This window comes from Anaerotruncus massiliensis (ex Togo et al. 2026), from assembly GCF_030825285.1.
GTDB classification, from domain to species: Bacteria; Bacillota; Clostridia; order Oscillospirales; family Ruminococcaceae; genus Anaerotruncus; species Anaerotruncus massiliensis.
This window is the reverse complement of sequence record NZ_JAPJQF010000002.1, coordinates 125,917-170,232: the sequence shown is the minus strand read 5'-3', so window position 1 is coordinate 170,232 and position 44,316 is coordinate 125,917. Positions and strand designations below refer to the sequence as shown.

General features: G+C 62.7%; 41 protein-coding genes, 1 tRNA gene and 1 pseudogene (1 of these 43 only partly in view). 24 read left to right on the top strand and 19 right to left on the bottom strand.

Features of this window, described 5'->3' with window-relative positions; translation table 11 throughout:
• The 4 genes from RCI06_RS01885 to RCI06_RS01870 form a co-directional block, all read right to left on the bottom strand.
• The coding region (locus RCI06_RS01885; RefSeq protein WP_306573862.1) for an NAD(P)-binding domain-containing protein at window positions 1-247 on the bottom strand (247 nt) is incomplete at its 3' end.
• 12 nt (window positions 248-259) lie between these two features.
• A complete protein-coding gene (locus RCI06_RS01880; RefSeq protein ID WP_256151546.1) occupies window positions 260-1,396 on the bottom strand; it encodes a glycerate kinase in 1,137 nt (378 codons plus the stop codon).
• Between the two features lie 76 nt (window positions 1,397-1,472).
• Complete coding sequence (locus RCI06_RS01875; RefSeq protein ID WP_306573861.1) at window positions 1,473-2,855, bottom strand: GntP family permease; 1,383 nt, start codon at window positions 2,853-2,855, stop codon at window positions 1,473-1,475.
• A 296-nt stretch (window positions 2,856-3,151) separates the two neighbouring features.
• Window positions 3,152-4,306 (bottom strand): sugar diacid recognition domain-containing protein, encoded by a 1,155-nt coding sequence (locus RCI06_RS01870; RefSeq protein ID WP_158595539.1) that lies wholly within the window; start codon window positions 4,304-4,306, stop codon window positions 3,152-3,154.
• Between the two features lie 150 nt (window positions 4,307-4,456).
• On the opposite strand from RCI06_RS01870, the gene RCI06_RS01865 reads away from it, so the two are divergent.
• From RCI06_RS01865 to RCI06_RS01850, 4 genes are all read left to right on the top strand, one after another.
• Window positions 4,457-5,497, top strand: coding sequence for a M23 family metallopeptidase (locus tag RCI06_RS01865; RefSeq protein ID WP_276871574.1), 1,041 nt, complete (start codon window positions 4,457-4,459; stop codon window positions 5,495-5,497).
• 125 nt (window positions 5,498-5,622) lie between these two features.
• Window positions 5,623-6,420, top strand: a complete 798-nt coding sequence (locus tag RCI06_RS01860) for a ZIP family metal transporter (RefSeq protein ID WP_101553269.1) — start codon at window positions 5,623-5,625, stop codon at window positions 6,418-6,420.
• Between the two features lie 44 nt (window positions 6,421-6,464).
• Window positions 6,465-7,199, top strand: coding sequence for an ABC transporter ATP-binding protein (locus RCI06_RS01855; protein WP_276871578.1), 735 nt, complete (start codon window positions 6,465-6,467; stop codon window positions 7,197-7,199).
• Window positions 7,192-8,112, top strand: a complete 921-nt coding sequence (locus tag RCI06_RS01850) for a SufD family Fe-S cluster assembly protein (RefSeq protein WP_101552091.1) — start codon at window positions 7,192-7,194, stop codon at window positions 8,110-8,112. Before RCI06_RS01855 ends, RCI06_RS01850 begins: the two co-directional genes overlap by 8 nt.
• 46 nt (window positions 8,113-8,158) lie before the next feature.
• Here the strand turns inward: RCI06_RS01850 and RCI06_RS01845 are convergent, their stop codons facing one another.
• From RCI06_RS01845 to RCI06_RS01830, 4 genes are read right to left on the bottom strand one after another with little or no spacing between them, the layout of a single operon-like run.
• A complete protein-coding gene (locus RCI06_RS01845) occupies window positions 8,159-8,989 on the bottom strand; it encodes a metal ABC transporter permease (RefSeq protein ID WP_101552093.1) in 831 nt (276 codons plus the stop codon).
• Window positions 8,982-9,689, bottom strand: coding sequence for a metal ABC transporter ATP-binding protein (locus RCI06_RS01840; protein ID WP_373690833.1), 708 nt, complete (start codon window positions 9,687-9,689; stop codon window positions 8,982-8,984). The genes RCI06_RS01845 and RCI06_RS01840 overlap by 8 nt, the downstream gene beginning before the upstream one ends.
• Entirely contained in the window at window positions 9,689-10,606 is a 918-nt protein-coding gene (locus RCI06_RS01835; protein WP_306573856.1) for a metal ABC transporter substrate-binding protein, read from the bottom strand. The genes RCI06_RS01840 and RCI06_RS01835 overlap by 1 nt, the downstream gene beginning before the upstream one ends.
• A complete protein-coding gene (locus RCI06_RS01830) occupies window positions 10,603-11,025 on the bottom strand; it encodes a Fur family transcriptional regulator (protein ID WP_306573854.1) in 423 nt (140 codons plus the stop codon). Before RCI06_RS01830 ends, RCI06_RS01835 begins: the two co-directional genes overlap by 4 nt.
• A gap of 656 nt (window positions 11,026-11,681) precedes the next feature.
• Between RCI06_RS01830 and RCI06_RS01825 the strand changes: the two are divergent.
• From RCI06_RS01825 to RCI06_RS01790, 8 genes and pseudogenes are all read left to right on the top strand, one after another.
• Window positions 11,682-12,614: pseudogene (locus RCI06_RS01825) on the top strand (galactose ABC transporter substrate-binding protein); the annotation flags it as partial.
• A gap of 197 nt (window positions 12,615-12,811) precedes the next feature.
• Window positions 12,812-14,314 carry a sugar ABC transporter ATP-binding protein gene (locus tag RCI06_RS01820; protein WP_101552103.1) on the top strand — a complete coding sequence of 501 codons (1,503 nt, stop codon included), beginning with the start codon at window positions 12,812-12,814 and terminating at the stop codon, window positions 14,312-14,314.
• A gap of 23 nt (window positions 14,315-14,337) precedes the next feature.
• Window positions 14,338-15,579 carry a galactose/methyl galactoside ABC transporter permease MglC gene (gene mglC, locus RCI06_RS01815; RefSeq protein WP_276871589.1) on the top strand — a complete coding sequence of 414 codons (1,242 nt, stop codon included), beginning with the start codon at window positions 14,338-14,340 and terminating at the stop codon, window positions 15,577-15,579.
• Between the two features lie 262 nt (window positions 15,580-15,841).
• Window positions 15,842-17,458: a response regulator transcription factor gene (locus tag RCI06_RS01810; RefSeq protein ID WP_101552107.1), complete on the top strand. Its 1,617-nt coding sequence runs from the start codon at window positions 15,842-15,844 to the stop codon at window positions 17,456-17,458.
• A complete protein-coding gene (locus RCI06_RS01805) occupies window positions 17,451-19,262 on the top strand; it encodes a cache domain-containing protein (protein ID WP_276871592.1) in 1,812 nt (603 codons plus the stop codon). Before RCI06_RS01810 ends, RCI06_RS01805 begins: the two co-directional genes overlap by 8 nt.
• Window positions 19,259-20,224, top strand: a complete 966-nt coding sequence (locus RCI06_RS01800; protein WP_306573851.1) for a substrate-binding domain-containing protein — start codon at window positions 19,259-19,261, stop codon at window positions 20,222-20,224. The genes RCI06_RS01805 and RCI06_RS01800 overlap by 4 nt, the downstream gene beginning before the upstream one ends.
• Before the next feature lie 41 nt (window positions 20,225-20,265).
• Window positions 20,266-21,324 (top strand): galactose ABC transporter substrate-binding protein, encoded by a 1,059-nt coding sequence (locus RCI06_RS01795; protein ID WP_101552113.1) that lies wholly within the window; start codon window positions 20,266-20,268, stop codon window positions 21,322-21,324.
• A gap of 55 nt (window positions 21,325-21,379) precedes the next feature.
• Window positions 21,380-21,456: transfer RNA gene (locus tag RCI06_RS01790), tRNA-Val, on the top strand.
• A 101-nt stretch (window positions 21,457-21,557) separates the two neighbouring features.
• Here RCI06_RS01790 and RCI06_RS01785 read toward each other — a convergent pair.
• From RCI06_RS01785 to RCI06_RS01760, 6 genes are all read right to left on the bottom strand, one after another.
• Window positions 21,558-22,769, bottom strand: a complete 1,212-nt coding sequence (locus RCI06_RS01785; RefSeq protein ID WP_306573849.1) for a CynX/NimT family MFS transporter — start codon at window positions 22,767-22,769, stop codon at window positions 21,558-21,560.
• A gap of 71 nt (window positions 22,770-22,840) precedes the next feature.
• Window positions 22,841-23,794, bottom strand: a complete 954-nt coding sequence (locus RCI06_RS01780) for a transketolase family protein (protein WP_306573847.1) — start codon at window positions 23,792-23,794, stop codon at window positions 22,841-22,843.
• Window positions 23,791-24,648 (bottom strand): transketolase, encoded by an 858-nt coding sequence (locus RCI06_RS01775; protein WP_306573845.1) that lies wholly within the window; start codon window positions 24,646-24,648, stop codon window positions 23,791-23,793. The genes RCI06_RS01780 and RCI06_RS01775 overlap by 4 nt, the downstream gene beginning before the upstream one ends.
• 15 nt (window positions 24,649-24,663) lie before the next feature.
• A complete protein-coding gene (locus tag RCI06_RS01770; RefSeq protein ID WP_101552123.1) occupies window positions 24,664-25,215 on the bottom strand; it encodes a hypothetical protein in 552 nt (183 codons plus the stop codon).
• Between the two features lie 33 nt (window positions 25,216-25,248).
• Entirely contained in the window at window positions 25,249-26,658 is a 1,410-nt protein-coding gene (locus tag RCI06_RS01765) for an MFS transporter (RefSeq protein WP_101552125.1), read from the bottom strand.
• A 35-nt stretch (window positions 26,659-26,693) separates the two neighbouring features.
• Window positions 26,694-27,725: an alcohol dehydrogenase catalytic domain-containing protein gene (locus RCI06_RS01760; RefSeq protein ID WP_101552127.1), complete on the bottom strand. Its 1,032-nt coding sequence runs from the start codon at window positions 27,723-27,725 to the stop codon at window positions 26,694-26,696.
• A 436-nt stretch (window positions 27,726-28,161) separates the two neighbouring features.
• Here RCI06_RS01760 and RCI06_RS01755 point away from each other — a divergent pair, with 436 nt between their 5' ends.
• Genes RCI06_RS01755 through RCI06_RS01745 form a run of 3 tightly spaced genes read left to right on the top strand, consistent with a single transcriptional unit; the run spans window position 28,162 to window position 31,569 of the window.
• Window positions 28,162-29,712 (top strand): helix-turn-helix domain-containing protein, encoded by a 1,551-nt coding sequence (locus tag RCI06_RS01755; RefSeq protein WP_242970899.1) that lies wholly within the window; start codon window positions 28,162-28,164, stop codon window positions 29,710-29,712.
• Window positions 29,709-30,725: a zinc-binding dehydrogenase gene (locus RCI06_RS01750; RefSeq protein WP_306573842.1), complete on the top strand. Its 1,017-nt coding sequence runs from the start codon at window positions 29,709-29,711 to the stop codon at window positions 30,723-30,725. The genes RCI06_RS01755 and RCI06_RS01750 overlap by 4 nt, the downstream gene beginning before the upstream one ends.
• A 7-nt stretch (window positions 30,726-30,732) precedes the next feature.
• A complete protein-coding gene (locus tag RCI06_RS01745; protein ID WP_306573840.1) occupies window positions 30,733-31,569 on the top strand; it encodes a sugar phosphate isomerase/epimerase in 837 nt (278 codons plus the stop codon).
• Window positions 31,570-31,669: 100 nt separating this feature from the next.
• Here the strand turns inward: RCI06_RS01745 and RCI06_RS01740 are convergent, their stop codons facing one another.
• Window positions 31,670-32,332, bottom strand: a complete 663-nt coding sequence (locus RCI06_RS01740; protein WP_101552136.1) for a GntR family transcriptional regulator — start codon at window positions 32,330-32,332, stop codon at window positions 31,670-31,672.
• Between the two features lie 95 nt (window positions 32,333-32,427).
• The gene (locus RCI06_RS01735; protein ID WP_101553270.1) at window positions 32,428-33,633 is read right to left on the bottom strand and encodes a LeuA family protein; all 1,206 of its coding nucleotides are present in this window, start codon (window positions 33,631-33,633) and stop codon (window positions 32,428-32,430) included.
• A 429-nt stretch (window positions 33,634-34,062) separates the two neighbouring features.
• On the opposite strand from RCI06_RS01735, the gene RCI06_RS01730 reads away from it, so the two are divergent.
• The 7 genes from RCI06_RS01730 to RCI06_RS01700 all read left to right on the top strand — a co-directional run bounded on the left by RCI06_RS01730 (window position 34,063) and on the right by RCI06_RS01700 (window position 40,777).
• Window positions 34,063-35,418: a dihydroorotase family protein gene (locus tag RCI06_RS01730; protein ID WP_306573837.1), complete on the top strand. Its 1,356-nt coding sequence runs from the start codon at window positions 34,063-34,065 to the stop codon at window positions 35,416-35,418.
• Between the two features lie 21 nt (window positions 35,419-35,439).
• Window positions 35,440-36,285 carry an MBL fold metallo-hydrolase gene (locus tag RCI06_RS01725; protein WP_256151559.1) on the top strand — a complete coding sequence of 282 codons (846 nt, stop codon included), beginning with the start codon at window positions 35,440-35,442 and terminating at the stop codon, window positions 36,283-36,285.
• A 22-nt stretch (window positions 36,286-36,307) separates the two neighbouring features.
• A complete protein-coding gene (locus RCI06_RS01720) occupies window positions 36,308-36,688 on the top strand; it encodes a RidA family protein (RefSeq protein ID WP_101552142.1) in 381 nt (126 codons plus the stop codon).
• A 45-nt stretch (window positions 36,689-36,733) separates the two neighbouring features.
• On the top strand, window positions 36,734-37,714 hold the full coding sequence (locus RCI06_RS01715; RefSeq protein ID WP_306573835.1) for a hypothetical protein: 981 nt from the start codon (window positions 36,734-36,736) through the stop codon (window positions 37,712-37,714).
• Between the two features lie 61 nt (window positions 37,715-37,775).
• On the top strand, window positions 37,776-38,846 hold the full coding sequence (locus RCI06_RS01710) for a TRAP transporter substrate-binding protein (RefSeq protein ID WP_306573833.1): 1,071 nt from the start codon (window positions 37,776-37,778) through the stop codon (window positions 38,844-38,846).
• A 105-nt stretch (window positions 38,847-38,951) separates the two neighbouring features.
• Window positions 38,952-39,497: a TRAP transporter small permease gene (locus RCI06_RS01705; RefSeq protein ID WP_101552147.1), complete on the top strand. Its 546-nt coding sequence runs from the start codon at window positions 38,952-38,954 to the stop codon at window positions 39,495-39,497.
• Window positions 39,494-40,777 (top strand): TRAP transporter large permease, encoded by a 1,284-nt coding sequence (locus RCI06_RS01700; RefSeq protein ID WP_101552149.1) that lies wholly within the window; start codon window positions 39,494-39,496, stop codon window positions 40,775-40,777. The genes RCI06_RS01705 and RCI06_RS01700 overlap by 4 nt, the downstream gene beginning before the upstream one ends.
• An 84-nt stretch (window positions 40,778-40,861) precedes the next feature.
• On the opposite strand, the gene RCI06_RS01695 is transcribed toward RCI06_RS01700, so the two are convergent.
• The 3 genes from RCI06_RS01695 to RCI06_RS01685 are packed head-to-tail and all read right to left on the bottom strand — an operon-like array spanning window position 40,862 to window position 43,226.
• Entirely contained in the window at window positions 40,862-41,890 is a 1,029-nt protein-coding gene (locus RCI06_RS01695; protein WP_306573831.1) for a 2-dehydro-3-deoxygalactonokinase, read from the bottom strand.
• A 4-nt stretch (window positions 41,891-41,894) separates the two neighbouring features.
• Window positions 41,895-42,563, bottom strand: a complete 669-nt coding sequence (locus tag RCI06_RS01690; RefSeq protein WP_306573829.1) for a bifunctional 4-hydroxy-2-oxoglutarate aldolase/2-dehydro-3-deoxy-phosphogluconate aldolase — start codon at window positions 42,561-42,563, stop codon at window positions 41,895-41,897.
• A 9-nt stretch (window positions 42,564-42,572) separates the two neighbouring features.
• A complete protein-coding gene (locus RCI06_RS01685; RefSeq protein WP_306573827.1) occupies window positions 42,573-43,226 on the bottom strand; it encodes a transcriptional regulator in 654 nt (217 codons plus the stop codon).
• A 287-nt stretch (window positions 43,227-43,513) separates the two neighbouring features.
• On the opposite strand from RCI06_RS01685, the gene RCI06_RS01680 reads away from it, so the two are divergent.
• The gene (locus RCI06_RS01680; RefSeq protein WP_101552157.1) at window positions 43,514-43,972 is read left to right on the top strand and encodes a RidA family protein; all 459 of its coding nucleotides are present in this window, start codon (window positions 43,514-43,516) and stop codon (window positions 43,970-43,972) included.
• A 9-nt stretch (window positions 43,973-43,981) separates the two neighbouring features.
• On the top strand, window positions 43,982-44,316 hold the 5' end (the start) of the coding sequence (locus RCI06_RS01675) for a M20 family metallopeptidase (protein WP_121586044.1). The gene runs 886 nt beyond the window's last position; the window shows 335 of its 1,221 coding nt (coding positions 1-335); it begins with the start codon at window positions 43,982-43,984; its stop codon lies beyond the right edge, outside the window.

Genomic DNA, 44,316 nt, shown 5'->3' with positions numbered 1-44,316 from the left:
CCTCGAGCACGCCCCCCTCCCCGCAGACCGCCTCGCGGACGTTGGGGGAGTTGGGCAGCATGGTGATCACCAGCTCGTTTCCGGCGGCGGCCTCCCGCGGCGTATCCGCCGCGCGCGCGCCCGCCGCGGCGAGTTCCGCCACATGCTCGGGATGGTGGTCGCAGACGGTGAGCGCGTGCCCCGCCCGCAGGAGGTTCTTTGCCATCGGCCTGCCCATGATGCCGAGGCCGATAAATCCGATCTTCATAACAGCGCCTCCTTAAAAGCCGATCCGGCTGAGAAAACGCATGAGGTTATCGACGGTGAGCGCCATATCGCTTTTGCTGCGCGTCCTGGCAACCGAAAAGTCGACCGCCACGCGGTTGGTGCTGAAGACCGCCGACACCCCCTCCTCATAGGCGTTTTCGATGTTGTCGCCGATGTCCCCGACGAGCGCCACGAGCGGCACGCCGTGCTTTTTGCAGCGGCGGGCCACGCCGATGACCACCTTGCCGCGCAGGCTCTGGGTGTCGATCTTGCCCTCGCCGCTCAGCACAAGGTCAGCGTCGGACACGAGCCGGTCGAAGCCGACGGTGTCGAGCACCGTTTCGATGCCCATCTGCAGTCGGGAGCCGAGGAAGGCGACCATGCCGCCCCCCATGCCGCCCGCCGCGCCCGCGCCCGGCAGGTCCGCCACGTCGCGGCCGAGCTCCCGCCCGACCGTGCGGGCGATCGCGGAGAGCTGCCCGTCGAGGTATTCGACCATCGCGGGGTCTGCGCCCTTCTGCGGGCCGAAGATGTGGGCCGCGCCGTTTTTGCCGCAGAGGGGATTGTCGATGTCGCACATCGTGATGACCTCGATCCCCCGGAGCGCGGGCAGCAGCCCCGACATGTCGATCTTCGCGACGCGCGCGAGGTTTTCGCCCACCGGGACGAATTCCTCCCCCGCCTCGTCGAGAAAGCGCACGCCGAGCGCCGCGGCCGCGCCCGCCCCGAAATCGTTGGTGGCGCTGCCGCCCAGCCCGACGATCATCTTTTTGCAGCCGCGCCCCGCGGCGTGGGCCATGAGCTGGCCGACGCCGTAGGTGGTGGTCTTTTCGGCGTGCCGGTTCTCCCCCACGAGCGGCAGGCCCGCGCAGGCCGCCATCTCGATGACGGCGGTGGAGCCGCCGTCCAGCAGGCCGTAATACCCCTCCATCTCCTCCATGTAGGGCCCCCTCACGGGGACCGTGACCCGCTCGCCGCCGACGGCGGCCAGAAACGCGTCCACGCTTCCCTCCCCGCCGTCCGCGACGGGGATCGGGACGACCTCCGCGTCCGGATAGTAGGCGCGGACCGCCTTTTCCATAATGCCGCAGATCTCCGAGGAACTCATCGTCCCCTTGAAGGAGTCGGGCATCAGGATCACTTTTTTCATGCATATCCCCCTTTGGAGAAAAGCCGGACAGATCCTGTCCGGCTTTCCATCCTTGAAATGTTTGCCCCCGCCCGCGTCAAATGAGGATGAGGGAGAGAATCCAGATGAAGATCATAGCCGCGACGCCCATCAGCAGCGTCAGCATGGTCTGCGTTTTGTAGCCGTCCTGCGCCTTGAGCTCGCCGAAGTTGGTGACGACCCAGAAGTAGGAGTCGTTCGCGTGGGATACGGTCATCGCGCCCGCACCGATCGCCATGACGGTCAGGGCGGCGGCCACCGGGGAGGTCAGCCCCAGCGCGGCCATCATGCTGCCCGACTCGGAGATCGCGCCCATGATGCCGGCGGTCGTGGTGATCGCGACCGTCGAGGAGCCCTGCGCCGACTTGAGGATGGCGGCGATGAGGAAGGGGAAGAAGATGCCGACGCTCGACAGGAACGCCGCGTTCTCCGACATATAGTCGACGAAGCCCGCGGTGGAGATGATCTTGCCGAGCACGCCGCCCGCGGCGGTGATGAAGAGGATCGGGCCGACCGTCTTGAGGGTCTCGTCGGTCAAGTCGCGGAATTCGCCCATCTTGCCGGCGGTGACCAGCGTCGCGATGCTGCACAGCAGGCCGACCGCCAGCGCGATGATCGGCGCGCCGAGGAAGGCGCAGACGCTCGCGAGCCCGCCCTGCCAGCCGAGGATCGAGGAGATCGAGCTCAGCGCCATCAGGATGATCGGCAGAACGATCGGGGCGAAGGAGGCCAGAGTGCTCGGCAGCTTGCCGTACTCCCTGACGAGCTCCTCATAGCTCTTGACGACCTCATTGTCGTCGGGGTTGTCCTCGGAGGGGGATTTGACCCGCTTGCCGATGTATTTGGCGAAGAAATACGCCACGACCAGGCAGGGGATCGAGACGAGCGCGCCCATGCCGATGACGAGCAGCAGGTTGTTCCCGATGCCGAGGGTGCCGGCCGCCGCGATCGGGCCGGGCGTCGGCGGGATGAAGACGTGCGAGATGTAAAGGCCGCCCGACAGCGCCACCGTCATCGCGACGGAGGAGCACATCGTCTTTTTGACCATCGCCTTGCGGATGGGGTTGAGGATGACGAACCCGCTGTCGCAGAAGACGGGGATCGAGACGATCCAGCCCATCAGCATGATGGCGATTTCGGGGTGCTTCTTGCCCACGATCTTGACGACCGCGTCGGCAAGGCGGATGGCGCCGCCGGTCTTCTCGAGGAAGAAGCCGATCATCGCGCCGAGGATGATGACGATGCCGATGCTGGAGAAGGTGCCGGAGAAGCCCGCGCCGATCGTGCCGGGGATATCGGCAAGCGGGATGCCGACGATAATCGCCAGCAGCAGCGCCACGCCCATGATGGCGAGGAAGGGGTGCAGTTTCAGCTTGGAAATTGCGAGGATCATCACGACGATCGCGATGACAAATGTGATGAGAAGCGGTACTCCTGTCATAGTCTCTACCTCCATTCAAACATGCCTATGTGATGCGGCTTTCGCCGCCGCCTGCCCCGATTGTCCGCTCTCTTTCTTTAACGAGCCGCCCATCCGGGGCCATCCCGCGAGGCCCGGAGGAGCGGCTTTTACACGATTGGGTGTTTTCCACATTTTGTCCCGCCGATTTTTCCCTTTTTCTGTCATAATTATACTATGCCATTTGTTTGCCGTCTATGTTTTCAGGGACAGATTCTATTAATAGAATCTGTCCCTGAAAACAGAATTATAGAAAGCGCCCCTCCTTTGTTCACATTCTATACAAAATTCAGCTCGTCCCGGTTTTCGTTGTAGAACTGCACCGCCAGATAGAAGAGGGACGAATCCGACAGGCTGCGCGGGTCGTAGCCCGTCTGCTCACAGAGCTTGCGCAGCTTGTACTGGAGGGTGTTCTTGTGGATGAAGAGCTGGGCGGCCGCGTCGGAGAGCGATCCGTCCGCCTCGAAATAGACCTCCAGCAGGTGCACCCAGGAGTCGATCTCCTCGGGGGTGAAGCCGCGGAAGATGCGGCGGATGAATTCCGCCTTGGAGGTCTGGGGAATCTCATCCATGAAGAGCTCGAGGTTGATGTCGTCGTAGAACCGGATCGTGCTCCCGCGGGAGGCGCGGCAGGCCCTGAGCGCCTTGTGGGCGCGCAGGTAGGACTGGTGCAGGAGGCTGCCGTCCCGGCTGTCCGCGCCCACGATCACGCGGATGCTGAACTGCCGCCACACCTGCGCCTGGATCTGCTGCGCGAAGAACCGCAGCTTCGCGTCCTCGCAGTCGGGCATGAGGCAGATCATCTGGGAGGCCGTCTTGGCGAAGACGCCGTTCTTCTCCTCCCCGACCATCCGGCGGACCGTCTTGTTCACCCGGTCGATGATCCGCTGGCCCTCGGGGCTGTCGCTGTAGTCCCGCAGGTTTTCGATCTCCGCCACGAGCACCCGGCGGGGCAGCGTGATGTCGATGCCCAGCCGCGCGCCCCGCTGGATGAACGCCTGTCCCTGGCTGATCGCGTCGCCGTAGAGCCATTCGTCGATGAAGCGGGTGCGGATGCGGTCGTCGATCTTCTTCTGCTCCTTGTCGAAATTCTCGATCAGCAGGATCTCCGTCATCTTTTTGATGATCTGCCCGTATTTGACCACCTCGTCCCGCTCGCCGGTGATCCCCACGACCCCCGCGATCTCCCCGTCGAGCAGGATGGGCAGGTTGATCCCCTTCCGGGTCCCCTCGTATTCGTCGTCGCTCTGGATGATCAGCTCGTCGAGATGCTCCCCGATCACCCGCGCGGCGCCCTCGTGGTAGGTATCCATCCGCTCGGGGTCGGTGCTCGCGATGATCGTGCCGTCCGCGTCCATCATGTTGACGTGCTGGCCGATGATGCCGCTGATCTCGTTGACGATCTGCATGGCGTTCCGCTTGGAAATATCCATATGGCAGCCCTCCCTTCCGGTTCCCATTATACCACATGCAAAGCGCGTGTGGTATCATCGCGCATCTGGGTGGAAGCGTCAGAGGCGCCGCGCAAAGCGCATACCGCCGCCCCCTCCGCACATATAATGGTGGGACGGGGAGGGGTTGCCATGCGGCGCGGAAAAATCGTTCTTGCGGGGATTCTGCTAGCGGCGGCCGCGGGGGCGGCGCTGTTTGCCGCGCGTCCCGCCGCGGCGCCCGCTTCGGAGGCGCTGCCCGCCTCCTCCTATATCAAATGGGTCGATTTCAACGTGCCCTCGGCCGCGCTCGACGGGAGCTACCGGGCAGCGGTGACGGCGCATGGGGAGGGGCTTTCCGCGCCGATGCCCGACCTGCTCGCCTGCCTCGCGGCGGGCTACTGGGGCAACTGGAAGTCCTACCGCGCCGCCGACCTCGACCGGCTGATGGACCGGCTGCGCGCCGGGGAGACGCTCGACGGCATCGGCGGGGAATATAAGGACTATCCCTATTATAAGGAGGCCTACGGCGCGGTGCTGGACGGCATGGTCGGGGATTACGCTATCGCGCTGCCCGATGGGGACGGAGAGCCGCGCTGGCAGGTCAAATACGGGCTCAAGGCCTACTGCCCGGTGGCGGAGGGCTTCGGCTTTTCCCACTGCGACGATTTCGGCAACGCCCGTTCCTTCGGCTACCGGCGCAGGCATCTCGGCAACGACCTGATGGGCAACGTCGGCAGCCCCATCGTGGCGGTCGAGTCGGGGGTGGTCGAGGAGCTCGGCTGGAACCAGTATGGGGGCTGGCGGATCGGCATCCGCTCCTTTGATGGCAGGCGCTACTATTATTACGCCCACCTCCGCAAGGGGGGCCCCTACCAGCCGGGGCTCGAAAAGGGGAGCGTCGTGCAGGCGGGCGACGTCATCGGCTATCTCGGCATGACGGGCTACTCCAACACCGAGGACGTCAACGGGATGAAGGTGCCCCACCTGCATTTCGGCATGCAGCTCATCTTCGACGAATCGCAGAAGACCGGCAACGGGGAGATCTGGATCGACGTCTACCAGCTCGTCAATTTCCTCGAGCGCAACCGCAGCACCGTCGACCGGGGCGCCGGCGGATGTTACAGCCGCCGGTATGAATACCTGGACTTTTCCGCCGCGCAGTATCTTACGGACTCGCGCGGAGCATCCTAAAAGAGCGGGGCTGCGCCCCGCTCTTTCTGTTCTGCTGGGGACCGGCGCGCAGCCGCAAAAATGGCTCTTCCCTTTTCTATACTTGTCTGGTATAATATAAGGCGACCAAGGAGGCGGTAGTTATGATGAACGCATTGCATCCCGTCCTGTCGGCCGCTATCGGCACGGGGTTCACATTTTTGATGACGGCGCTGGGCGCGGCGGTCGTCTTCTTCTTCCGCGGGGAGATCAAGGCGTCCTTCCAGCAGGTCTTTCTGGGGTTCGCGGCGGGCGTCATGATCGCGGCGTCCGTCTGGTCTCTGCTCATCCCCGCCATCGACATGGCGGAGGAGCAGGGGATGATCGGCTGGATCCCCGCGGCGGGCGGCTTTGTGCTCGGCGGGCTCTTCCTCATGCTGCTCGACCGCCTGCTCCCCCACCTGCATCCGGGCAGCGACAGCCCCGAGGGCATGCCCTCCTCCCTGCGGCGCACGACGATGCTCGTCTTCGCCGTCACGCTGCACAACATCCCCGAGGGGATGGCCGTCGGGCTCTCCTTCGCGCTGGCCGCCCAGGGCGGCGCGGCGAACACCTTCGCGGCGGCCGTCGCGCTCGCCATCGGCATCGGGCTTCAGAACTTCCCCGAGGGCGCCGCAATCTCCCTCCCCCTCAAGAAGGAGGGGCTCTCCAACACCCGCTCCTTTATTTACGGCGCGCTTTCGGGCATCGTGGAACCGATCGGCGGCATCCTCACCGTGCTGATCGCCGGGTCGGTCTCCCCCGTCATGCCCTGGCTGCTCGCCTTCGCGGCGGGCGCGATGATCTATGTGGTCGTCGAGGAGCTGATCCCCGAGGCGCACCTCGGCGAACACTCCCATGTGGGCACCATCGGCGTCATGTTCGGCTTCCTCGTCATGATGATCCTCGACGTGGCGCTGGGATAACAGAAATATTCCGGGACATCCGCAACAGAAACAGGAGTGAAAACATGCTGGAACTGCAAAATATCACCGTGGATGTGGACGACAGCCGCGGCATCCTCCGGGACGTGAGCCTCAAAATCGACGACGGGAAATTCGTCGTGATCACCGGGCCGAACGGCGGCGGAAAATCCACCCTCGCCCGCGTCGTCGCGGGAATCACCCGGCCTGCGGCGGGGCGCATCCTCCTCGACGGGGAGGACGTCACCGGCCTCGGCATCACCGAGCGCGCCAGGCGCGGCGTCGGCTTCGCCTTCCAGCAGCCGGTGCGCTTCAAGGGGCTGACGGTGCGGGACCTCGTCGAGCTGGCCGCCGGGGGTTCCCTGAGCGAGCAGCAGCTCTGCGGCTACCTCAGCGACGTGGGGCTCTGCGCAATGGACTACATCGACCGCGAGGTGAACGCGAGCCTGTCGGGCGGCGAGATCAAGCGGATCGAGATCGCGTCGGTCATGGCGCGCAAAACGCGGCTCACCATCTTCGACGAGCCGGAGGCGGGCATCGACCTGTGGAGCTTCCAGAACCTCATCGGCGTCTTCCAGAAGCTGCGCCGGGAGACGAGCGGCTCGCTCGTCGTCATCTCCCACCAGGAGCGGATCCTGGAGATCGCGGACGAGCTGGTCGTGCTCGCGAGCGGCGTCGTCACGGCGCACGGCCCGCGGGAGGAGATCCTCCCCGGCCTGCTCAAGGGCGACGGGAGCCGCTGCGCCTTCTGCCCGCAGGAAGGGGGAATCTGCCATGAATAAGATCACCGAAATGCTGCTCGAGATGGTGTCCGAGCTATCCGGCGTGCCGAAGAACGCCGCCTACAACATCCGCGAGGACGGCGGCTGCGCCGGGCGCGCCTCGACCGACAACGTGCGCATCACCTCCAAGACCGACGAACCGGGCATCGACATCAGGGTGCTGCCCGGCACGAAGGGCGAAACCGTCTACATCCCCGCCTGCGTCACCCACACGGGGGTGCGCGACCTCGTCTACAACGACTTCTACATCGGCGACGGTGCGGACGTCACGATCGTGGCGGGCTGCGGTGTGCACAACGAGGGGGAGGAGGAGTCCCAGCACAACGGCGTCCACCGCTTCTTCATCGGCAAGGACGCGCGGGTCCTCTACCTCGAAAAGCACGTCGGCGTCGGCGAGGGGACGGGCAGGCGGATCATCAACCCGCAGACCTGGGTCCGCATCGACGAGGGCGGCTACATGAAGATGGACACCACCCAGATCAAGGGGGTCGACTCGACCAAACGGATCACCCGCGCCGAGCTCATGAAGGACGCCCGGCTGGTCATCCGCGAAAAGCTCATGACCCACGGGGAGCAGACCGCCGAGACCGATTTCTCCGTCGACCTCACGGGGGAGGACTCCGGCTGCGACCTCGTCTCCCGGTCGGTCGCGCGCGGCAGCTCCCACCAGGTGTTCCGCTCGGTCATCAACGGCAATACCCGCTGCACCGGGCATTCCGCCTGCGACGCGATCATCATGGACGAGGGGTCGGTCAGCGCGATCCCCGAGCTGACCGCGGCCAGCGTCGACGCCGCCCTCATCCATGAGGCGGCCATCGGCAAGATTGCGGGCGAGCAGCTCACCAAGCTGATGACGCTGGGCCTCACCGAGCAGGAGGCCGAACAGAAGATCATTGAGGGATTCTTAAAATAAACGAAAAACGGGCGGGCCGCTCACGCGGCCCGCCCGTTTTTATTTGCTATGCCTTCCCGAAGCGGGAACGCGCGAGCCCCGCCAGCCAGAAGCAGGCGAAGACTGCGATGTTCGCGACGACGACCGACGCGCCCGCCGGGGTGGAGAAGGCGAACGACCCCACGATCCCCGCGAAGAAGCAGACGACCGACACGGCCGCGGAGGTGACGACGACCCCCTTGAAGCTGCGGCAGACCCGCATCGAGGTGAGCGCCGGGAAGATGATGAGGGAGGAGATGAGCATCGCGCCCATGATGCGCATGCCCACGACGATGGTGATCGCCGTCAAAAAGGCGATGAGCATGTTGTAGAGCTTCGCATTGGTGCCGGTGGCCTGCGCGAACGCCTCGTCGAAGGTGACGGCGAAGATCTTGTTGTAAAAGCAGACGAAGAGCAGCAGCACGACGGCGGACAGCGCGACGGAGAGCACGACGTCCCCCCCGCTCATCGCGAGGATGCTGCCGAACATATAGCCGTAGACGTCGGTGTTCATGCCGGTGGTCAGCGAGGTGACGATGACGCCGATCGCGAGCGCGCTCGACGCGATGAGCGCGATGGCGGCGTCCCCCTTGATCTTGCTGCTTTCGCTGATGCGCAGCAGCAGAAACGCGGCGATCACGACGACGGGCACCGATACGGCCAGCGGCGCGACGTTCATCGCCATCGCGACCGACAGCGCGCCGAACCCGACGTGGGAGAGGCCGTCGCCGATCATCGAATACCGCTTGAGCACGAGGGAGACCCCGAGCAGGGCGGCACAGAGGGCGACGAGGATGCCCACGATGAGCGCGCGGCTGATAAAGGAATAGGAAAAGAGCTCGCGGAACAGCTCACCCATGCGCGTCACCTCCCAGCAGCCTGCGGCAGACGTCGCTTTGCAGGTATTTTTCCGACGGCCCGTAGAAGAGCACGCCGGTGTCCATATGCAGGATCTTGCCCGCGTAATGCACCGAGCAGTTGATGTCGTGGCTGACCATGACGATCGTCACGCCCTCCCGGTTGAGCTGCCGGATCAGCGCGTAGAGCTCGCTGGTGACGACCGGGTCGAGCCCCGTCACCGGCTCGTCGAGCAGCAGCAGCTTTTCGGTGGCGCAGAGGGCGCGCGCGAGCAGCACCCGCTGCTGCTGCCCCCCCGACAGGTCGCGGTAGGATTTTTTGACCAGCCCGCCGATGCCCAGCTTTTCGATGTTGGCCGACGCGATTCTCCGTTCGGCGGGCGAATAGAAGGGCCACATCCCACGGCGGTTGAGGCAGCCCGAGAGCACGACCTCCCACACCGACGCGGGGAAGTCCCGCTGGACGATCGTCTGCTGGGGCAGGTAGCCGATCATATTCTGTTTGAGCCCGTCGCCGAAGGCGATCTCCCCGGCGCGCGGCTTCAGGAGCCCGAGCAGCCCCTTGAGCAGCGTCGACTTGCCCGAGCCGTTCTCCCCGACAATGCAGACGTAGTCGCCGTCCTCAATGTCGAAGCTGACGTCTTCCACGGCCAGCTGGTTCTCGTAGCCCATCGTCACGTTTTTACAGGATATCAGCGCCATCAGTTCAGCCCCTCCCGCAGGTTTTCAACGTTCTGCTCCATCAGCGAGAGGTAGGTCGCGCCGTTTTGCAGCTCCTCCCTGGAGACGTTGTGGCAGGAGTGGAGCAGCAGCGGCTTCGCGCCCGTCTCCTCCGCGATCGAGCGCGCGACCTTCGGGTCGGTCAGCTCCTCGTAGTAGATGACGGGGACGCCGTCCGTCTCGATCGCGCGGATGATCTGCGCCACCGCGCCCGCGCTCGGCTCGGTCTCGCCCGAGCAGGAGTCGAACGCCGAGATGCAGGTGAGCCCGTACCGCTCGGCGAAGTAGTGCAGCGCGAACCGGCCGCCGAAGACGATCTCCCGGCGCTTTCCCGTCTCCACGACCTCGGAGAACCGTTCGTCGAGCGCGTCGAGCCGTCCCTTATATTCCGCCGCGGCCGTCTGGTACTCCCCGGCGTTCTCCGGGTCGGCCGCGCAGAGCGCCGCCGCGATGTCGTCCACCATGATCTTGGCGTTCTGCGGGTCGGTCCAGATGTGCGGGTCGTACCCGCCGTGGTCGTGGCCGTCCCCGTCATCGTCCTTTTCGAGCGTCACATGCGCCGACAGGTCCACCGCCCGCACGCCCTCCCCGGCGCCGGCGAGGATCTTCTCCGCCCACGGCTCCATATATTCGCCCGTATAGAGGAAGAGGTCGGCCTTCCCGATCATGATGATGTCCGCGGGGGTCGGCTCGTAGGAGTGGCTCTCCACCCCCGGCGGCAGCAGCAGCGTCACGTCGGCGTGCTCCCCCGCGATCTGCCGCGCAAAGTCGTACTGGGGAAAGAGGGTCGCCACGACCTTCACCCGGCCGTCCTCCCCGCCGTCTCCGGCCGGGGCCGCGCAGCCCGCCAGCAGGAGGACCGAGAGGAGGGCGGCGGCTATTCTTTGGATCTTTTTCATTTGGGTTCTCCCTGGTTCTTCGCGGCGCAGTCGGCGCAGAGGCCGTAGAGCACCGTCTTGGTGTTGTCGATCATAAACTGGTGGTGTTCCAGCACATGCTTCGACACCTCGCCGAGATAGTCGCACTCGACGTGGATGAGCCTGCCGCAGCCGGTGCACTTTAAATGAAAGTGCTCATGGCAGTCCTCCCGTCCGGTGAACTGGTAGCAGGCGCCCGCGCCCTCCCCGAGGTAGTAGCGGCGCACCGCGCCCTGCTCGACCAGCCGGTCGAGGGTCCGGTAGACGGTCGTCCGTCCGACAGGGAGCTGCTGGGCGCGCAGATGGGCGGCCACATCCTCCGCGGACAGGTGCCTGTCGCGGTTCTCGGTCAGAAATTGCAGAATCCGCTCCCGCTGGCGCGTCTTATATCCGTCCGGCATCCCTTCGCCCCCCTGTAATTTGAAAATGAATTCCGATTTCATATTTTACCCCACCCCGCCGCGCTTGTCAAGGAAGACCCGCCCACAATGGAATATTGCACCAAATTTACAGCTCCCATACGCCGCAAAGCGGCTGTTTTCGGGCGTTTCGTCAATATCTGGAAAAGGTGGGAAAACGCTCCTTTCCTGTTTAGTTTGGGCAAAAAAATCTCACATTTTTCAATGCTTTCTGTTTGTATTTTACAGTTCATTGTCAAATTAAACAATCAATCGGTGCATTTATCGTCCAAAATGTCATATCTGTGAAGATATTTCATGAAACTGCAAAGAAAATTTGATGGTTTTCGAAGTTACCCCCGTCTATAATGAAAACGGTGGCGTGAGCGTATCGGGAGAATACGTCCATACCGCCGGAAGAAAGAACACAAATGTTTAGGAGGAATTGAATGATGAAAAAAATTCTCGCTCTCGTGTTCGCATCACTCATGATTCTGTCTCTGGCCGCGTGCGGCAGCAAGCCCGCCGCCGAGCCCGCTCCGGTTGAGCCCGCCGCTCCGGCCGAGTCCACTGCTCCCGCCGAAGACGCCGCTCCGTCCGAGGAAGCTCCCGCTGCGGATGCTGCCCCCGCGACCCTGAACGGCGACGGCATCACCGTCGGCGCTTGCATCTACAAATTCGACGATACCTTCATGACCGGCGTCCGCAACAACATGACCGCGCAGGCTGAGTCCCTGGGCGCGACCATCGAGATCGTGGACTCCCAGAACAAGCAGCCGACCCAGAACGAGCAGGTTGACACCTACATCACCAAGGGCGTCAATGCTCTGGCTGTCAACCCGGTCGACCTGACCGCCGCCGGCCCGATCATCGACAAGGCTTCCGCCGCTGGCATCCCGATCGTTCTGCTCAACCGTCAGCCTTCCGAAGAGGACATGGCGAAGTATGACAAGACCTGGTACGTCGGCGCCCGCGCCGAGGAGTCCGGCACGATGTCCGGCCAGATCATTCTCGACTACTTCAAGGCCAATGCAGGCGCCGACAAGAACGGCGACGGCGTGATCCAGTACGTCATGCTCCAGGGCGAGCCCGGACATCAGGACGCGGTTCTCCGCTCCGAGTACTGCATCAAGGCCATCGAGGACGACGGCACCTTCAAGACCGAGGCGCTCGGCCAGGATACCGCCATGTGGGATAAGGTCAAGGCGACCGACCTCATGAAGAGCTTCATCGCTTCCCAGGGTCTTGACAAGATCGAGGCTGTCTTCGCGAACAACGACGACATGGCGCTCGGCGCGATCGAAGCCCTGAAGGCTGAAGGCTACAACACTGGCGACGCTTCCAAGTACATCCCGGTCGTCGGCGTTGACGCGACCGCTCCGGCTCTGGAGTCCATGAGCAAGGGTGAGCTGCTCGGCACCGTCCTGAACGACGCTGAGAACCAGGGCATCGCGACCGTCAACGTGGCCGTCGCGGCTGCGCAGGGTCTCGAGATCACCAAGGATACCGTTGGCTACGACGTCACCGATGGCAAGTACATCTGGGTCCCGTATGTCAAGGTCACTGCCGACAACTATCAGGACTTCATGTAATCTGAATCACTCAGATGCATTTAGTTTGATAAACGGGCATTCCTAGGCACCTTTAGGCGGGGAACGCGAAAGCAAGCGCTTTCCGCGTTCCCCGCCGAATTTTATGTCCGCGGACCGGTCGCCGGGCTGCCGTGCGCTGTTTCCCGCAGCACGGCAAACGCGGGCATCTTATTTCAGGAAAGAAGGAGGACGACTGTATGGGCGAATACGTGCTGGAAATGAACAAGATCACCAAGGTTTTTCCCGGCGTCACCGCCTTGGACGGCGTTACACTAAAAGTCCGTCCGGGCACCGTGCACGCTCTGATGGGTGAGAACGGCGCCGGCAAATCCACCCTGATGAAATGTCTTTTCGGCATCTATCACGAAGATGGCGGCGAGATCATTCTCGACGGGAAAAAGGAAGTCATCAACACTTCCAAGCAGGCGCTTGATCTGGGCGTTTCCATGATCCACCAGGAGCTCCACCCGATCCGGTTCCGGCCGGTCATGGAGAACATCTGGCTGGGCAGGTTCCCCATGAGGGGCATCGCCGTGGACCGCAAGAAAATGATCCAGATGACCAAGGACCTGTTCAAAAAGGTCGATCTGGACATCGACCCCGAAATCCGCGCCGGCGAGCTCTCCGCATCCACCCTGCAGCTGGTGGAGATCGCAAGGGCCGTCAGCTACAACTCGAAGATCATTATCATGGATGAGCCGACTTCGTCGCTGACCGATAATGAGACCGAGCACCTCTTCAAGATCATCAACCAGCTCCGCGACGAAGGACGTTCCATCATCTACATCTCGCACAAGATGGAAGAGATCCTGCGCATCGCGGACGAGGTCACCATCATGCGCGATGGACAGTATGTCGGCACCTGGCCCGCCGCCGAGCTGACCACCGACCTGATCATCAGCCGCATGGTCGGCCGCGACATGACCAACCGCTTCCCGCCCAAGGACTACGAGCCCTTCCCGCGCGAGACGGTGCTCCGTGTCAAGGACCTCTGCTCCCCACTTCCCAAATCATTCCAGGACGTCAGCTTCCACCTGCACCGCGGCGAGATTCTCGGCATCGGCGGACTGGTCGGCGCGCAGCGCACCGAGCTGGTCGAAGCGATCTTTGGTTTGCGGGAGATCGCTTCCGGTATCATCGAGAAGAACGGCAAGGCCTTCCACGTCAAGAACGTGCGTGACGCCAAAGCCGCCAAAATCGCCCTGCTGACCGAGGAACGGCGCGCGACCGGCGTGTTCGGTTCCCTTTCGGTGCTCGACAACACCGTTATTGCAAGCCAGCAGAAATACGCCAGACACGGCGTGCTTCAGGAGAAGAAACGCTACCAGGCCGCGTCGGAAGCCGACAAGCAGCTCAACGTCAAGACCCCGACCCTTGAGACCGCCATGCAGAACCTTTCGGGCGGCAACCAGCAGAAGGTGCTGATCGCCCGCTGGCTGCTCACCGACCCCGACATCCTGATTCTTGACGAGCCGACGCGCGGCATCGACGTCGGCGCCAAATATGAGATCTACACCATTATGCTCGACCTCGTCAAGGCGGGCAAGAGCATCATCATGATCTCCTCCGAGATGCCCGAGCTGCTCGGCATGGCCGACCGCGTCATGGTCATGTGCGAGGGCAGGGTTACCGGCTTCCTCGAGAAGGACCAGTTCGACCAGGTCGAGGTTATGCGCCTGGCAACCCAGTTTATGAAATGATTTAGGAAAGTGAGGTACTAGGAATGCAAGGAAAGATCGTCCCCCGCGCGAAATTCTCCCTTGGCTTCATCATTGGCGGCGGCGTTTTGATCGTCCTCGGTTTGCTCCTGCAATTCGCCGTTGACCTGTCCAAGGTGATTTTTGACCTGCCGGTCATCATGATCGGCCTCGGCATCATCGTCGCCATCTACGGCGGCATCCAGTATTCCCGGCGCGCCACCCTCGGCGACGTCACGTTCTCCAAAAAAGCGGCGAAAGCCTTCCTGACCAACTACGCGATCATCCTCGCGCTGCTCGTGCTCGTTGTGATCATCTGCATCAAGGAGCGCCGGTTCATGCAGGTCCGCGTTATCCTCGATATCCTGTCGATCTCCTCCACGAGGCTGATCATCGCGCTGGGTATCTGCTTCACCCTGCTGATCGCGGGCACCGACCTCTCCGCCGGCCGTATGGTCGGTCTGGCGGCGGTCATCTCCTGCTCGATGCTCCAGACGGCTACATATGCCAACCGCTTCTACCCCGACCTGCCGCAGGTCCCGATCATCCTGCCGATCCTGCTCGCGATCATCGCCTGCATGTTCTTCGGCACCCTGAACGGTTTCCTCGTCGCGAAATACGACATGCACCCGTTCATCGCAACGCTGGCCGTCCAGGTTATCGTCTACGGCGCGACTTCCCTCTACTTCGATCTGCCTCCCAACAACTCGCAGCCTCTGGGCGGCATCCGCTCCGACTTCTCCGCCCTCGGTCTCACCAAGCTCGGTGAAATCAGGAACGCGGCCGGACAGGTCGTCTTCCCCGGCATCTCGATCCTCGTCCCGATCGCCCTCGTCGTGCTGGTGATCATCTGGTTCGTGCTCAACAAGACGGTCTTCGGCAAGAATGTCTACGCCATCGGCGGCAACCGTGAAGCGGCGGTCGTTTCGGGCGTCAACGTCTTCAAGACCATCATGGGCATCTTCATCCTCGCCTCCGCCCTCTACGGCGTCGGCGGCGTCCTGGAGGCCGCCCGTACCGCGGGCGCCACCAACAACTACGGCAACGGCTATGAGCTCGACGCGATCGCCGCCTGCGTCGTCGGCGGCGTCTCGCTGAACGGCGGCATCGGTAAGGTCGGCGGCATCGTCTCCGGTGTTCTGATCTTCTCGGTCATCCAGTACGGCCTGCAGTTTATCAACATCTCCCCGATGTGGCAGCAGGTCATCAAGGGCATCATCATCGCCGTCGCGGTCGCGATCGACATGGGCAAATATCGCAAGAAATAATCCTAACCGTTTGGTTTCCCAAAAAAAGGGCCGGCTTTTGAAGTCGGCCCTTTCTTTTTTTGGAAGAAAATGATATAATGCTAGTGATTATCAGGGGAACAATACTGTGTATCCTGCACAGAACCCCTTCCGGCGCGCACGACGCGCCCTGTTTTCCCACTGCAGCGGGGGCCGGCGCGAAGGGCCGCCCGCCTGAAAAGCCCTCCCGCCGGGGAGGTTTTGCGGCCGCGGGCGGGGACCCGCCGGCCGGAAGGAGGATTCCATGTCCCTGTACCGCGTTATGCTTGTCGACGACGAGGAGGAGATCCGCGACGGGATCCGGCGCAAGATCGACTGGAAGGGCAACGGGTTCGAGCTGGTCGCCTCGGCCGAAAACGGCCAGGAGGCGCTCGAGCTGGCCGAGCAGCTCCACCCCGACGTCGTGATGACCGACATCAAGATGCCCTTCATGGACGGGCTCACCCTCGGGAAGCGGCTGTGCGAGCTGATGCCCGACACCAAGCTCGTGATTTTCTCCGGCTTCGACGACTTCGAGTACGCCCAGAAGGCGATCCAGATGGGCGCCGCCGAGTACATCCTAAAACCGATCAACGCCGCCGAACTGACGGCGGTTTTGCAGCGTCTGAAAAGCCAGCTCGACGCGGAGTTCGCCGAAAAGCGCAACATCGCGCTGCTGCGCCAGCGCTACCAGAGCAGCCTGCCGCTGCTGCGTGAGCAGTTCTACGCCCGCCTGCTCGACGGGCGGATTACCGAGCGCCGCGCCGGCGAACAGGCGGAGCAGTACGGCATCGACCTGTCGGGGCGGTACTGGGCGGTCGTGCTCACCCATTTCGACAGCGACACGCCGGAGGACGCGCCCATCCGCCAGAGCGAGCTGCTTCCCCTCTCGGTGCGGCAGATCATCGACGAGAACCTCGGGCGGCGGTGCTGCTTCAAGAGCACCCTCTACAACGACTCGGTCGCGGTCATCGCCAGCTTCGACGAGCGCGGACAGGTGCTCGCCCTCATCGACGGCATGAACCAGGTCTGCAAGCTGGCCAAGCGGTTCCTGCGCCTGACGCTGACCGCGGGGGTCGGGAGCCTGTGCGAGTCGCTCGCCGACCTGCATTTTTCGGCCGAGGGCGCGCGCAGCGCGCTCGACTACCGGGTGCTGATGGGCTCGGGGCGTGCGATCTACATCGACGACGTCGAGCCCGACCCCACCGCGCAGCTCCCCTTCGACGAGCAGGACAAGCGCGACCTGCTCGCCGCCATCAAGCTGGGGACCCCGGAGAATATCCGTCACGCCGTCGACCGCTGTGTCGGGCGGTTCAAGGAGGCGCGCCTGCCGATCGGGCAGTACCAGCTCTGCCTCATGGAGATGATGGCCGAGCTGCTCAAGGTCATCCGCACCTACCAGCTCGACGCCTCCAAGGTGTTCGGGCGGGATTTCGACAACGGCTTCGCCCTCACGAGCTTCGATTCCCTCGACGAGCTGGGCCGCCGCCTGACCGAGATGTGCCTGACGATCTCCACAATGATCCGCCGGGAGCGCACCAACTCCTCCAAGGAGATCGCCGAGAGCGCCAAGCAGTTCATATCGGAAAACTACCAGAGCCCCGACATCTCGGTCGAGATGCTCTGCGACCATTTGCACGTCTCCCCCGCCTACTTCTCCACCCTCTTTAAAAAGGAGACGGGCATGAGCTTTGTGGCCTACCTCACGCAGGTGCGCATGGACGAGGCGGTCAAGCTCCTTTCGACCACCGAGGACAAGACCTACGAGATCTCGCTGAAGGTCGGCTACACCGAGCCGAACTATTTCAGCTACGTCTTTAAAAAGCAGTTCGGCATGTCGCCGACCAAATACCGCAGCAGCCAGGGGGCCGCACATGATTGACGCCATTCGGGAGTGGTTCCGGCGCGTCACCAAGTCCTACCAGAAGCGCAGCATCCAGTACATGATCTCGATCTCCTTTACGATCGTGGCGATGGTGGGGATGATCTTCCTGGGGCTGACCCTCTACCTGCGCTTCGCCACCTCGACCGAGCAGATGGTCAAGGAGGACAACCGGCGCGTCATCGAGCAGGTCAACATGAACCTCGACACCTACCTGCGCAATATGATGCGCGTCTCGGACGCGATGTATTACCGCGTCATCAAGAACGTCGACCTCGCGGACGAGACGATCGACGCGCAGATGAACCTGCTCTATGAGACCAACCGCGACCTGCTCGTCAGCATCGTGGTGGTGGACGACGAGGGCGGGCTCGTGGCTGCGTCCCCGCTCTCGATCCTGAAAAAGACGGTCCAGCCCAACGGGCAGGACTGGTTCGTGCGCGCGATGGGCAAGATCGAAAACCTGCACTTCTCCGCCCCGCATGTGCAGAACCTCTTCGAGGACCCCGACTACCGCTACCGGTGGGTGGTCTCCCTCTCCCGCGCCGTCGAGCTGACGAGCAGCGGAAACGTCCGCCACGGCGTGCTGCTCGTCGACATGAACTTTTCGGGCATCGAGCAGCTCTTCAAAAACGTCCGCCTCGGCGGCAGCGGCTACGTCTACCTCATCGACAGCGAGGGGGAGATCATCTACCACCCCCGTCAGCAGCTGCTCTACTCCAACCTGCTCGAGGAAAACAACCACGCCGCCGTCCACTACGAGGACGGCAACCACGTGGAAACCTTCAACGGCCGGGAACGGGTGGTCACCGTCAAGACGGTCGGCTACACCGGCTGGAAGATCGTCGGCGTGACCCCGATGGCCGACATCACCGCCGACTACTACCACATCCGAACCTTCGCGGTCTTCATCATCTTCTTTACGATGTTTCTGATGGTGTTCGCGAACCTCTTCGTCTCGTCGCGCATCGCCAACCCGATCAAGGCGCTGGAAAACTCGGTCAAGGAGCTGGAAAAGAACAACCTCGACGTCAACATCGCCGTCGGCGGCTCCTACGAGATCCAGCACCTCGGCAAGACGATTCGCCGGATGGTGGGCCAGATGCGCCAGCTGATGGAGGACATCGTCGTCGAGCAGGAGGCCAAGCGCAAGAGCGAGTTCGACGCGCTCCAGAGCCAGATCAATCCCCACTTCCTCTACAATACCCTCGATTCGATCGTCTGGATGATCGAGAACGAGCGGTACGAGGAGGCGGTCACGATGGTCACCGCGCTCGCGCGGCTCTTCCGCATCAGCCTGTCCAAGGGCAAAACGGTCATTCCGGTGAACGACGAGCTCGAGCACGCGCGCAACTACCTGACCATCCAGAAGATGCGCTACAAGAACAAATTCGCCGTCTCGATCGACGCCGCGCCCGAGACGCTGCGCCTCGAGACGATCAAGCTGATCGTCCAGCCGCTGTTGGAAAACGCCATCTACCACGGCATGGAGTTCATGGACGGGGACGGCGAGATCCGGGTCCGCTCCTACGTCGGGGAGGACGGCGACCTCTACATCGACGTCGAGGACAACGGCAGCGGCATCCCCGAGGAGGTCTGCGGGACCCTTCTGACCGACGAGACGCGGGTGCGCTCCAAGGGGTCTGGCATCGGGCTGCGCAACGTCAACCAGCGCATCCAGCTGCGCTACGGGGAGGGCTACGGCCTGACCATCCTCAGCGAGCCGGACGTGGGCACCACCGTGCGCATCCACCTGCCCCGCCACAGCTACGACGAGGCTGTGAAAGGAGGGGATGTGAAATGACGCAGCGAAAGATCCTCGTGTTTGTGCTGCTCCTGTCCGCGTTCGCGATCTCCTTCGCGATCCTCACCTTCGACGTGCTCGGGGAGGAGAAGGTCCCCGAGGTCTACGACGTCTCCCTCATCGTGCGGGGCAAGACGGGCGAGCAGTGGGAGAGCATCAAGCAGGGGGCCGACCAGGCCGCCAGCGAGATGAACGTCGACCTGAGCTTCATCACCCTGTCGGAGGAGAACAACCTCCCCGAGCAGATCTCCCTGATCCAGCGCGAATACGACAGCGGCGTGGACGCGATCGTCCTCGCCGCCGCCGACAGCAACGGCCTGGTCAGCACGGTCGAGCAGGTCTCCGAGAACATTCCGGTGGTCTGCATCGAATCGACCGTCAACAGCGCCGCGGTCAAGTCCTATATCTCGGCGGACAACTACGCCATGGGTGTCCAGCTCGGCCAGGAGATCGTGCGCAGCGGCAACGCCCGCAAGCGGCTGGCCGTCGTGGAATCGAGCGCGCAGTGCAGCAACGTGCAGCAGCGGCGCGCCGGGCTCATGAGCGTGCTCGGCGAGATCGGCGGCGAGGTAATCAGCTGGACGCTCCCCGACGATTCGTCGGAGGCCGCCCGGACGCTGGCCCAGGAGCTGCGGCCCAAGTCGGTCGACGTGGTGGTCACCCTCGACGTCACCGCGCTCGAGGCGGCCGCGCAGGCGGTCATCGACGAGCAGGCCGATTACCTCACCCTCTTCGGCATCGGCTCGACCGGCAAGGTCGCTTCCTATATCGAGCAGGACATTGTCAACGCCACGATCGTGCAGAACGATTTCGGCATCGGATACCTGGGGGTCAAGGCGGCCGTCGATTCCCTCAAGAAGCGGCCGGTCGCGCCGGCCACCGTCGTCGAGCACCGCATGATCAACTGGAAAAACATGTACGACCCGGAAAACCAGCGGCTGCTCTTCCCGTTTATCCGCTGAACCGGCGCCCCGGCGGGGACCCGCAAGAAGGAGGTTTTCGCATGAACACGCTCTGGAAAAGGACGGCGCTCCTGTTGTCCGCCGCGCTCTGCCTGACGCTTTTTTCCGGCGGATGCAGCGATTCGGACGACAGCCAGAACCCCGACCTGCGGCAGATCAAGATCGGCATGACCGTCTACCGGCAGGACGACACCTTTATCTCCACCCTCAGCGGGTATTTCCTCGAGACCGCAAAGGCCCGCGAGTCCCGGGACAAGGTTAAGATCTCCGTCAATGTGATGGACGGCAAGGGCAACCAGGGCATCCAGAACGACCAGGTGGACAAGTTCCTCTCGCAGGGCTACGACGTCATCTGCGTCAACGAGGTCGACCGCACGGCCGCCTCCGTCATTATCGACAAGGCCAAGTCCGCGAACATCCCCATCGTCTTTTTCAACCGCGAGCCGGTCGAGGAGGATATGCAGCGGTGGGACCGCGCCTACTATGTCGGCGCCATCGCCAGCGAATCGGGGGTCCTGCAGGGACGGATCGTCTCCAACCTCTTCAACCAGAACCCCGAGCTGGTCGACCGTAACGGGGACGGCAAGATCCAATACGTCATGCTTGAGGGGGAGCCCGGCCACCAGGACGCCGCCATCCGCACCGAATATTCGATCAAGACGGTGACGGGCGCGGGCATCAGCGTGGAGAAGCTCGCCAACGACACCGCCAACTGGCAGCGCGCGCAGGCCTCCGCCAAGATGGGGCAGTGGCTGAAGGACGAGGAGATCGGCCCCCGTATCGAGGTGGTCTTCAGCAACAACGACGATATGGCGCTCGGCGCGATCGACGCCTACCGCGCGGCGGGCATCGAAGACCTGCCGGTGATCGTCGGCATCGACGCAACGCCCCCCGCCCGCGAAGCGATCAAGGAGGGGACGCTGACCGGAACCGTGCTCAACGACGCCAAGGGACAGGCCGAGGCGATCTTCGAGCTCGCCTACGCGCTTTCCACCGGGCGGGACGTCAAGGAGGCGGTCCCCCGGCTGGAGGGGCAGTATGTCTGGCTTCCCCACCGCACGATCACGATCGGGAACGTCATGCAGGAGTTCGACGACTGAGTGCAAAAAAGGGCTTGCCTTTCCCCGGACGATGTGCTATAATATCACTTGTCTCGGGAGCATAGCTCAGCTGGTTAGAGTGCCTGCATCACACGCAGGAAGTCCAGGGTTCGAGTCCCCGTGTTCCCACCAGATCAAACCGGCCGGTCTTCTGACCGGCCGGTTTTGTTTTGCCGAAAATTTGCCGCACCGGTGAAAAAAGCCTTGCGCGAGGGTTCCGCGCAAGGCTTTTTTCATGCGCCGCGCCGGCGGCAGAGGAGGGCGTACAGCCCGGTCCCGGCCAGCGCGGGAAGCACGAAGAGGCAGAAGAGGGCGAGCGCGCTCCGGATACCGAACCGCGCCTGGAAGAAGGAGAACATGCCCGGGACGCAGACGGCGGCGATCCCCCCAAGGCCGCTGTAGATCGCGACCGCCCCGCCCATCAGCCTCGGCGTCATCCCGTCCATGTTCATCAGGGCGGTCACCGAGACCGTCCCCCAGCCGTTGAAGCAGAACCCCAGCAGCAAGATGCCGCCGTAGATTCCCGCGTGGGACGGAAAGAGCGCGGTCCCCGCGGCACCCGCCAGCACCAGAAGCTCCAGCGCAAGCAGCGGGATGTGGACGGCGCGCAGCCGCGTGAAGAGGGGACCGCACAGCAGGCATCCGGCCAGCCCCGCCACGGAGATCATGCCGGTCGCCGTCCCGGCGGCCTGCAGGGAGAACCCGCTCGCCTCGGCGAGAAAGGAGGGCAGATAGGAGGAGTAGCCCGTGTACAGGATCGTCAGTCCGCCCATCGCGGCTGCCATGCACCACACCTTCGGGAGGCGCGCCGCCTGCGCAAGGCTGGCGGGCGCCCTGGACGGCGCGCCGGCCGCGGCCGGCGCGTGGGCGGCGTCGAACAGAATGAAGATGCCCATCCAAGCCGCGGACACGAGCGACCAGAAGAGCAGCGTCCCGCGCCAGGAGTGGAAAAAGCGGTAGAGGGGCACGGTGACCGCGTAGGCGGCCGCGATGCTCAGCGCGTTTACGGCGGCGTTGATCGTGTTGATCAGCCCGCGCCGGGCGGGCGGGAACCGCTCCGTGACCAGGACGCCCTGCGCCCCGCTGCCCAGCCCGTAACCGATCCCGCTGAACGCGCGCCCCACGAGGACGAGCGGGTAGCTTCTGCAAAAGAAGGCAAAAAGGCCGTCGAGCGCGAGGCAGCCGATCGCGATCGCCATCGCGCGGCTGGCGCCCAGCCGGTCGATGACCCTGCTCCCGACGAAGAGGGAGATCCCCATCAGGACGGTGACAATAAAGAGCAGCTGCCCGCCCTGCCGGTACCCGATGCGCATATCGTCCATGATGACGGTCATCAGGGGGGACGGCGTGAGCCAGAGCTGGTTTCGCAAAAAGCTGGCGCCCGCGAGGAGCAGCAGCAGGCGGGCCTCCCTCCCCGTGAGGAGCCCGGCGCGGAGCTTATCCAATGGCGTTTCCCCCTTCTCACAAAATGGAGGCGGGCGGTCTCCCGCCCGCCTCCATCTCCTGCGGCGGTAAATTAAAGCAACTCCTTCATTGCCTGGTAGAGCCCGTCGGCGTCCATGCCGTTGCGGGCGTAGAGGAACTCCGGCGTCGCGATCGGGACGAACTCGTCCGGACATCCGCGGATGGCCAGCTTGCAGGTGATTCCCGCCTCGGCGATCGTGGAACCGACCAGCTGTCCCAGTCCCCCGTTGATGTTGTGGTCCTGCGCGGCGACCACGCGCCCCGTCTTCGCGGCGGCGATGACCGCGTCGCGGTCGAGGGGCTTAACGGTGTGCATATCCACCACCCGGATCTCCCTGCCGAGCTCCTCACGGATCCGTTTCGCCGCTTCCATGGCGAAGTGGACCATGATGCCGGTGCAGACGAACGCCCCGTCGTTCCCCTCGCGGGGGATCAGAGCCTTGCCGATCTCATATTTGACGTCCTCCGCGTACAGGGAGGTGGTGGCCTCGCGGCCCAGCCGGATATAGACCGGCGCGTTCAGCTCCATGGCCGCCTCAAGCACCTTTACCATCTGCGCCGGGTCGCCCGGTTCGATGACGGTCATGTTGTTGCAGGCCACCATCAGCGCCGAATCCTCCAGGCCGCAGTGGGTGCAGCCGGAAGCGCCGTTGGAATACCCGGCGCCGTTGCCGATGATGATGACCGGCAGCTTGGTGTAGCAGATGTCGGTGCGGACCTGCTCGTAGCAGCGCATCGAGGCGAAGGGCGCGAAGGCGAAGGTCAGCGGCTTGAAGCCCTCATGGGCGAGCCCGGCGGCGGTGCTCATCAGGCACTGCTCCGCGATCCCCACGTTGTAGCAGCGGTCGGGGAACGCCTCCTTGAACGCCTGAATGCGGGAGGAGGTGTCCACATCCGCCGTCATGACGAGCATGTTGTCGTACTTTTTGCCCAGCTCCGCCAGGCATTTTCCGACGGCGTCCCGCAGGCTGGTCATTACTTCCATATTCAGCGTCATTCCGCTCATACGGCCGCACCCCATTTCTCTTGATAAGCGGCGGTCAGCTCCGCCTTCGCCTTTTCCCAGTCCTCCGTATTGACGCCGCCCGCGTGCCAGGAGGCGTTGTTCTCCATAAAGCTCACGCCGTGTCCCTTGGCGGTCTTGCCGATGACGATGGTCGGCGTGTCGCTGGACACGTCGGGGAGGCGGTCGATCGTGTCGATGATCGCGTCCATGTCGTGGCCGTCGATCTCCACCACATTCCAGCCGAACGCCCGCCATTTGCCGGCAAAGGGCTCGAGCGCCATGTATTCCTCGGTGGGGCCGTCAAAGGAGAAGCCGTTGCGGTCGGCGAACACGACCAGGTTCCCCAGCTGGTACTGGTGGGCGAACATCGCGCCCTCCCAGATGGAACCCTCCCCGCACTCGCCGTCCCCGATGACGCAGTAGGCCCTGCTCTGGGAGCCCTTGCGCCTGAGGGCCGCCGCCATGCCCGCGGCCACGGGCATCCCATGCCCGAGCGAGCCGGTGGAAACGTCGACATAGGGGTTCGCCAGGTTGCAGGAGTGCATGCCGAACCGCCCGAAGTCGGTGGCGTATTCCTTGTAGATGTCCTGGACGTCGTAGCAGCCGATGGCCGCCTGGCTGAAGGATGTGACGGCCGCCGCGTGCCCCTTGGAGAGGACGAAACGGTCCCGCCCGTCCCAGTGGGGGTTCTCCACGTCGTAGCGGATGGCATACTGCCAGAGCGCGGTCATCATATCGCAGACCGACAGGTCGCCGCCAATGTGGATCATCGTCTGGTGGCACAGGTCCAGCAGACGCAGCTTGGTATCCAGAGAGGCCTTTTCCAGCCTCCGGACCAGTGATTTCTCAGCCATAAAAGATTTTACCTCCTAACATGATCCGGCCGCTTCAGGCCGGTTTTCCGCTTTGTCCTGGCCGGTCCACCGGCGCAGGACGGCGGCCTGCCGTTCGTCCGGATGAAAGGCCGCGCAGTAGAGGGTCCCCTCCTGCCGGTAATAGAGCCGGCAGGCGCTCCGGGAGGGAAGGACCGTGAGGCGGTAGGAAGCCGAGGGCTTCCCATACGCCGCGCAGCGCTCATCCGGCGCGGCCAGATAAAGCATTTCACCGCGTAGGACCCGCTCGTAAATCCGCGACTTTTTGCCGCAGAGCCGCTCAAAGGTGAGCGACTCCGCGGGGTAGCCGCTCCCGCCCCGCTCGGCCACCGTATAGCGGAAGAGACGGAAATAGCAGTGGTGGCTGAGCAGGAACGCGGCGGCCAGAAAGACCGCCAGCAGCGCCTGCGCCGCAAAGAGGGCCGCCTCCGGAAGGCCGGTTTTCAGGAGAAAGCCGCGCAGCCCGAACGCCAGGACGAGCGGGAAAAAGGTGACGAACAGGTCGGTGTTCTTGGAGCGTTCAAAGCGCTGCACGTCGGATTGATACATTGGAAATCCTCCTTTTCCTCCGGCCGGACGGGGTCACTTCCCGGCGGCGGCTTTGCGTTCGGCCTCCCAGACCGGGCGCTGTTCGTTGAGGGTGGCGACCAGCTTGTCGAAGTTCGCGTAGTCCAGTTTGTACCAGATCAGCGAGACAAGGGCGATGATGCAGAAGATGGTCGGCAGGATCCACTTCATCAGGTCGAGCGCGAGAATGACGTTGGAGGGCTGGTCCGCCGCGTTCGGCACATAGCCCACCAGATCCAGGATCCACACGGTCCCCGCGGTGCCGATCGTGATGCCCACCTTGTTCCAGAAGGAGGAGAGGGTGTTGAGGAAACCGTCCATCCGCTCTCCCTTGGTGATGAGCTCGGAGTATTCGATCGTATCCGGGACCATGCCGTAGATGAGCGACATGTTGGCGCCCGCGAAGTACTGCACGACAATTCCGAGGAAATACATCACCCCGATGTTGACCGTGTTGCGGAACAGGAAGAACTGCAGGGTGAAGAAGACCGCCTGCGCGACGTAGGTGATGCCAATGGCCTTGCCCTTGTTCCGGAGCTTGTTGCTCCAGAACTGGGAGGTGAAGCAGCCGAGCATCGAGGGCACCAGCGTGATCAGGGAGTAGGTGGCCAGCGGGTTGGTGTCGCCCACCACGTACTTGAACCAGTAGGTGTTGATCGCGCCCACGCCGTAGAGGGAGAAGCCCTGCGCGAGGAACATGATGCAGACCATCATGAAGGGGACGTTTTTAAAGGAGAGCCGCAGCTGCTTGAAGATGGACATCTTGACGCCCGTGTTGGAGGGCGGGATGACCTCCTTCTGCACCTTCGCGCCGAAGATCTGCATGGGGATGCAGAAGACGGCAAAGATGACGGCCAGGTAGAAGTAGCCCATGCCGGGGTTTTTGCTGGAGAGGACGGGCTCCGCGCGCACGACCAGCTGGGTCATCGCCGTGGAGCCTATGTAGGCAAAGAGCAGCCGGTAGGAGGCCAGCGACCCGCGCTCCGCCGGGTCCTGCGTGACGACCGCGTTGAGGGAGCCGTAGGTCAGGTTGACCATCGTGTAGAAGAGCACCACCAGCGCGTAAAGGGCGCAGACGTAGACCATCTTGGTCGGGAGCGCCCAATCGGGGTGCGGCCAGAAGAGCAGCGCCGTCGTGATGAAGAGCGGCGCGGTGCCGAAAAAGATCCACGGCCGGTAGCGGCCCCAGCGGGTGCGGGTGCGGTCGGCCAGATAGCCGACGATGGGGTCGTTGATCGCGTCCCAGAAGCGGCACACCAGGAACATGATGGACACATAGCTCGCGGGGATCAGGAAGGTGTCCGTCAGATAGATCGCCAAAAAGGAGCTGATGTAGGACCAGCTGAAGTTGTTGGCCGTGTCGATCGAGCCGAACGCGCATTTTTTCCAGACTGGGAGCTTGACGTAATATTGTTTGTTGTCCATACTTCGCCTCTTTCCTCCTTAACACACACTTGTCACTAGTCGAACTTGATCAGGGATTTGATGGTCCGCCCGTCCATCTGGGCCTCGAACGCCTGCTCGAAATCCTCCGCCTCGAAGACGCATCCGTCCACCAGGATGGGATCCAGCTCCAGCACGTTGGCCAGCGCCACGCTGCGCGGGAAGGCGTAGGGGGACTGGAACACGCCGCCCACGATCTGGATCTCCTTGAAGAACGCCTGGAAGAGGTTCAGCTTGTAATCGTAGTCGCTGCGGTAAAGCGCGGCGAAGAATTCCAGGGTGCCGCCCTTGCCCACCAGCTCCTCGATGCCGTCGCACGCCCGCCAGCTTCCGGACGCCTCGATGACCACGTCGAATCCGCGTCCGTCGGTGATCTTCAGCGCCTCCTCCTTGCGGTCCTGGCCCACCGGGTCGATCACATATTCCGCGCCCAGCTTTTTGGCCATCTCGCGCTTCATGGCGATCGGCTCGATCACCGTCAGCTTGGTGGCGCCGGAGCGTTTGGCCAGCTGGGTCATCAGCATCCCCATGGTGCCGCCGCCCGAGATCGCCACGGTCGAGCCCACCTTGATGCGCGCCAGGTCGATGCCGTGCAGGCAGACCGAGATCGGCTCGATGAGGGCGCCGCGCTTGAGGTCGCAGCCGCCGACCAGCTTGTGGACCGCCTGCTCCCGCACGACAAGATAATCGGACATGGCGGCGGAGGAGCCGGTCATATTCTCGCAGAACTGCTCCTGCCCGTTGCGGCAGTAATAGCAGCTCCCGCAGTGCTCGTTGTAGTAATAGGTCACCTGGTCGCCCACCTTGAGCCCCTTGGCGGTCGCTGCCGGCCCGAGCTCGGTGATGACGCCGGAGGCCTCGTGCCCGATGGGCGTTCCGTTTTCCTTATCGAACAGGAAGTCCAGTTCAGCGCGTTTGAAATGCAGGTCGGAACCGCAGACGCCGCAGTAGGCCACTTTGATTTTAACGTCGTCCGGCCGGGTGATCTGGGGCTCGGGAATGTCGAGCATCTTCAGGGTTCCGTTTCCGAAATAACGAATACTGCGCATAATGCACTCCTCTTTTCTACAATTGATGTGGTGGATGGCTTTTCTAAATCATATTATAATATCAACAAAAAATAGGCGCATTGTGTTTTCCATTTTGGTCGAATTTGTTGTGCAATTTTATGCGGGCGCGCGGTCCGCCGGGGGAAGCCGGTATCCGATTTGGAAAAAGGTTCAATTTTTTTACTTCAAATGGACAGTATCCTTTTGCAGGGTGGCCCGCGGCACGGTCAATATTTTGCGGCGGTCAGAAGACCGGCGGGAAAAAGTCCGCATATTCTACCACTTTCGGGGAATCGCCCAAAAAGGGGAAAAAACATTTGCTTTCGCGCGGAAAGTAGGATATATATTTAATATAACCTTCTGCGCGGGCGCGTGAAAAAGGTTGTTTTTTTGCATCCACAACGGAGAGGGGGCGGCGGAGATCCATACCGTGCTGATGATTTCGACCCAGTATTCCCAAATCCAGTACCTCAGAGGGATCCTCCAGAAATATCCCGACAAGTTCCAGCTCGGCGGGACCGCCGACAACAGCGTCCTCGGCATGAGCCTGATTGAATCGACCCAGCCCGACCTGGTCATCATGCCCGCCTACATGAACTTCTGGAACGCGGAGGACCTCATCAACTACCTGCTCCCCCGCGGCATCTGCCCGACCTTCCTGCTTCTGAACGACGAGCCCGGGCTCTCCCTCGGCGCGCCCGTGAACTCCCGGGTGGCGGCCGTCTTCCCGACCGAGCTCCCGCCGGAGGAGGACCTTTTGCAGGCGCTCTGCGCCGCCGCCGAGCAGCACGGACGGAAGAAGCGGGAGCCGCCGGCGCGCGAGCAGCACGACCAGGCGGTGCAGCACAGCCTGGAGGTCATGGAGCTGCTGATGGGCCTGATCCCGCTGCGCACCGGCGAGGCGCAGGTGGAGTTCGGCCGCCTGCGCGTGGGGCGCAGCGACTGCTGGCAGCTTCTGGGAAGCCCGAAGCCGCGCAACGACGAGCCCTTCAATTTTTTCAGCCAGATCGACAGCCTGGAGGCGGTGCTCCACGATCTCTTCGCCGTTCTGGAGCCGGTCGGCAAATGCGAGCTGTGCGTCTACCGGGAGAGCAACCTCTGCATCCTGTTGGCGGAGGGGCAGGACGAACCCGACTGGGAACGGCTGATCGGAAAGATCAATCTCGCCCTCGCCCCCTACAGCATCCCGCCGCTCGCCTTCGAGATCTCCGACGTGCCGCTCCCCATAGAGCGCTGGCACAGCCAGTGCAAGGATCTATTGCAGCTCCGGCACAAACGGTTCTTCTTCTCCCCGCCCTTCTTGCAGCCCAAAACCGTCCGGGCCTACCAGTCCACGGCCACCCAGGGACAGGTCCGCGACCTGCTGAGCGTCCTCTCCCTCGCGCTGCAAAACCTCGCGCGGCCCCAGCTGGTCTCCTCGCTGGGCTCGCTGGAGGCGCTGGTCTGCCACGACATGTCCACCGACCTCTATTCTTTCGTCACCACGCAGCTGTCAGTCCAGTACAGCCGCCTGCGCTACAACTTCGGGCTGACCGGCTCCGACGACGAGTTCGCCCTGCGCATCCGGCAGTTCTCCAGCGCCCACGAGGCGTTCGAGGCGTTCCGGGAGCTGTTTTTAAAGCTCTACGACCAGCTCTGCAACGAAAACCGGAGCTCCAACCAGCTGATCATCGAGGTCACCAGCTTCATCAATCAAAACCTCGGCGAGGAGATCAGCCTCGAGCGCGCGGCCGGGCACGTCCACATCAACGCCACCTACCTCAGCCGGCTCTTCAAGCGGGAGACCGGCAGCTCGTTCAGCGCCTATGTGAACGAGCGGCGGATCCAGCGGGCGATGCAGCTGCTGGAAACCCCCTACAAGATCATCGATATCGCCGGGATGGTGGGGTTCGACAACGCGAAATACTTCAGCCAGGTATTCAAAAAGCAGGTCGGCAAGACCCCGCAGCAATACCGGACGGAATTACGAAAGGCGGGAGGCATATGAAATCACTTCGGATGCGCCGAAACCGGGAGCTCTATTTCCTGGGCCTGCCCGACCCTCCCGAGCCAGGGCCGGACGAGGTGCTGGTGCGGATGAAATATGCCTCCATCTGCGGGTTTGACATGATGATGCTGAACGGCAAGGCGGCCTACCCCAAAAACGGCGTTTTGGGGCACGAGGGCTCGGGGATCATCGAGGCGGTCGGCAAGCGGGTCTCCCCCGCGGAGTTCAAGCCCGGGGACCGGGTGGCGATCAATCCGTATACCTTCTGCGGCCAGTGCGACGCCTGCCGCAGCAACCAGCCGAATTTCTGCATCAACCCGGGCGGCCGCTCCGACCTGATGACGGAATACATCTCGATCGACGCGAAGCAGGCCTTCCTGCTGCCCACGGAGGTCTCCCTGCCGGCCGGCAGCCTGATCGAGCCGCTGATGATGGCCATGCACGCCATCTCGAAGGCGCGGCTCGACTGGGGAAAGAACCTCATCATCCTCGGCGGCGGCGCCATGGGGCAGATCATCCTGAAGCTGGCGCGGCAGTATCCCCTGGGGAAGATCGTGGTCGTCGAGCCGGTGGCGGCCAAGCGGGAGATGGCCAAACGGTTCGGCGCGGACGTGGTCCTCGACCCGAGCGGGTGCAACCTGGTGACCGAGGCGCTGCTGCTGAACGGCGGAATGGGGTACGACGCGGTCATCGAGGCCTCCGGCAGCCGCGGCTCCGCCCAGACGGCGCTCAACATCGTCGCCCGGGGCGGTTCGGTCGTCTATTTCGGGCTCTACGGCATGGATTTCAACCTCGAGGTCAACCTCTTCAACCTCTACTGGAAGGACGCGACCATCTCCTGCGTCTGCGTCCCCAGCGGCTACTTCCCTTCCGCCATCGCCATGGCCGGCAGGCTCAGGCTGGAGGAGGTCGTGACCGGGCTGTTCCCCTTTTCACAGGGAATCCAGGCCTTCGCCGAGAAGGCAAGCGGCGCCCATGCCAAGGTGATGCTGCAATTCGATGAGGAAGGATGAGTCAAGGATGCTGCACCTCTCCCCTTTTTGGTTCTGTACCAACAGCGTGCCCGGCGACGATCTCATACCGGCGCTGGACGCCGCCAGGGAATTCGGGTTCTCCGACGTGGAGCTCTCCGCCATCGACGGCATCAGCGAGCAGATCGTCGCGGAACGGGTCTGCGACGAGTATGTCGCGTGGGTGCGTGCCCGGCTGGAGGAGCGCGGGCTCCGCTGCGTCGCCGTCTCGGGGCACTGCGACCTGACGAACGACCGCCAGTTCGCCCGGTTTTTGAAGAAGCTGGAGTTCGCCGGGAAGATCGGCGCGACGCGGATCAACACCCGGTGCGGCCCCGCGTGCCGGACCGTCAAGTTCCGCAAAAACCTCTCCCGGGCGGTCGAGGCCGCCGCGCCCTACCGGCTGCGGATCAACCTGGAATCCTACGGGGACATCGTGGGCACCGCCCGGGAATGCGGCCCCATCTTTCGGGAGATCGGCCATCCGTCCGTCCGCTGCAACTACGACCCCGGAAACAACTACCGCTTTGCGCGGGGGGAAATCTCCATCGCAGACGACATCTGCGAAAGCCTCGAGGTCCTCGACTGCCTGCACCTCAAGGACGCCCTGCTGCGGGACGGCTATATCTACAACCCGCCCATCGGCCAGGGGGAGGTGGGGTACGCCGCGGTTTTTTCCGCGCTGGAAAAGAGCCGCACCTCCATCCCCTGCGGGCTGGAGGTGCCGCAGAGCTTCCGGGTCCGCGCGTCGGATTTCGCGATCGAGCAGTTGACGCCCGCGCCGGAAGAGGTGCGGCGGGCAATCCGCGAGTCGCTGGATTTCATCGCCCAAAACTGCGCGGTCTGACACGGCCGCCCGCGGGCGGCCCGAGAGCGCCGAAGCAGCAAAAAGCCTTACGCAGAAAACCTGCGTAAGGCTTTTTTCATGCGGAAAACCGCGCGAAAGATCACGCGCCGCGGGAATCGTCCAGCCGCTCGCGGCTCAGGAACACGGTTTCGGTCCGCTGTTTATGCAGGCGGACATACTGCTCCACCTGATCGTACTGCCGCTCCTCCAGCAGCCGGATGATCTCCTCGTGTTCCCGGGTGGATTCCTGCATGCGGTTTGGGTCCACGGCGAAGACCGACCGGGTGATGCTCCACTTCCGCCAGAGGTCCTGGATCATATTGTACAGCTCGGTGTAGGGGGTCGCTTCGTAGATGCTCATGTGGAACTTGACGTTGAGCTCCGAATATTTCGGGTAGTTCCCGGCGTCAACCGCCTTTTTCATCTGGCCGTTGAGGCTGCGCAGCTTTTTCAAAAGCGCCGGCGTCACATAATCGATGCTCAGGCGCGTGGCGTAGCCCTCCAGCACGCTTTTGATGCGGATGATCTCCAGCAGCCGGTCGATGCTGAACGCGCACACCGTCGCGCCCTGGTTCGCGCTGATCTTGACATACCCCTCGCTCTCGAGGCGGCGCAGGGCCTCCCGGACCGGGATGTCGCTGACGTTGTTCTGCCGCGCGATCTGGCTGATGACCAGCCGGTCGTCCTGCCGGTAAACGCCCTTGGCGATATCCGTCATCAGGAGATCGTAGATGATGTCGACTTTGCTTTTATATTTTTCCATGAAGGCTTCTCCTACCGCTGTAATGGGGTCCTGTTCTCCACCGCTATTATAGCAGAATTTGCCAAGCTAGTTCAATAGCCTTATTTCCCGCGCTTTTACTGATAATTCCTGAGAAGGGCGAGGAACTCCTCGTCGGTGAGGGCGCGCTCCTTTTGGATCCCCAGCGCCTTGACGTCGCCGAGCAGGGCCCGTTTCCGGTCGTCATCCAGCGTGACGCCCAGCAGCTCCAGCTTCTTTCCGATCGAGAGCATGCCGCTCTTTTTCCCGAGGATGAGCCGCGGCTGTTTCCCGAGGAAGGCGGGGTTGAGGGCGAACATCGCGAGCGGCGCGCTGAAAAGCGTATCGGCGCCGATCCCCGACTCGCGCGCAAAGATGTCCTTTCCCACGATGGGCTTGTTGCGCATGACGGGGATTCCGCTCTTCTCCGCCACATAGTCCGAAAGCCCCTGCAGCTTCGAAAGATCGATGCCCAGGTCCTTTCCCAAAAGGATCTGGATGACGCAGACGATCTCCTCCAGGGAGCAGTTCCCGGTGCGTTCGCCCAGCCCGTTGACGCAGCAGTGGACGGTGTCCGCCCCGCACAGCACGGCCTGCAGGGTGCTGGCCACCGCAAGGCCGAAGTCGTTGTGGGTATGGATCTCGATGGGAAGGCCGCCGGTCCTCTCCCTGATGTAGCGCATCATGGTGGCGACGGCGCCGGGCAGCGCGCAGCCCATGGTATCCACAAGCCCGATGGCGTCGGGCCGCGCGTCCCCCCGCAGCGAATCCAGCAGCAGGTCGAGGTCGTCCTCGTCGGCGCGGGTGGTGTCGTAAGGGAAATAGATCACCTTGAGGCCCAGCTCCCTGGCCTTGCGGATGGAGGCCACGCTGCTGTCGATGACGCGCCGGATATCCCATTTGAACTGCAGTTCCAGCTTCGGCCGGCCGATCGGCACCTCGAGCACGATGCCGTCCACGCCGCATTCCTTGCAGAGGATCAGGTCGGATTCGAGCGCCCGCACGAATCCGAAAATTTCGGCCTTGAGGCCCCGGCGCTTGATCTCGGCGATGGCGAGCTTATCTTCGTCCGAAACGGCGGGCATCCCGGCCTCGATGCGTTGAACGCCGGCTTCGTCCAGCAGTTGGGCGATCCGCACCTTTTCCTCTTTGCGCAGCACGACCCCGGGGGTCTGCTCCCCGTCGCGCAGGGTGGCGTCGTGAATTTTCAGGTTGTCGGATATGTGATGTCCCGCCACCGTCTCCGGATCGAAATTGTAGCCGCTGACCCAATAGTTCTCGTTTTTCCATAAGCGCGTGTCCATATTTACATCATCCCTTTCCTTTTTCTCGAGCATGGACAGGAGGACCGCCAAGCCGTCCCTCCTGCGGTTCCCCCGCAGGCGGCCAACGGTTTTCTGTCGTTGATTATTATATATGATATATGATATTTGGTTTATGTGCAACTAAGATTTTGCCTAAATCTTACTCCGTATTCTTGTGAATATCCGATAAACAACCGGGGTTTATCGGCCTTTTCTCACGGAATTCCCGATCATTTTATTCGGAAATCTCTAATTTCCACAAAGATAAAGTCGGATTTTTAGTCAATCGAATCATTGACATAATCATATATAATATATAACATAGAAGCAACGTGAAAATCCCCGGCGAGCAGGCGCCGCGGCGGCGGACGCCGCCCAAACGCTGCGGACCAGGTACCAAAAAAGCGGGAAGGAAGGCAATGCGAAGTGGTGGATTTACGAATAGAAAACGGAACCCTGGTGATCCCCGAGGCGGGTCTGGTGGAGGCGGCCGTGGCGATCGACAACGGCAAAGTCGTGGGGATCGGCGCCCCCGGCTGCCTCCCGGAGGCAAAACGGACCATCGACGCGTCCGGGAAATACGTGATGCCCGGCGTCATCGACCCGCATGTCCATCTGGGGACGAACCCGGAGCAGTTCTCCAGGCTGGCCGTGAGCGAAACGGGGGCCGCCGTGATCGGCGGCGTCACGACGGTCGGCTGCTACCTGCGGGACCAGGGCAGCTATTTAAAGTCATACAAGGACTATCTGGAGACCATCGACAACGGGATCTACTCCAATATGTGCTTCCACATTCAAATCAGCACCGAAGAGCACCTGAGCGAGCTGCCCGCCTACGCCGCGGAAATCGGGTCCACGACCTTCAAGTTCTACATGTGCGGGAATCCCGGCATTGTCGAAAGCGCCGACGACGGCTTCATTTACGCCGGGTTCCGGAAGGTGGCCGCCCTGGGGAAACGGGCGATGGCGTCCGTCCACGCGGAAAACGAGCGCATCATCGACCGATGGACGCGGGAAGCGATGGCGGTCAAGCAGGACGGGAACCTCCAGGACTGGCAGGACACCCGCCCCGCGATCGCCGAGGAGGAGGCCGTCATCCGCGCCGCGCGCCTTGCGCAGGAGGCCGGGGCGAGGCTGTATGTGGTCCACATCACCTCGCAGGCGGCGATCGAACGGATGCGCCTGCTGAAAAAGGAAAACAAAAACCTGTACGCGGAGGTCACCTCGGCGCATCTGGGGCTGAACACGCAGGACCCCATCGGGATGCTGGCGAAGATGATCCCGCCGATCCGCGAAAAAAAGGATTCGGACGCCCTGTGGAGAGGGGTCCGCGAGGACGTCGTCGACACCTTCGGGACGGACAACGTGACGCGGACCATCGCGGACAAGCGCCTCGACCAGGGGATGTGGGGAAGCCGGACGGGCTACGCGGTCCTCGGCACCCACCTGCCCGTGCTGATCAGCGAGGGATACCACAAGCGCGGCGTGCCGCTGCTCGATATCGTCCGGAAGGCCACGATGTCGCCCGCCAAAATTTTCGGGCTCTATCCGCGCAAGGGGACCATCCGAGTCGGCTCGGACGCCGACGTTGTCATCCTGGATTTGGACAAGGAGCAGCAGGTCGATCCCGCGAGGCTCGGGTCCAGCAGCGATTTTTCCATCTTCCAGGGGAAAACCCTCAAGGGGTGGCCCGTGATGACCATCGTCAACGGCAGGGTCGCGGCGGAGGACGGCCGCCTGGCGGAGCAAAAAGGAAACGGCAGCTATCTGTTCCGGCATCTGTGATTTGGCTTGGAGGCGCGGTCAATGCAATTAACAAAGAACATATTTGTGGAAACCAAAATCGGGGGCTGCAACGTGGGCTACGTCCTCACCGGCGGCGGGATCATTCTGATCGACTCGCCGCAGCGCCCCACGGTCGCCTGTGAATGGGCAAGGGAAATCGCGTCCAAGGGGGAGCCGAAGTACCTGATCAACACGGAATGCCACCGGGATCACTTCACGGGCAACTGTTTTTTCAAGGTCCCGGTGATCGGGCAGGAGAAAACCCGGGAAGGAATCCTGTCCGTCCCCAAAAGAGATATTTTGAGCCGTGTGGCCGTCATCGACCCTGAGGGATATCCCCTCGTCGCGGAAAGAGAGCCCAACCCGCCGTCCATCACCTTTTCCGACCGGCTGACGCTGCACTCCGGGAGGCACACCATCGAGCTGATCCATCATCCGGGCCACACGATGGGACAGACGAGCGTCCTGATTCCGGAGGAGCGCGTGCTCTTTACGGGCGACAACGTGTTTTATAAGACGCAGTCCTTCCTCCATTCGGGGGACATCTACCTCTGGCTGGAGTCGCTGTCGGAAATCGAAAAGCTCGATGTGGATTATATCGTCCCCGGGCACGGGGAGGTGTGCGGCAAATCGTATCTGCGGGAGCAGCGCGCGTTTATCCTGGAGTGGATCGACCGGGTGAAGGAGGCCGTCGAACGGGGCTGGACCAAGGAGGAGGCGATCCGGGGGATCTCCTTTGCCGACCGGTATCCCATGTCCCCGGGGACGGAGGACCTAATGCAGAAGGTGCAGAAAAACAACGTTTCCTACCTATACGACCTGTTAAAGCCGGAACGGGGAAACTCCCCGTCCGTCCCATCATTTTGAATCTCGCGGAGGTGAAAACAAAGTGAAAGAACTGGTGGTCAGCAAAAACGTATTTGTCACCGACGATTTTTCACAGGCAATGAAAGTGGGGGATCTCCTCTACCTTTCAGGGATCACGGCGCGCAATGAAAAGGGAGAGATCCTCGAGAAAGACTTTGAGGCGCAGACGGTGCGGATCTTCAAAAACATCGAAAGCATCCTGAAGGAAGCCGGGGCAGTTCTGGACGACGTCATCAAATTCACCGTGTACCTGAAGGACATCAACAACTTGGGCAAATTCCGGGAGCTCCGGAACCAATTCTTTTCGGCGCCCCGTCCCCCCAGCACGGCGGTCGAGGTGACCGGGCTGGTTCCGGGCGCGATCGTGGAAGTGGAAGTGATCGTGGATTGCGGAAAGCGGTAATGGATTCGCCGCGCACGCGCGCGGTCTGCCGGAGGGAGGAAGCGTATGGCGGATGACATCAGGCTGACTTTGGCCTGCGGCGACTATGACCGCACAAGGCCGCTGTGGGACGGTTCCGTGCATCCGGAAGGGATTACGCTGGACTGCGTCGTGCGGGAGCCGAACGAAATCTTCCGCCGGATGCTGAAGGACGAGGAATTCGACGTCTCGGAGATGTCGCTTTCCAACTACATCATGGAATGCGGCAAAAGCCCCCGCCGGTTCGTGGCCATCCCGGTTTTCCTCTCCCGCGCGTTCCGGCACTCGAACATCTATATTCATAAACCGTCGGGGATCCGGGAGGCCCGGGACCTTCGGGGGAAGCGGATCGGCGTTTCCGAATACCACACCACCCTGGCGCTCTGGCTCCGGGGGATCCTGTGGGAGGAATACCAGGTCTCTCCGGAGGAGGTCGAATGGTTCACCGGCGGCGTCGAGGGTCCCGGCCCCGCCGACAGAATGGGGGATTTCGCGCCGCCCCCGGGAGTCAAAATCCACAGGATTCCCCCCGGCAAGTGCCTGAGCGGCATGCTGGAGGACGGCGAGATCGACGTCCTGCTGAACCCCCGCAAGCCCGGCTGTTTCGACGGCCGGAAAATCACGCGGCTGTGGGAGAACTACCGGGAGATGGAAACGGATTACTATGCCCGGACCAAAATCTTTCCGATCATGCACGTCGTCGTCATCCGAAGGGACGTTGCCCTGAAGTACCCCTGGGCGGCCCGGAGCCTCTGCAGCGCCTTCGCCCGGGCGAAGAAAATCGCGCTGGGGAAATTGACCGGGATGGGCACCCTGCCGGTGACCCTGCCCTGGGCGTTTTCCGAGGCGGAAAAGGCCATGGAGCTGATGGGAAGGGACTATTGGCCGTACGGGGTGGAGGCAAACCGGCACGTGCTCGAGACGATGCTGCGGTACGCCAAGGAGCAGGGCCTGTGCCTGCCCCGGATCACGGTGGACAACCTCTTCCCCGCAACGATCGCCGAATGACGCCCGGCGCTCGGATCAAGCGCAAATCAAATCATCCCGCTTTTGAAAGGAGTTATCATCCATGTTGAAAACTGTATGTTCTGTTCTGACGGCCCTCGTTCTGATCCTGTCGCTGGCCGCGTGCGGCGCCGCCCCCAGCGGGCAGCCGGCCGCGCCCGCGCCCGGTGACGCACCGGCCGCCCCGGCCGACACGGAAGCCCCCGCGCAGTCCGTCCCGGACGGCGCGGTCACGCTGAAATTCGGGCACGTGCTCGCGCCCGGAACCCCGCAGCACCAGGGCATCGCGAAGTTCGAGGAGCTGGTCGAGGAGCGGACCAACGGCGCCGTCCAGATCGAGATCTACCCCTCGTCCCAGCTGGGCGACGAGCGCGAGCTCATCGAGGGGATGCAGATGGGCACCGTGGACGGCTACCTCGGTTCCACCGCCACGATGACCGCCTGGATTCCCGACTTCATGGTGTTCGACATCCCGTTCCTGTTTGACGGCTATGAGCATGAGTACAAGGTCATGGACGGCCAGCTGGGCGATAAGCTGAAGGAGGAGTGCCTCCCGCTGGGGGTCCACGTACTGACCATCTCCGACGCGGGCTTCTCCAACATCATCAACAACGGGCACCCCATCGAAAAACCCGAGGACGCGAAGGGAATGAACATCCGCGTGATGGAGAGCCCGGGACTCATCGCCTATATGAACGCCCTGGGCGCCAACCCCGTCCCGATGGCCATGAGCGAGGTCTTTACGGCCCTGCAGAACGGCACGCTTGACGGCGGCACCTGGCCGGTCGTCGTCGCCTACTTCAACAAGTTCTACACGGCGACCGACTACATGACGCTGATCGATCCCATCCCGACCTCCATCATGACGGCCATGAGCGAAAGCGCCTGGAACAGCGTCCCGGAAGAATACCACGACATCCTGACGCAGGCCAGCATCGAGGCCACCGCCTACCAGCGGCAGGTTCTTGCCGAGAGCATCGACAGCCTGACCGCCGTGATGGAAGAGGAAGGGGTCACCATCATCCGTCCCGACCGCGACGTCTGGAGGGACGCCCTGCAGCAGAAGTGCCTGGACGCCATGGTGCCCAAGTATGTCCCGCAGGAGCTGATCGACACGGTGAACGCGGACAAATAAAGCGCGGACGCGGGTCCGCAGAAAAGGCCGGGCCGGGGCGGCGTTCCGGAGGATGGCGCCCCGGCCCCGGGCGCGGCGAACTGATCACACTCTGGGAGGTTCCTTATGCAAGTGGAAAACGAGTCCGGGGGAACCGGAATCATCCGATTGATCGACAAATGTCTGGACCTGTTTGAAATGACGGTGTCCGCCCTCGCCCTTTTGGGCATGACCGTTTCGGTCCTGCTGGCCATTGTCCTGCGCTATGTGCTGAAGGTCCCCAACATCGCGGGCGAGGAGATCTCACGCTATCTTCTGGTGACCATCGTCTTCATCGGCATCAGCATGTGTGTGCGCACGCGGAGCCATATGGGCGTCACCATCTTCGTGGACATGCTGCCCGCGTGCCTGCGCCGGGTTGTCATGGTCATCGCGGACATCATCACGACCGTGACGCTCGGTTTCATCAGCGTCTTAAGCTGGCTCTATGTCGCCAGCAGCCTGGCCCGCCCGCAGTTCAGCGTGACGACCGGGATGCCCATGGCCGTCATCTATACGGTCATGGCGCTCGGCCTGACGCTTTCCGCGCTGCGGTCGGCCATGCTCTTCTGGAGCGACTATCTCACGACCACCCATCCGCTGGGTGTCCAGAAAGGCGGCGATGACCAATGATGGTCGCACTCATATTCGGGGTATTCGTCCTGGTCCTGCTCATCGGCTGCCCGATTGCCATCGCCCTGCTGCTCGGCGGCATCGTGCCGATTATGGCCCTGACCGACATCCCCCTCGGGATCGTCGTCCAGCGCCTCTTTTCGTCCGCCAACAGCTATTCGATGATGGCCGTCCCCTTCTTTATCCTGGCCGGCAACCTGATGGACACCGGCGGCGTTTCCAAACGACTGGTCAATCTGGCGCGCTCCCTGGTGGGCTGGCTGCCCGGCGGTCTGGCCGTGGTCTCCTTTCTCGCCTGCGCGTTCTTCGGGGCCATCTCCGGCTCCGCCCCCGCGACGGTGGCGGCCATCGGGTCGATCATGATCCCCTCGATGAAGGAGGACGGGTACCCGATGCCTTTTATCCTGGCCACCATTGCCAGCGGCGGCTGGCTGGGGGTCATCGTACCGCCCAGCATCCCCATGGTGCTCTACTGCATCTCGGTCGGCAGCGTGGCGATCACCGACGTCTTCCTCGGCGGCTTTATTCCGGGCTTCCTGCTTGCGGGCGGCATGTCGGTTTACGCCGTCCTCTGGGGCAGGAAGCACATGCGGCACGCCACCAGAAAGTTCTCCATTCATGAGGTCGGCCGCTCCTTTGTCGACGCGCTGTGGGCGTTGGGAATGCCCATCATCATCCTGGGCGGCATCTACCTGGGGATCTTTACCCCGACCGAGGCGGCCGTCGTCGCCGTGGCCTACGGACTGCTCGTGAGCACCCTCATCTACCACCAGCTCTCCCTCAAGGGCCTTATGCAGATCATCCGCCGCACGGTCATCACCACCAACATCTGCATGTTCATCGTCCTGTCTTCCACCGTGTTTGCGGCCATCATGACGCGCGAGCAGATTCCTGTCATCGTGGGCAACGCGATCATGAGCGTGGCCTCCAACCGGCTCATGTTCTACCTGCTGGTCACGCTGCTCCTGCTGTTCGTCGGCACCTTCATGGAGACCATCCCGGCCATCATGATCCTGGCGCCCATCCTGACGCCCATGCTCGGCGCCTATGGCATCAACCCGGTCTCCTTCGGCGTCATCATGGTCATCACCCTCGGCATCGGCATGCTCACCCCGCCCGTCGGCATCAACCTGTATACGGCCGTCAGCCTGTGCGGGGAAAAGGTGGAGCGGGTCATCAACCGGCACCTGTTCGCCTATATCGGCTGTGCGCTCGTCGTCCTGGCGCTGCTGATCGGATTCGAGGGCATCATCATGTTCCTGCCGAACCTGCTCAGGTAGACGGCCGCGGGACTTCCGGGACGTCCGCCCCGCAATATAAAAAACGCGCTGCAATCGGATCGATTGCAGCGCGTTTTTTGTATCCTATTTGCCCTTCTTTTCCGCCTCTTTTGCGAGGGAGGCCTCCGCCAGCAGGTACGCCCCCAGCGCGGAAAGCGGCGCGCCGCCCTCCGGCTCATAGCTCCGCACGCTCCGCCAGCAGCCCTCCCGCTCCATCAGGTCGGCAAACGCCTCACGGAAGGGGCTCTTCCCCGCCACGATCACCCGGGCGTCCGGTCCGCAGGCGATCGCTGTGGAATGCCGGAGCGCGTACAGGTCGTTTTGCAGCGCCGCCCCAAGGATGAAGTTTGCGATCAGCGTATGGTCCTTCACCGCGAACTGGTTCAGGATCCGCCCGGAAAAGCAGGCGCGGCTGAGTCCGACCTCCCGCGCGGCCCGGTAGCCGCGCAGGACCATCTCCCGGCGGTAGGTGTCCGTCTCCACAAAGGTGCGCTTCACCGAATCCGCGATGATCGTATCGTGCATGATCGAGGCGAGCAGCTCCCCGGTGATGGTGGTCAGGCAGCCGGCGATCCTCCCGTCCGCTCCGACGGAGACAAATTTGGTGTGGGAACCCGGAAGGACGAGGACCGCCTCCCCCCGCACCCCAAGCCGGTCGATGAGGGCGCAGGCCTCCACCTCCTCCCCGCGCATGATATCCATCGCTTCAAAGGTTTCGAAAGAAAGCCCGGAGACGCGGTTTTTGACGCCGGGGATAAAATGGATCGGCAGCGGGCAGACGTCCGGAACAAGGACGGGCGCCAGCGACGCGGACAGCTCCTCCAGCCCGGCGGGGGCCGTCACATGCGGGACTTCCACCAGCCCGACGTCGGCGGTGATCATCCCGCTCGCCATGACGCGCTCCACCTGTTCCCACGAGGCGGCGTTCCGGCGCAGGAGCTCCTCCAGGCATCCCCGGACCGCCTCCTTCAGCCGTCCGTTGTGTCCGTCGGCCGCCGTGCAGCGGACCCCCACGCCGCTTTTTTCCATGTCCACGACATGGCGGTCCAGATCCCACAGGACCGCCCTCGTATTGCTGGTTCCGGAATCGATCGTCAGAATATAGCGTTCCATCGCGTCACCCCCCGTCCGAGGCGTTCGCGCCGGAGACCGCGCGGCACAGCCCGCGGGCGGCGTCGGTCAGCAGCCGGTACTGCCCCGAGCGGATCGCGGGCAGCGAGACCAGCGTCCCGCCGACCCCGAGGCAGCAGGCGCCCGCCTCCAAAAAGGCCGCCGCGTTCCGGGCGTCTATGCCGCCGACGGCGGAAAAGCGGATATGTCCCAGCGGCCCTCGCAGCGCCTTGAGATAATCGACGCCGAGCAGCGCCGCAGGGAACAGCTTGACGATGTCCGCGCCGCAGCGGTGCGCCTCCACCGCCTCGGTGGGAGTGAATGCTCCCGGGATCGAGACCTTTCCCAACTCCTTGGTACGGCGGACGACCTGCGGGTTGGTGTCGGGCGAGATCATATATTCGGCGCCCGCCTCTACCGCGAGGTCCACCTCCTCCGGCGTGAGGACGGTCCCCGCCCCCAGCAAAAGTTCCCCGCCCATCCGTTCCTTCAGCAGACGGATGGACTCCAGCGTCCGCGCGGCGCCGTCCGCCCGCGTGTGATCGAAGGTGATCTCCAGCGCGCGGATTCCGCCCGCCGCGAGCGCGCGCGCAGTGTCGACGATTTCCTCCGGGCCGACGCCGCGCACAATGGCGACCAACCGTCCGGACAGAAGCTCCCGCAAGACCTTTTCCATCGTTTCCTCCTAATCCTGCTCCTGCTTGGAGCGCAGCAGATCCAGATAGTTATACAGGGTATAGCGCGAGATCCCCAGGTACTCGCAGACGCGCTCGCTCGATTTCGTAATCAGAAACGCGCCCTTGCTGTCCAGGTACCCCAGGAATTTCAGCTTATCCGCCCGGTCCATATGCTCCGGCGTCTTGTCGATCGGCAGCTGCGCCTCCTGGATCAGGCACTCGAGCAGGCTCTTCACGTCGGTGGTGAAGAATTCCCGCACCTCGACCGCGGGATCGCCCGTCCCATTATAGTTGTGCAGGAACTTTTCAAACGCGAGCGATTCGGTGATATCCATATTGATACAGAGGGACCCGATGATCTTGCCGTCGTCGTCGCGCAGGAACTGCGTGGAGGAGCGCAGGATCTTTCCGGTATCGGTCCGGGTGACGTAATTGTATCGGTTCCCGTTTTTGGCGTTCCCACTCAGGACCTCCAACCCCAGATTGTTTCCGCAGTCGCCGATCTTGCGGCCGGTGATGTGGCCGTTGCGGATGTCGACGATTGTGTGGTTATAGTCCTTTGTCAGGTCGTGCAGCACAATTTCGCAGTTGCTCCCATACTGGGCCTCCAGCATCGACAGCAGGTCCCGCCAGAAGGATAGCTCCTCGCTGATCAGTCGCAAATCAGTCTCCCCTTTAACTAAATATTACCGCTCAAACATCCGATTGTTATGGAATATTATAGCAAGCCAAAAACAAAATGTAAAGGCTTTCTTACAAATATTCAAAACAAAAAGTTTTTCTCCAATGACATAAAATAGATAGTTTCCATAAAATAAGTAATTCGTTTTTAATTTTTTTGAATATTATATTGACATATTTGCCCGCAGGAACTATAATGGCCCCAAAGAATAAAGATAATTTGTCTGGTATAAAAGACAAATTGTTTGCAATTTAAGGAGGCCCAACCATGACCAATGTAGAAAAAAGGCTTTCGGAAAACCACATCACACTGCCCGACTGCCCCGTGCCGGTCGCGAGCTACATTCCGGCCCAGACCGCGGGAAATTTCGTCTTCGCGTCCGGGCAGGCGGCCACCGTCGACGGAAAACTGCTCTATGCCGGGAAGGTCGGCACGGAGATTTCGCTTGAGGACGCCTACCAGTCGGCGCGCATCGCGGCGATCCGCTGCATCAGCGAGCTGCGCTCGGTCGCCGACCTCGACCGGCTGCGCATCGTCCGCGTGACCGGATTCGTCAACGCGGGCCCCGATTTTACCCTACAGCCCCGCGTGGTCAACGGCGCCTCCGAGCTCTTTGAGCTGGCGTTCGGCGAAAGGGGCCGTCATTCCCGCATCGCCATCGGCGCCGGTTCCCTGCCCGACGGGGCGTCGGTCGAGGTCGACGTCGTCGCCTATCTCGAACCGTAAGGGGCCGCCATGTCCCGCTGTACAGACAGTGTGCGGGATGCCATCCACCGCACGGTTTCAAAAAACCGGGTGGCCGAGCTGGCCGGCCGTCTGATCCGGGAGCGCAGTGATCTTTCCGGCGATATGGAGTACGGCGCCGGACAGCTCCTGATGCGGATCGCGGCGGAGATGGGGCTCGAAGCGGAGGAGCAGCCGGTCGAGGGCAGGCGCTCCAACATCCTCATCCGCATGCGGGGCGCCCCCGGCGGCAAGACCCTGCTCTACAGCGGGCACATCGACGTGGTCCCGCCCGGCGCGGAGGAGCTTTGGGACTCCCCGCCCTTTGAGCCGCAGGTCCGCGGGGA

Bases quoted from the DNA above. Each gene is read 5' to 3' on its own strand.
- RCI06_RS01880 (WP_256151546.1), bottom strand. From the start codon at position 1,396: ATGAAAAAAGTGATCCTGATGCCCGACTCCTTCAAGGGGACGATGAGT.
- RCI06_RS01875 (WP_306573861.1), bottom strand. From the start codon at position 2,855: ATGACAGGAGTACCGCTTCTCATCACATTTGTCATCGCGATCGTCGTG.
- RCI06_RS01870 (WP_158595539.1), bottom strand. From the start codon at position 4,306: ATGGATATTTCCAAGCGGAACGCCATGCAGATCGTCAACGAGATCAGC.
- RCI06_RS01865 (WP_276871574.1), top strand. From the start codon at position 4,457: ATGCGGCGCGGAAAAATCGTTCTTGCGGGGATTCTGCTAGCGGCGGCC.
- RCI06_RS01860 (WP_101553269.1), top strand. From the start codon at position 5,623: ATGAACGCATTGCATCCCGTCCTGTCGGCCGCTATCGGCACGGGGTTC.
- RCI06_RS01855 (WP_276871578.1), top strand. From the start codon at position 6,465: ATGCTGGAACTGCAAAATATCACCGTGGATGTGGACGACAGCCGCGGC.
- RCI06_RS01850 (WP_101552091.1), top strand. From the start codon at position 7,192: ATGAATAAGATCACCGAAATGCTGCTCGAGATGGTGTCCGAGCTATCC.
- RCI06_RS01845 (WP_101552093.1), bottom strand. From the start codon at position 8,989: ATGGGTGAGCTGTTCCGCGAGCTCTTTTCCTATTCCTTTATCAGCCGC.
- RCI06_RS01840 (WP_373690833.1), bottom strand. From the start codon at position 9,689: ATGGCGCTGATATCCTGTAAAAACGTGACGATGGGCTACGAGAACCAG.
- RCI06_RS01835 (WP_306573856.1), bottom strand. From the start codon at position 10,606: ATGAAAAAGATCCAAAGAATAGCCGCCGCCCTCCTCTCGGTCCTCCTG.
- RCI06_RS01830 (WP_306573854.1), bottom strand. From the start codon at position 11,025: ATGCCGGACGGATATAAGACGCGCCAGCGGGAGCGGATTCTGCAATTT.
- RCI06_RS01820 (WP_101552103.1), top strand. From the start codon at position 12,812: ATGGGCGAATACGTGCTGGAAATGAACAAGATCACCAAGGTTTTTCCC.
- mglC (WP_276871589.1), top strand. From the start codon at position 14,338: ATGCAAGGAAAGATCGTCCCCCGCGCGAAATTCTCCCTTGGCTTCATC.
- RCI06_RS01810 (WP_101552107.1), top strand. From the start codon at position 15,842: ATGTCCCTGTACCGCGTTATGCTTGTCGACGACGAGGAGGAGATCCGC.
- RCI06_RS01805 (WP_276871592.1), top strand. From the start codon at position 17,451: ATGATTGACGCCATTCGGGAGTGGTTCCGGCGCGTCACCAAGTCCTAC.
- RCI06_RS01800 (WP_306573851.1), top strand. From the start codon at position 19,259: ATGACGCAGCGAAAGATCCTCGTGTTTGTGCTGCTCCTGTCCGCGTTC.
- RCI06_RS01795 (WP_101552113.1), top strand. From the start codon at position 20,266: ATGAACACGCTCTGGAAAAGGACGGCGCTCCTGTTGTCCGCCGCGCTC.
- RCI06_RS01780 (WP_306573847.1), bottom strand. From the start codon at position 23,794: ATGAGCGGAATGACGCTGAATATGGAAGTAATGACCAGCCTGCGGGAC.
- RCI06_RS01775 (WP_306573845.1), bottom strand. From the start codon at position 24,648: ATGGCTGAGAAATCACTGGTCCGGAGGCTGGAAAAGGCCTCTCTGGAT.
- RCI06_RS01770 (WP_101552123.1), bottom strand. From the start codon at position 25,215: ATGTATCAATCCGACGTGCAGCGCTTTGAACGCTCCAAGAACACCGAC.
- RCI06_RS01765 (WP_101552125.1), bottom strand. From the start codon at position 26,658: ATGGACAACAAACAATATTACGTCAAGCTCCCAGTCTGGAAAAAATGC.
- RCI06_RS01760 (WP_101552127.1), bottom strand. From the start codon at position 27,725: ATGCGCAGTATTCGTTATTTCGGAAACGGAACCCTGAAGATGCTCGAC.
- RCI06_RS01755 (WP_242970899.1), top strand. From the start codon at position 28,162: ATGATTTCGACCCAGTATTCCCAAATCCAGTACCTCAGAGGGATCCTC.
- RCI06_RS01750 (WP_306573842.1), top strand. From the start codon at position 29,709: ATGAAATCACTTCGGATGCGCCGAAACCGGGAGCTCTATTTCCTGGGC.
- RCI06_RS01745 (WP_306573840.1), top strand. From the start codon at position 30,733: ATGCTGCACCTCTCCCCTTTTTGGTTCTGTACCAACAGCGTGCCCGGC.
- RCI06_RS01740 (WP_101552136.1), bottom strand. From the start codon at position 32,332: ATGGAAAAATATAAAAGCAAAGTCGACATCATCTACGATCTCCTGATG.
- RCI06_RS01735 (WP_101553270.1), bottom strand. From the start codon at position 33,633: ATGGACACGCGCTTATGGAAAAACGAGAACTATTGGGTCAGCGGCTAC.
- RCI06_RS01725 (WP_256151559.1), top strand. From the start codon at position 35,440: ATGCAATTAACAAAGAACATATTTGTGGAAACCAAAATCGGGGGCTGC.
- RCI06_RS01715 (WP_306573835.1), top strand. From the start codon at position 36,734: ATGGCGGATGACATCAGGCTGACTTTGGCCTGCGGCGACTATGACCGC.
- RCI06_RS01710 (WP_306573833.1), top strand. From the start codon at position 37,776: ATGTTGAAAACTGTATGTTCTGTTCTGACGGCCCTCGTTCTGATCCTG.
- RCI06_RS01705 (WP_101552147.1), top strand. From the start codon at position 38,952: ATGCAAGTGGAAAACGAGTCCGGGGGAACCGGAATCATCCGATTGATC.
- RCI06_RS01700 (WP_101552149.1), top strand. From the start codon at position 39,494: ATGATGGTCGCACTCATATTCGGGGTATTCGTCCTGGTCCTGCTCATC.
- RCI06_RS01695 (WP_306573831.1), bottom strand. From the start codon at position 41,890: ATGGAACGCTATATTCTGACGATCGATTCCGGAACCAGCAATACGAGG.
- RCI06_RS01690 (WP_306573829.1), bottom strand. From the start codon at position 42,563: ATGGAAAAGGTCTTGCGGGAGCTTCTGTCCGGACGGTTGGTCGCCATT.
- RCI06_RS01680 (WP_101552157.1), top strand. From the start codon at position 43,514: ATGACCAATGTAGAAAAAAGGCTTTCGGAAAACCACATCACACTGCCC.